The 57,671-nt window shown below is 36.7% G+C and carries 51 protein-coding genes; 23 read left to right on the top strand and 28 right to left on the bottom strand.

Features of this window, described 5'->3' with window-relative positions; genetic code table 11:
• Window positions 1-390 precede the first annotated feature (390 nt).
• Window positions 391-1,320, top strand: coding sequence for a Gfo/Idh/MocA family oxidoreductase (locus SP041_RS11115; protein ID WP_137297775.1), 930 nt, complete (start codon window positions 391-393; stop codon window positions 1,318-1,320).
• A 771-nt stretch (window positions 1,321-2,091) separates the two neighbouring features.
• Here SP041_RS11115 and SP041_RS11110 read toward each other — a convergent pair.
• Window positions 2,092-2,589 carry a fasciclin domain-containing protein gene (locus tag SP041_RS11110; RefSeq protein WP_137297774.1) on the bottom strand — a complete coding sequence of 166 codons (498 nt, stop codon included), beginning with the start codon at window positions 2,587-2,589 and terminating at the stop codon, window positions 2,092-2,094.
• A 534-nt stretch (window positions 2,590-3,123) separates the two neighbouring features.
• Here SP041_RS11110 and SP041_RS11105 point away from each other — a divergent pair.
• Window positions 3,124-3,978 (top strand): TIGR01459 family HAD-type hydrolase, encoded by an 855-nt coding sequence (locus SP041_RS11105; RefSeq protein ID WP_240791456.1) that lies wholly within the window; start codon window positions 3,124-3,126, stop codon window positions 3,976-3,978.
• A 21-nt stretch (window positions 3,979-3,999) separates the two neighbouring features.
• On the opposite strand, the gene SP041_RS11100 is transcribed toward SP041_RS11105, so the two are convergent.
• On the bottom strand, window positions 4,000-5,649 hold the full coding sequence (locus tag SP041_RS11100; RefSeq protein ID WP_137297773.1) for a sensor domain-containing diguanylate cyclase: 1,650 nt from the start codon (window positions 5,647-5,649) through the stop codon (window positions 4,000-4,002).
• A 662-nt stretch (window positions 5,650-6,311) separates the two neighbouring features.
• On the opposite strand from SP041_RS11100, the gene SP041_RS11095 reads away from it, so the two are divergent.
• The 8 genes from SP041_RS11095 to SP041_RS11060 all read left to right on the top strand — a co-directional run bounded on the left by SP041_RS11095 (window position 6,312) and on the right by SP041_RS11060 (window position 15,044).
• Window positions 6,312-7,301 carry a porin gene (locus tag SP041_RS11095; protein ID WP_201288102.1) on the top strand — a complete coding sequence of 330 codons (990 nt, stop codon included), beginning with the start codon at window positions 6,312-6,314 and terminating at the stop codon, window positions 7,299-7,301.
• A gap of 133 nt (window positions 7,302-7,434) precedes the next feature.
• Entirely contained in the window at window positions 7,435-8,031 is a 597-nt protein-coding gene (locus SP041_RS11090; protein ID WP_137297771.1) for a DUF2057 domain-containing protein, read from the top strand.
• Window positions 8,032-8,692: 661 nt separating this feature from the next.
• Complete coding sequence (locus SP041_RS11085) at window positions 8,693-9,667, top strand: membrane dipeptidase (protein WP_137297770.1); 975 nt, start codon at window positions 8,693-8,695, stop codon at window positions 9,665-9,667.
• A gap of 57 nt (window positions 9,668-9,724) precedes the next feature.
• On the top strand, window positions 9,725-11,329 hold the full coding sequence (locus tag SP041_RS11080; protein WP_137297769.1) for an ABC transporter substrate-binding protein: 1,605 nt from the start codon (window positions 9,725-9,727) through the stop codon (window positions 11,327-11,329).
• The gene (locus tag SP041_RS11075; RefSeq protein WP_137297768.1) at window positions 11,329-12,396 is read left to right on the top strand and encodes an ABC transporter permease; all 1,068 of its coding nucleotides are present in this window, start codon (window positions 11,329-11,331) and stop codon (window positions 12,394-12,396) included. Before SP041_RS11080 ends, SP041_RS11075 begins: the two co-directional genes overlap by 1 nt.
• A gap of 55 nt (window positions 12,397-12,451) precedes the next feature.
• Window positions 12,452-13,372, top strand: coding sequence for an ABC transporter permease (locus SP041_RS11070; RefSeq protein ID WP_137297767.1), 921 nt, complete (start codon window positions 12,452-12,454; stop codon window positions 13,370-13,372).
• Complete coding sequence (locus SP041_RS11065) at window positions 13,372-14,250, top strand: ABC transporter ATP-binding protein (protein ID WP_137297766.1); 879 nt, start codon at window positions 13,372-13,374, stop codon at window positions 14,248-14,250. The genes SP041_RS11070 and SP041_RS11065 overlap by 1 nt, the downstream gene beginning before the upstream one ends.
• On the top strand, window positions 14,247-15,044 hold the full coding sequence (locus SP041_RS11060; protein ID WP_137297765.1) for an ABC transporter ATP-binding protein: 798 nt from the start codon (window positions 14,247-14,249) through the stop codon (window positions 15,042-15,044). Before SP041_RS11065 ends, SP041_RS11060 begins: the two co-directional genes overlap by 4 nt.
• 353 nt (window positions 15,045-15,397) lie before the next feature.
• Here the strand turns inward: SP041_RS11060 and add are convergent, their stop codons facing one another.
• The 8 genes from add to tal form a co-directional block, all read right to left on the bottom strand.
• Window positions 15,398-16,399, bottom strand: a complete 1,002-nt coding sequence (add, locus tag SP041_RS11055; RefSeq protein WP_137297764.1) for an adenosine deaminase — start codon at window positions 16,397-16,399, stop codon at window positions 15,398-15,400.
• 372 nt (window positions 16,400-16,771) lie between these two features.
• Window positions 16,772-18,109 carry a thymidine phosphorylase gene (deoA, locus tag SP041_RS11050; protein WP_137297815.1) on the bottom strand — a complete coding sequence of 446 codons (1,338 nt, stop codon included), beginning with the start codon at window positions 18,107-18,109 and terminating at the stop codon, window positions 16,772-16,774.
• Window positions 18,110-18,296: 187 nt separating this feature from the next.
• Window positions 18,297-19,130, bottom strand: coding sequence for an outer membrane protein OmpK (locus SP041_RS11045; RefSeq protein ID WP_137297763.1), 834 nt, complete (start codon window positions 19,128-19,130; stop codon window positions 18,297-18,299).
• Window positions 19,131-19,308: 178 nt separating this feature from the next.
• Window positions 19,309-20,019 carry a purine-nucleoside phosphorylase gene (deoD, locus tag SP041_RS11040; RefSeq protein ID WP_137297762.1) on the bottom strand — a complete coding sequence of 237 codons (711 nt, stop codon included), beginning with the start codon at window positions 20,017-20,019 and terminating at the stop codon, window positions 19,309-19,311.
• An 18-nt stretch (window positions 20,020-20,037) separates the two neighbouring features.
• Complete coding sequence (locus tag SP041_RS11035) at window positions 20,038-21,285, bottom strand: phosphopentomutase (RefSeq protein ID WP_137297761.1); 1,248 nt, start codon at window positions 21,283-21,285, stop codon at window positions 20,038-20,040.
• Window positions 21,285-22,058: a deoxyribose-phosphate aldolase gene (gene deoC, locus SP041_RS11030; RefSeq protein ID WP_137297760.1), complete on the bottom strand. Its 774-nt coding sequence runs from the start codon at window positions 22,056-22,058 to the stop codon at window positions 21,285-21,287. The genes SP041_RS11035 and deoC overlap by 1 nt, the downstream gene beginning before the upstream one ends.
• A 257-nt stretch (window positions 22,059-22,315) precedes the next feature.
• A complete protein-coding gene (locus SP041_RS11025; protein WP_137297759.1) occupies window positions 22,316-23,572 on the bottom strand; it encodes a NupC/NupG family nucleoside CNT transporter in 1,257 nt (418 codons plus the stop codon).
• Window positions 23,573-23,729: 157 nt separating this feature from the next.
• Window positions 23,730-24,680: a transaldolase gene (tal, locus tag SP041_RS11020; protein ID WP_137297758.1), complete on the bottom strand. Its 951-nt coding sequence runs from the start codon at window positions 24,678-24,680 to the stop codon at window positions 23,730-23,732.
• Between the two features lie 419 nt (window positions 24,681-25,099).
• Between tal and SP041_RS11015 the strand changes: the two genes are divergently transcribed.
• Window positions 25,100-26,461: a hypothetical protein gene (locus SP041_RS11015; protein ID WP_025562623.1), complete on the top strand. Its 1,362-nt coding sequence runs from the start codon at window positions 25,100-25,102 to the stop codon at window positions 26,459-26,461.
• Between the two features lie 105 nt (window positions 26,462-26,566).
• Here SP041_RS11015 and cdd read toward each other — a convergent pair whose 3' ends face one another.
• The 8 genes from cdd to SP041_RS10975 all read right to left on the bottom strand — a co-directional run bounded on the left by cdd (window position 26,567) and on the right by SP041_RS10975 (window position 33,475).
• Window positions 26,567-26,974: a cytidine deaminase gene (gene cdd, locus SP041_RS11010; protein ID WP_025562622.1), complete on the bottom strand. Its 408-nt coding sequence runs from the start codon at window positions 26,972-26,974 to the stop codon at window positions 26,567-26,569.
• A gap of 46 nt (window positions 26,975-27,020) precedes the next feature.
• Window positions 27,021-27,779, bottom strand: a complete 759-nt coding sequence (gene udp, locus SP041_RS11005; protein ID WP_025562621.1) for a uridine phosphorylase — start codon at window positions 27,777-27,779, stop codon at window positions 27,021-27,023.
• A gap of 563 nt (window positions 27,780-28,342) precedes the next feature.
• Window positions 28,343-29,335, bottom strand: a complete 993-nt coding sequence (locus tag SP041_RS11000; RefSeq protein ID WP_025562620.1) for an alpha/beta fold hydrolase — start codon at window positions 29,333-29,335, stop codon at window positions 28,343-28,345.
• A gap of 194 nt (window positions 29,336-29,529) precedes the next feature.
• On the bottom strand, window positions 29,530-29,745 hold the full coding sequence (locus SP041_RS10995; protein WP_025562619.1) for a TIGR02450 family Trp-rich protein: 216 nt from the start codon (window positions 29,743-29,745) through the stop codon (window positions 29,530-29,532).
• 498 nt (window positions 29,746-30,243) lie between these two features.
• The gene (locus SP041_RS10990; protein ID WP_025562618.1) at window positions 30,244-30,918 is read right to left on the bottom strand and encodes an ABC transporter permease; all 675 of its coding nucleotides are present in this window, start codon (window positions 30,916-30,918) and stop codon (window positions 30,244-30,246) included.
• A 2-nt stretch (window positions 30,919-30,920) separates the two neighbouring features.
• Complete coding sequence (locus tag SP041_RS10985) at window positions 30,921-31,661, bottom strand: ABC transporter permease subunit (protein ID WP_025562617.1); 741 nt, start codon at window positions 31,659-31,661, stop codon at window positions 30,921-30,923.
• 146 nt (window positions 31,662-31,807) lie between these two features.
• Window positions 31,808-32,581 (bottom strand): ABC transporter substrate-binding protein, encoded by a 774-nt coding sequence (locus SP041_RS10980; RefSeq protein ID WP_025562616.1) that lies wholly within the window; start codon window positions 32,579-32,581, stop codon window positions 31,808-31,810.
• 126 nt (window positions 32,582-32,707) lie between these two features.
• Window positions 32,708-33,475: an ABC transporter ATP-binding protein gene (locus SP041_RS10975; protein ID WP_025562615.1), complete on the bottom strand. Its 768-nt coding sequence runs from the start codon at window positions 33,473-33,475 to the stop codon at window positions 32,708-32,710.
• 307 nt (window positions 33,476-33,782) lie between these two features.
• On the opposite strand from SP041_RS10975, the gene satP reads away from it, so the two are divergent.
• A complete protein-coding gene (satP, locus tag SP041_RS10970; RefSeq protein ID WP_025562614.1) occupies window positions 33,783-34,361 on the top strand; it encodes an acetate uptake transporter in 579 nt (192 codons plus the stop codon).
• Between the two features lie 646 nt (window positions 34,362-35,007).
• Here the strand turns inward: satP and rlmF are convergent.
• The 5 genes from rlmF to hrpB all read right to left on the bottom strand — a co-directional run bounded on the left by rlmF (window position 35,008) and on the right by hrpB (window position 42,087).
• Complete coding sequence (gene rlmF, locus SP041_RS10965; RefSeq protein ID WP_025562613.1) at window positions 35,008-36,006, bottom strand: 23S rRNA (adenine(1618)-N(6))-methyltransferase RlmF; 999 nt, start codon at window positions 36,004-36,006, stop codon at window positions 35,008-35,010.
• Window positions 36,007-36,017: 11 nt separating this feature from the next.
• On the bottom strand, window positions 36,018-36,833 hold the full coding sequence (locus tag SP041_RS10960) for a DUF3108 domain-containing protein (protein WP_025562612.1): 816 nt from the start codon (window positions 36,831-36,833) through the stop codon (window positions 36,018-36,020).
• Window positions 36,826-37,245, bottom strand: a complete 420-nt coding sequence (locus tag SP041_RS10955) for a SufE family protein (protein ID WP_037047766.1) — start codon at window positions 37,243-37,245, stop codon at window positions 36,826-36,828. Before SP041_RS10955 ends, SP041_RS10960 begins: the two co-directional genes overlap by 8 nt.
• Window position 37,246: 1 nt before the next feature.
• Window positions 37,247-39,478 (bottom strand): penicillin-binding protein 1B, encoded by a 2,232-nt coding sequence (gene mrcB, locus SP041_RS10950; protein ID WP_037047764.1) that lies wholly within the window; start codon window positions 39,476-39,478, stop codon window positions 37,247-37,249.
• A gap of 128 nt (window positions 39,479-39,606) precedes the next feature.
• On the bottom strand, window positions 39,607-42,087 hold the full coding sequence (hrpB, locus tag SP041_RS10945; RefSeq protein ID WP_025562611.1) for an ATP-dependent helicase HrpB: 2,481 nt from the start codon (window positions 42,085-42,087) through the stop codon (window positions 39,607-39,609).
• A gap of 270 nt (window positions 42,088-42,357) precedes the next feature.
• Between hrpB and dksA the strand changes: the two genes are divergently transcribed.
• The 10 genes from dksA to SP041_RS10895 all read left to right on the top strand — a co-directional run bounded on the left by dksA (window position 42,358) and on the right by SP041_RS10895 (window position 52,046).
• Complete coding sequence (dksA, locus tag SP041_RS10940; RefSeq protein WP_025562610.1) at window positions 42,358-42,807, top strand: RNA polymerase-binding protein DksA; 450 nt, start codon at window positions 42,358-42,360, stop codon at window positions 42,805-42,807.
• A gap of 84 nt (window positions 42,808-42,891) precedes the next feature.
• Entirely contained in the window at window positions 42,892-43,785 is an 894-nt protein-coding gene (gene gluQRS / locus SP041_RS10935) for a tRNA glutamyl-Q(34) synthetase GluQRS (protein WP_025562609.1), read from the top strand.
• Between the two features lie 201 nt (window positions 43,786-43,986).
• Window positions 43,987-45,333, top strand: coding sequence for a polynucleotide adenylyltransferase PcnB (gene pcnB, locus SP041_RS10930; RefSeq protein WP_037047761.1), 1,347 nt, complete (start codon window positions 43,987-43,989; stop codon window positions 45,331-45,333).
• Window positions 45,326-45,808 (top strand): 2-amino-4-hydroxy-6-hydroxymethyldihydropteridine diphosphokinase, encoded by a 483-nt coding sequence (gene folK, locus SP041_RS10925; RefSeq protein ID WP_025562607.1) that lies wholly within the window; start codon window positions 45,326-45,328, stop codon window positions 45,806-45,808. The genes pcnB and folK overlap by 8 nt, the downstream gene beginning before the upstream one ends.
• Window positions 45,809-45,871: 63 nt before the next feature.
• Window positions 45,872-46,666: a 3-methyl-2-oxobutanoate hydroxymethyltransferase gene (gene panB / locus SP041_RS10920; RefSeq protein WP_025562606.1), complete on the top strand. Its 795-nt coding sequence runs from the start codon at window positions 45,872-45,874 to the stop codon at window positions 46,664-46,666.
• Window positions 46,667-46,730: 64 nt separating this feature from the next.
• Window positions 46,731-47,585, top strand: a complete 855-nt coding sequence (gene panC, locus SP041_RS10915) for a pantoate--beta-alanine ligase (protein ID WP_025562605.1) — start codon at window positions 46,731-46,733, stop codon at window positions 47,583-47,585.
• 68 nt (window positions 47,586-47,653) lie between these two features.
• Window positions 47,654-48,034, top strand: coding sequence for an aspartate 1-decarboxylase (gene panD / locus SP041_RS10910; RefSeq protein WP_025562604.1), 381 nt, complete (start codon window positions 47,654-47,656; stop codon window positions 48,032-48,034).
• A 165-nt stretch (window positions 48,035-48,199) separates the two neighbouring features.
• Window positions 48,200-49,336: a sugar diacid recognition domain-containing protein gene (locus SP041_RS10905; protein ID WP_025562603.1), complete on the top strand. Its 1,137-nt coding sequence runs from the start codon at window positions 48,200-48,202 to the stop codon at window positions 49,334-49,336.
• Between the two features lie 201 nt (window positions 49,337-49,537).
• Entirely contained in the window at window positions 49,538-50,893 is a 1,356-nt protein-coding gene (locus SP041_RS10900) for a GntP family permease (protein WP_025562602.1), read from the top strand.
• A gap of 13 nt (window positions 50,894-50,906) precedes the next feature.
• The gene (locus tag SP041_RS10895) at window positions 50,907-52,046 is read left to right on the top strand and encodes a glycerate kinase (protein ID WP_025562600.1); all 1,140 of its coding nucleotides are present in this window, start codon (window positions 50,907-50,909) and stop codon (window positions 52,044-52,046) included.
• A gap of 91 nt (window positions 52,047-52,137) precedes the next feature.
• On the opposite strand, the gene SP041_RS10890 is transcribed toward SP041_RS10895, so the two are convergent.
• The 5 genes from SP041_RS10890 to SP041_RS10870 all read right to left on the bottom strand — a co-directional run bounded on the left by SP041_RS10890 (window position 52,138) and on the right by SP041_RS10870 (window position 56,330).
• Window positions 52,138-52,770 (bottom strand): protein-methionine-sulfoxide reductase heme-binding subunit MsrQ, encoded by a 633-nt coding sequence (locus tag SP041_RS10890; RefSeq protein WP_025562599.1) that lies wholly within the window; start codon window positions 52,768-52,770, stop codon window positions 52,138-52,140.
• Window positions 52,771-52,810: 40 nt separating this feature from the next.
• Complete coding sequence (msrP, locus tag SP041_RS10885) at window positions 52,811-53,857, bottom strand: protein-methionine-sulfoxide reductase catalytic subunit MsrP (RefSeq protein ID WP_025562598.1); 1,047 nt, start codon at window positions 53,855-53,857, stop codon at window positions 52,811-52,813.
• Between the two features lie 112 nt (window positions 53,858-53,969).
• Window positions 53,970-54,647 (bottom strand): SAM-dependent methyltransferase, encoded by a 678-nt coding sequence (locus SP041_RS10880; RefSeq protein ID WP_025562597.1) that lies wholly within the window; start codon window positions 54,645-54,647, stop codon window positions 53,970-53,972.
• Window positions 54,644-55,417, bottom strand: coding sequence for an ABC transporter permease (locus SP041_RS10875; protein ID WP_025562596.1), 774 nt, complete (start codon window positions 55,415-55,417; stop codon window positions 54,644-54,646). Before SP041_RS10875 ends, SP041_RS10880 begins: the two co-directional genes overlap by 4 nt.
• Window positions 55,407-56,330: an ABC transporter ATP-binding protein gene (locus SP041_RS10870; protein WP_025562595.1), complete on the bottom strand. Its 924-nt coding sequence runs from the start codon at window positions 56,328-56,330 to the stop codon at window positions 55,407-55,409. Before SP041_RS10870 ends, SP041_RS10875 begins: the two co-directional genes overlap by 11 nt.
• Before the next feature lie 173 nt (window positions 56,331-56,503).
• Between SP041_RS10870 and SP041_RS10865 the strand changes: the two genes are divergently transcribed.
• Window positions 56,504-57,527, top strand: a protein-coding gene (locus tag SP041_RS10865) for an IS630 family transposase (protein WP_137297756.1) whose coding sequence is annotated in 2 segments (ribosomal slippage) — window positions 56,504-56,950 and window positions 56,952-57,527 — 1,023 coding nt in all. Because the reading frame shifts where the segments join, the coding sequence is not laid out codon by codon here.
• Window positions 57,528-57,671 lie beyond the last annotated feature (144 nt).

Genomic DNA, 57,671 nt, shown 5'->3' with positions numbered 1-57,671 from the left:
AGAAGTTAATTTTTTAGCAAGTAAAATAGATCAGCTATTTATCAGAGTTAATATTAACAGCCCTTCCCCCAATTAAAAATTCGTAAACATAAAAATATACCACTAGCTTTAATTAAATAAAAACTAAAGAGCAACCTCCTGTAATGGCTTTGGTAACCAATACAACTTAAACACCACGTACAACACACCTAGAAAGCGATGATAGTAACTTCCTAAAATACCAAGAGACAAGATTAAAAACGAGATTAATGATATAACTCATTAATAGAAAATGATTTTCTAAAGTATCTATATCAGAAAATCGAGAGTAAAAACAAAAAAGGTGACACGTCATACATCAATTTAATTTGACCTCATTTAACTTAATCTAACTTAAGGAATTCATTTACCATGCTTCCATTTATTAATGCACAAGATATTGAAAGTAAATTATCATGGACAGCGCTTTGCACAGCGTTCCATGAAGGACATAAAGCACCTCGAGCAGACATAGATGACATTCTATTTAAACATGATGAAAATGCGTTATTGAGTCGTGCAGCATGGATAAAAAATAAAGGAATAGGGGTTAAAACGGCGACTATATTTCCAAATAACGCAAAATTACCAACGCCTATTCCAAGTGTTAATTCAATCTTTACTCTATTTGATGATCAAACTGGCATCCCTCTCGCTATTATTGATGGCAAGTTAGTCACTAAATGGAAAACGGCTGGCGACTCTGTATTTGCAGCAAAGTTATTAGCAAGACCTGATAGTAAAGTGTTAACCGTTATTGGCGCTGGCGCCGTTGCATCGTCAATCATTGATGCTTATCGAGCTTTGTTTCCTAATTTAGAAAAAGTGATTATTTGGAATCGTACTTTTGAAAAAGCACAGAAACTCGCTAAAGAAAAAGGGGCTGTAGCTGTCCAAGATCTTTCTGAAGCATTGAGTGATGCAGACATTGTTTCATCTTCTACTATGTCGACCGAATCTTTCATTAAAGGTAAGTGGATTAAGGAAGGAACTCATGTTGATTTAATTGGTGCATACCGTCCAGACATGAGAGAAGCTGATGATGCACTACTCGTAAAATCACGTATTTTTGTTGATGCCAGAGAAACGGCCATTCACGATATAGGTGAGTTAGCTATCCCAATTAAACAAGGTGTTATCAATGAACATGCTGTTATCGCTGACTTCTACCAACTATGTAATGGTGATAGCGGACGTAAAACGGATAAAGAGATCACGTTATTTAAAAACGGTGGCGGTGCTCATCTTGATTTAATGACCGCGCTATACATTATGAAGTGTCGTGAAAATAACAAAGTGTAAACAGAGATAATGAGTGATTTACTGTTAATAAAGGTTTATCAATAAGAGACTTTGTTAGTAAGGTTTTTATCTATTAATTAATAGATTATAGGTTAATAGGTTAATAGGTTAATAGGTTAATAGGTTAATAGGTTAATAGGTTAATAGGTTAATAGGTTAATAGGTTAATAGAATAGTTTTCATTTCACTAACAAAGCTTTATTAAAAAGACCATCGAATGAAACGATGGCCTTCGATATTAGTCAGACTAGTGATGACCTAAGCCTTACAAAAAGCACATAAGTTATTCATTCGATTTTATTTATTCAGATACAACAATGTTTAACTTAATTAGCTAAAAAAGCACTGGCTGGCTTTTTAGCGGCTTTTGCCGCTTTCTTTTCTTTTGCAGTTAAAAGTGGTTTCTTTTTAGTCGCTTTTTTACTGTCTTGGCCTTTACTCATGATATTTTCCTTTTTGAAGTAACCTTTAAATTAAAATTAATTTGAGGCAACTTAATGACTGAGTGGACGCGGTTGAGCTAAAAAATAATGCGCAACAATTCAGTATGCTCTTAAGGTTAATCAATTGATATAAATAGATGAGATAACTGTTATTGAAATTCCTAATATAACGTTAGGCAATTTTATTGGGTTTAAGAATAAAGACTTGCTCAGAATGAAAACAATAAAAAAGGGAGTAGTTTGTAAACTATTCCCTTTTAATTATTATGTACAAAACCTCATTAAATGAGCATAAACGAAACGGTAATGTATAGAATTTTTATAAAAACTACTTAGGCAACAAAACTTTATCAATAACGTGTATCACACCATTACTTACTTCTACATCAGCTTTAATGACGTGTGCATCGTTTACCATCACCTTATCATCTTCTACTTTAATCATGACTTTTTGTCCTTGGACAGTGGTACCGCTATCCATTTTAACAACGTCAGATGCCGTTACTTTTCCAGCCACTACATGGTAAGTTAATACAGCGACTAACTTATCTTTATTCTCAGGTTTTAGTAGCATTTCTACCGTACCTTCTGGTAACTTGGCAAACGCTTCATCAGTTGGAGCAAATACAGTGAAAGGACCTTTTCCTTTAAGTGTTTCAACTAACCCACCCGCTTTCAATGCCGCGACGAGTGTGGTGAAAGAACCATTTTCTGCAGCAACATCAACGATATCTTTATGAACTCCATGATGCTCTGCATGTGCAACGGAAGTAAACGTAAAACTAACAACGATAATCGATACTGCTGAGATGAATTTCTTTAACATAAAATTTTCCTTTTTAGGGTTAGTTATATTTTAATATTCAAGCTGTGCTGTATTGCAATGTTCAAATAATTTTACGGTGCTCGTTTGCTTTAGATCAGTTTATTTTAAATAATGTTACCAAAACAAGGTTTTCCCTGATCATAATATGCCTTATTTTTAACCCTCAAAATAAAAATATTATATTTAAATTCATTAACTTAAAACAGAAAACAATAAAAAACCTATAAATAATCAATATTTTTAAATACTGATCATTTCCTGTTCTTTTCTATCAATTAGATTCCTCTCCTATAATTTACTTCCAATCTTAATGAATAAATTTTCACTTAAAAACAACGAATAAACTGAAATAATACCGTTTAATTCTCCCTCTAACCTTAATGTGTTTTTAGGCAATAATTTATCCTAATATGGAAGTTATTATCTTCCACTGAAAAGAATAAAACGGGTGTACTCTATGACATAAATAACTCATAACTATTCCACCATCCTTTAGCGTAAATTGTATATAATAACGGCTCTATAGTTTCCTAAATGACTCTCGCAACAAGAGGAACCAATCCAGTGAAAATGATTAATGGCCTTAAAGATATAATTGATAGTTTTGACACCTTTATCTTAGATCAATGGGGTGTATTACATAACGGTGGAAATGCTTTTCCAGAAGCAATAGAAGCATTAACCTTTTTAAAGTCACATAACAAAAAAGTCGTCATCTTATCTAACAGTGGTAAAACAGGCAGATTCTCCTACCAGCGTTTAGCAGATTCCGGTATTACCCGAGATTTGTATTTAGATGTATTAACATCAGGCGATCATATGCGTCAAAATTTCGCGTCAGGAAAGTTTAAGCACTTAGGTAAGCAAGCGCTACATTTTACCTGGGATAACGACCACAGCGTAATTGATGATTGCGGGTTAACAGAATCGACACGAGATGAAGCTTCATTTATTTTATGTTGTGGCGTTGATCGTGGTCATGTTGATGCTTATATGGATGACTTAACGTTCGCTTATCAACATAATTTTGAACTAGTTGTCAGTAATCCTGATCTCGTTGCTATGACACCAGAAGGAACCTTAAAAATCTGCCCGGGTGCAATAGCAAATGCTTACCAAAAAATGGGAGGGATTGTACATTGGCACGGAAAACCACAGAAAGAAATTTATGCAATGTGTAAAGAATTGGTAGGCGGTTGGGATAATGCTATCGCGGTAGGCGATAGCTTAGAGCACGATATTGCAGGGGCAAATGGTGCTAATATCAGTAGTTTATTCATCACCTCTGGCATCCATACTAATACGATTAGTGACGAAAAAAGTATTGTTAACTTATGCGATGAATTTTCAGTTAAGCCTAGCTTTTATATTGATTGGTTCAAAGCATAACAAACCTAACGGTTACTGCGTTTACTCTTTATGTTGATAACATTCATATCGATTCTTACCGCGTCTCTTGCTTTGGTATAAAGCAAGGTCCGCTTGTTTAACTAACTCGACAGAATCAGTATTGAGTTGCGGAATAACAGATGAAACACCTAAACTAATAGTCACATGGTTATAAGGAGATTCACTATGGGTTATTTGTAAATTATTAACAGCTTGTCTTGTTTTCTCGGCAACAGCAAAACCTTCGACCAAGTCACCTTCTAATAAAATAACAAATTCTTCTCCACCATAACGAGCAAAAAAATCAGTCGGTCTATTAATTGATTTTTGTATATTCTCAGCTACTTTTCTTAAACACTCATCACCCGCAATATGCCCATAAGTATCATTAAATTTCTTAAACTCATCTATATCAATGAGTAGTAAAGTTAATGGCTCTTGGCTACGAGTTTTGACCTGCCAGAGTTGGTTAAGCGTATGATCTAACCACCTTCTATTAAACACGCCAGTTAAATCATCTATTTGAGATAATGATTCAAGTGTAGCATTAGATTTTTCAAGTTTATCTCGACGCTCATTCACCATATCTATAACGGCATTAAAACCTACAATCAAATCCCCTATTTCATCGTTTTTATAACCTTCTATATGCTTGAGTGGTTGCTTTTTTAATACCATTTCTCTAACGGACTCTGCTGCTTCCTTTAAGGGGTTAAAAAAGAAGAATAGAAAAAAGGTAATCGCTAGGAAAACAGCGAAGCTAACAATCACGCCACTGATAATAGAAGCTTCTAAGCTTTCATTTATGGTTTGATAAACTTTATCGACAGGCGTTCTTACAATAACAAACCAATTCAAGAAGCTAATATTAGCGGCTGCCGCCAACACTTCATCACCCGAGGCATTCACAGTATCACCAACCCCATTAAAGCCGTCCATAACCTGATCATAGAAGACAACCTCTCCTCTTTTAGGAATGCTTTTAAATACTAAGCTTGGAGTACTGGAAGCTAAAAAAATCTGACTCGCTCTTGATATCACTAATGTATCGCTTGTCTCGTTGTAATCATGGTCAAAAATATATTCCATAAACCCAGGACGATTCAAAAAAATAGGCGCTTCTAGGATCCCTAATACTCGACCGCTTTTATCTCTTAATGCTTTTGCAATGACAACAAGCACTTCATCAGTGACCTCAGAACGAAAAGGTGAACTAATAATAATATGTTGGCTATTTTTAGCATTTATTAACCATTCTCTATTTGAAAGATCTAAACTTTTTCTACTTGGAATGACAGGGTATTCAGCTATAACACCTTTCCCAGTTGGATTTATAACAGCGAATCCTTGCGGAAAAAAATTAGTAAAAGCAATGTGCTCTTTGATTTTTTCGGTTAAAAAATCTTCGGACTGCATTTGCTCAGGAGGAATTAAATCTGCTAGAGCTACTAAAAATTTTGTTCGCTTATCAATTTTATTCTTTATATCTTTAGCGATAAATTTAGCTTTTGTATATTGCTCTTTATTAATTTGATTTTTTATTTCAGACTTAATGATTAGAAAGTTGTAAATTTGCAACAATGTGAAAGCCACAACAATAAACGCCGAAACATAAATAGATAATTTAGTGGAAATACGCGATGGCGCCATGTGATCTAACAGTGTCTTCATCGAATCATACTTTATTGGTTAATACTTGGACATAAAGATACCTCTTTTAGCATATAAAAGTTAGTTGTTTTTTTGATAATGTGACTAAAAATGACTAAATATTCATTGATTAGTTTAAAATAATTTCAGTATTTATAGATATACCCGTTACCATTCAACGTGGCAAATTCAGCAAGTAGTGAAGTGAACATATTCTAGGAAGAAAGAGGCAGATCTAACAAGTTAATTACTTATTTTAATAAAAATAGCCTATTAAAAGTACATCAGATAAATATTATGTAAAAAAGTGATGTTTAATAAGGATCAACAAGAATGATCAATCCATTATAAAATCACTAACGATTTAAAATATACCTCCAGAATAAACCCCCTAAAAGTCACAATCAATTAATTTATAGCAATAAAAAACAAGTCTTTTTTTGTACATTAAATTTAAAAATTCCAATTTGTAACTCTGTAAATGTGACTTAGATCTCCTTTTGTCACTTATTTGTTATTTTTTCATGAAGTTGATCAGAAAACTATATAGATTGGTCTACGTAATTTAAAAGACACGGATTGTCTGCATTTTAGCTGAAGTAATTTTTATTATTTCAGCACTTACCTAAAAAATAATTTAATTATTACAATTTTTAAATAATTCTAAATAAAGGAAAATGAATATGACATTCAACAAATATCTAATTGCTATTACATCTAGTGCTATCCTTTCAGCTCCACTTTCTGCTGCAACTATTTACAAAAATGAAACCCAGGAATTTAATATCGGTGGACGAGTTGAAGTCGGCGGTAATTTAACAGATGGTGATTATTCTGATGAATCTAATGTGCGTTTAAATGTAAATGGAAAAAATAAATTAAATGAAGATTTAACTGTTTTTGGTCGCTACGAATTCGAAATCACAGAAAATGAAGATGATAATGAAGCAAATTTAAATACACGTCACCTTTACGTGGGTGGTGAAACTAAATTCGGCACTCTTATTTATGGGCATCAAGAGAATGCTGTTACTTACCTAACAGACTTTACCGATTTAGCAGAAACGTATAGTGGTTACATTAACGAAAATACTGAAACATCGGCCGACCGCTCAAAAAACACATTACGTTACATTTATAAAACTGATGCATTAACTTTTCAAGCATCTGGAACACAAAATGCTAATAATAATGCCGATGGTTTTGGTTTGATGGCAGCTTATAAACTTACTCCTGAAGTTGAATTAGCTGCGGGTGTAACTAGCAGTGATCAAGAATATGGTAATGCAACAAATGTTGAAGATACTGACACCTCAAACTCTTACATACTTGCAGCGAGATACACTAAAGGCAGTATTTATTTAGCGGCAACAGGTATGCAAGGTAATATTTCAGCTGATGGTATTTCTGATTCTGATTTTGTAGCGGCAGATGCATTTGCGGCTTATTACTTTGGTGAAGATAACTCAAATATATTAAATATTGGTTATAGTTATTATTCTGCAGATGATATTGCATCATTAGAAACAAATTTTGTTTCACTAGAATATGCTCATTATATTGGTAACTTTGCAGTTTTTAGTAGTTATAAAATTGCATTAAATAATGATACATCTAGTAGTACTGGTGACCGTGAAAATGAGTTGTTGTTAGGTGCTCGTTACGGTTTCTAAGTTTTATTAAGATAAAGAAATCTATAAAGCACTCAATAAGAGTGCTTTTTTAATGAGAACAATTAAAACTATTTATCTAATCTAAGTTAACTTAAACTACTATTTTTAAAAACAATAAAAGCGAGAATTAAATATGAAGTTATGGAATGTTGTTGCAATTATTATTGTCAGTTTATTAAGCTCAAAAGTATTAGCAGATATTCATTTAAACACCCCCTCTCAGCTTAAACTTAAAATTGTTAATAATGAAATATCAAAAAATGAGAATCCTCTCTTATTAGAGAATGGTAAAAATCAGATAGCATTTCGTTATGAGGATCGTTACCGCTCAGCTGGCGAAGATGTTTTTTTTACATCAGATATTATATTACTTACTTTTGAAGGTCATGATAACAACTACTTTATAACCTTACCTAAATTACGTACGGAAAGTGAACGTACAGACTTTAATAATAATCCTGTCATCATATTAAAAGATAGTAATGGTAAAACAGTATCATTTGAACAAGGGAAGCTACTCAAGAATGGTATTCAATTTAATCGAGACTTAATCTCAGAACTGCGTGTTTACAATCAAACATCTCAACTCGCTTCATTAAAGCAACCGACGTCAATTATTAGCGTTGCCGATAACCAGTCTGAAACTGATGTTGCAGGTAAAATGTTAGATTATTGGTACAGTAAAGCGGATGAAAAGACTCGTGCAGCATTTAAAGCTCGTATTAATTAGAATATGCACACATAAAAATCAACTCTACTTGATTCAGTAGAGTTTGATAATTATGACTCTACATAATAGCCTCTCATTTCCCTCCCCTCTCGACCAAAAAACAATAATAAAGTCTTATTAAATAAAAAATACAATTTTTTATATTTAGAAAGGGCAAGGTATCGACTCTAATGTCAAACACATCACTTTGTAAAAGCTAATGATCATATTAAAAATAAAACAAAATAAAACAATCACTTACATAAATATCGATTCGCTCATAAATCATTAAGACACGAGTAATTTTAATCGGTAAGGTTACCTAATCATTCCATACAACATCCTCTGACTCTATTAATTAGGGTTGTTACTGCTGTACAGAAAATAAATTAAAATCAACATATTAGAGCTGCAACAACAAGTTGGCACATATATTTCATTATGATCTGTAATATTTATTTTTTACCTTTTAAGCCCTATATATCCTTAATCACGCACTAAGAAATGATAAAAGCGCACTGAAATGAGGCGCAATGGCATTAAGATAATAAATATTAAACTTTATTGATTTTCGCATCAATGAAGCTTGTCTATTAAGCTTTGTATGTTATCTAAACAATACTATTAATATTGAATTAGTTTAAATATCTTATGAGATTTGAACCTATATTAGGAGAATGCTTTGACAACAATACCTGTTTGGGATGCTCATACTTGCGTTCCTTTAATTCCAGAGTACGATTTAGCATCGCTACAACGCCATATAGACTGTGGCGCCTATTATATTTCAATCAATATCGGGATGGACTTTAATCCACTGAGTGACATTATTCAGATAATAGCAGGATTTAGACAGCGCATCAGCGAACTCGGTTTTTTAATACAAGTAGAAAGTTTTGCCGATGTTGAACGTGCCCAACGCGAAGGTAAATTAGCCGTTTCCTTTGATTTAGAAGGTGGCGTCCCGTTACATGAAAGCCCTGCGATGGTCGGATTACTTGCAAAACTTGGCGTACGACAAATACATTTAGCCTACAACCGCAGTAATTCTCTTGCGGGTGGTTGTCACGATGAAGACATTGGCTTAACGCCTAAAGGCCGAGACATCGTAGATGCTATTAATGCCAATAAATTGTTTATGGATGTTTCCCATACCGGATACCGCACCAGTATGGAAATTTTCGAATATTCAGATAAACCAGTGATCATTAGCCATGGCAATCCTCGCGCACTCAAAGATCACGGACGAAATTATCGAGATGATCAACTACAAGCCTGCGCAGCTAGCGGTGGCGTAGTTTGCATAAATGGCGTAGCGCGATTCTTAAACTCCCCACAAGCTAACGCTGAAAGTATGGTGGAAGCCATCGATTATCTCGTTCAATTAATTGGGCCATCGCATGTTGGTGTCGGCTTAGATTATGTTTACGATAATCATTTAGATGATGGGTCAGAAGGTTTAGATACGAATCTTTGGTGGCCACCTGAACACGGTTACAGTAAATCAAATGATGGATTTTTAAATCTTTTATTCGCCCCACCAGAACGTTTTTTAGAAATGTCAGTACTACTTGAAAAACGCGGTTACACACAATCTGATATCGCTGCTATCTATGGAAAAAACATGAACACCCTAGCCCAAAAAGTTTGGTGTTAACAACACATTGGAAATAAATCCCTTGGCCTCACCGTCAGGAAATACGGAGATAACAATATGAAGTCACTTTTTAAAAAAGCACGCCATCTAGCGGGAGCGACTAGTTTAGCCCTTGCGCTTTCTACAGGAACGGTATCAGCAGCGACACCTAAAGATTCTTTAGTTGTAGGCTGGCAATTCGATGACATTATTACGTTAGATAGCGCGGAAGCCTTTGAATTTTCTGGCTCTGAAGTTATCGGTAATACTTACGATCGTTTAATTAGTTACGATCCAAATGATGTCTCAAAAATATTTGGCCAAGCAGCCGAAAGTTGGACAATCAGCGAAGATGGTAAAACCTTTACTTTTAAAATTCGCAAAGGGATTAAATTCGCCTCCGGTAATGAAATGACCGCTGAAGATGCTGCATTTTCATTACAACGTGCGGTTATCCTCAATAAAGCGCCTGGTTTTATATTAACGCAATTTGGTCTTAACGAAACCAATGTAAAAGACAAAGTCAAAGCCATTGATGCAGATACACTCGTCTTTGAAACCGATAAAGCCTACGCACCAACTTTCGTTTTGTACTGTTTAACCGCAACCATTGCGTCAGTTGTAGATAAAGAAGAAGTCATGAAACATGCAGTCGATGGTGACATGGGGCTTGCTTGGTTACGTACTCATTATGCTGGTTCTGGTCCTTTCAAAGTAGAGCAATGGAAGCCGTCTGAGATTGTTGTATTAAGTGCCAATCAAAATTACTGGAATGGTGTTCCGGCAATGAAAAATGTGTTTCTTCGTCATATTGGTGAATCTTCCGTTCAACAATTATTACTTGAGAAAGGCGATATTGATATTGCCCGTAATCTCGAAACCGAACAGTTAAAAAGTGTTGAAGATAATAAAGAGATTAAGTTAATTAAAAAAGGTAAAGGGACGCTTTATTACCTTTCAATGAATATGAAAGATCCTATCTTAGCTAAACCTAAAGTGCAGCAAGCGCTTAAATATCTAATCGATTACAAAGGGTTAGCAGATACAGTTTGGGATGGGCGTGGTCAAATACAACAGGCATTTCTACCTAAAGGTTTCCTTGGTGCATTGGAAGATCAACCTTTCTCATTAGATGTTGAAAAAGCAAAAGAGTTATTAACTGAAGCCGGTTATCCTGATGGTTTCGATGTTGAGTTAATCGTTCGAAACAGCCCTATACGTGTCGATACGGCAAAATCAATTCAAACAACCTTTGCTAAAGTAGGTATCAAGGTTAAGTTAATTCCTATGGATGGTAAACAGGTTCTAACGGTATACCGTGCACGTAAACATCAACTATTCTTTGGTACATGGGGCCCAGATTATCAAGACCCACATACCAATGCAGATACTTTTGCTAAGAACTTAGACAATAGTGATGATGCGAAATCAAAACCAGTCGCTTGGCGTAATGCCTACGCGCCCGAGCAAATGACTAAAGATACGCTTGCCGCGTTAGTCGAACGCGATGCTGATAAACGTGCAGCGATGTATTTAGCAATTCAAAAGGAACATCAACAAACAGCACCTTTCGCTTTTGTTATGCAAGAACAAGAAGTTGCTGGTGTGCGCGCTAACATCGATGGATTTGTATTAGGTCCATCCTTCGATAGTAACTCTTACAAAGACGTTGTGAAGAAATAATGGGAAGTTCATTATCAAAGGGCAGTTATCAGGCTGCCCTTTCTTCTTTTTATACTAAAAAAGCAAAACCATTCATCCACTTTTTCAGCATGTTGGCGATGACTTTCTTCGGCTTATTATTACTCACCTTTGTGATTGGTCGAATGATGCCAACGGATCCCGTTATTGCTGTGATTGGTGATAAAGCACCTGAAGCACTCTATCAAGCCACATATATTGAAATGGGGCTAGATAAACCTATTATCACGCAGTTTTTCTACTATCTTAACGGTGTATTACATGGCGACTTAGGTACCTCTGTCCGTACTGCAAACTTAGTCACCGATGATATCCTTAACTATTTTCCAGCAACTCTAGAACTGGCTACCCTCGCCACTATTTTTGGCATGCTAATTGGTATTCCAATGGGAGTCATTGCAGCCGTCAATCAGAATAAATGGCAAGATAATCTGGTTCGAATTTTTGGATTGATTGGACATAGTGCCCCGATATTTTGGCTAGCAATGATCGCCATTGTTGTTTTTTATCAACATTTAGATTGGGTCGCCGCACCAGAAGGTCGACTCAGTGTGATGTATGAATATACGCTTCCGAAAGTGACCAATATGGTATTAATCGATACCGTATTAGCACAGGATTGGGGGGCCTTTAAAGATGCCTTTGCCCATATTATTCTACCCGCTTCTTTACTTTCCTATTACAGTATTGCCTACCTCAGCCGTATGACGCGATCTTTTATGCTTGATCAACTTAATCAAGAATATGTCATTACTGCACGAGTAAAAGGGGTTTCTGAAACCGCTATTATTTGGAAACACGCACTCGGTAATGCTTGGGTTCCTTTGATCACTGTTATCGCTCTGACCTATGCTTCTCTCTTAGAAGGGTCAGTGTTAACAGAAATTGTATTTTCTTGGCCGGGATTAGGCCGTTACATTACCGACGCCCTACTCGCAGCAGACATGAATGCGGTGCTTGGGGGCACGATCGTCATCGGTTTCGTTTTTATACTGTTAAATTTAACCTCTGATTTACTCTATAAAGTCTTTGATCCGAGAGTAAAATAAGCATGCATATTATTAAACATTTCTCATCCAGAAGTGCTAACAAGGTTTCTCAAAAATGACGGAGTTAAAAGGTTGGCTGTTAGCCGAAAACCCAGATTCAAGAACACAAGCAGCATTTGGACGTGGCTATTTAGGTTGGCTACGCTTTTATCATAATCCTCTCGCTATGATTGGTTTTGTTATTGTGCTTACGCTGCTATTAATAGCGCTATTTGCCCCGTATATTGCCCCCGAAGGTATTAGCAGTGGACTAACAGGTGACGCCCTTAAAAATGCGCGTTTTCTACCGCCCTCTGCTGAGCATTGGTTTGGCACCGATGGCCAAGCTAACGATGTGTTTAGTCGCATTGTTATTGGTAGCCGCATAACACTGGTTATCGTTGCCTTAGTGATTTTCACCGCCCCAATATTAGGCTTTATTATCGGTACTGTTTCTGGCTACTTTGGTGGTTGGGTTGATATCTTATTAATGCGTATTACTGATGTATTTCTCGCTTTTCCTAAATTAGTGCTCGCATTAGCACTCGCTGCAGCATTAGGTCGAGGTTTAGAGTCGGCCATTTTCGCGATTGCAATCACCTCTTGGCCCGCTTACGCACGACTCGCCAGAGCCGAGACATTAACGATTCGTAATACCGATTACTTAGCAGCGGCAAAACTACAAGGCGCAAGTCATTGGCGATTAATTTCAGGCCATATCATGCCACTATGTTTATCGTCACTGATTGTCCGCGTCACCTTAGATATGGCGGGCATTATTTTAACCGCCGCTGGTTTAGGTTTCCTTGGTTTAGGTGCACAGCCTCCAACACCTGAATGGGGTGCAATGATTGCAGAAGGACGCGACTATATTCTCAGTTACTGGTGGTTAGCCACTTTTCCTGGCCTTGCCATTTTTACCGTGGCACTTGGCTTTAACCTTCTTGGTGACGGTCTACGCGATGTCTTAGATCCTAAATCAGGAGGTCAACATTAATGACTTATATCGGTAATAACAATGATCACTTACTGGAAGTGAAAAATCTCAATGTTGAATTCCCCTCGGTACATGGTTCAGTTCATGCGGTGCGTGATATCTCTTTTAAAATGGGCCATGAGAAAATAGCCATTGTAGGTGAATCAGGTTCAGGAAAATCACAAACAGGCCGTGCTATATTAGGATTGAGCCCAGGTAATGTCACCGCCGAAAAACTCTTTTTTGATGGCGTAGATTTACAAGGTTTGTCCGCTCGTGATTATCGAGAGATCCGCGGTAAACGTATTTCGATGGTGATGCAAGATCCTAAATACTCACTCAATCCAGTAATGACCGTTGGTAAACAAATGATTGAAGCCTGCCAAATTCAAATGAAAGTATCTAAGAAACAAGCGATATCCCGCTGTATTGAAATGCTTGAAGCTGTTCGCATTCGAAATCCACAACGAGTTTTTAATACCTACCCTCACGAAGTATCCGGAGGCATGGGACAACGTATTATGATTGCCATGATGCTACTGTCCAGTCCTGATCTGTTAATTGCCGATGAGCCGACATCAGCACTCGATGTAACCGTACAATTACAAGTATTAGCGATTATGGACGACCTCGTCAAAGAGCGTGGTATGGGACTTATTTTAATCTCACACGACTTGCCCTTAGTTGCCAGTTTCTGCGATCGTATATTGGTCATGTATGCAGGAAGAATTGTAGAGGAACTTGAAGCCAGCAAACTCGACCAAGCACAACACCCTTATACCAAAGGTCTACTTTCTTGCCTACCAAATAATGCAATTAAGGGGCAACCTATAGCGACACTGCAACGCCAAGATAGTTGGTTGGATGGAACTTTAAATGCACAAGGTAAATTAATATGACCGACCCTAAAATACCCGCCATCACAATCAATGATTTATCGATTCATTTCGGTAGCGGTGACGAATTAGTAAAAGCCGTCGATCATGTTTCTTTTACCGTTCCCGCTCAACAGTCTTTTGGATTAGTTGGTGAATCAGGCTCAGGAAAGTCAACAATTTTACGTGCCCTTGCCGGGTTGAATACGCATTGTGATGGACAAATGTTACTGGAAGGAGAGTCATTACAAAGTGCTCGTAGTAAAGCTTTTTATAAAAAAGTACAGATGGTATTCCAAGATCCTTATGCATCGCTTCACCCTCGCCATACCATCGACAAAATACTCGCAGAACCACTTGCTATTCATGGTTTTAAAAACACCGAACAACGTATTGCAAAAGTGATGGAGCAGGTCGCCCTTCCCAATAAATTTCGATTTCGTTATCCACATCAGTTATCTGGTGGGCAACGTCAACGTGTTGCAATTGCTCGTGCTTTAATTTTAGAACCTAAAATTTTATTACTTGATGAACCGACCTCTGCACTCGATGTTTCCATACAGGCTGAGATTCTCAATTTATTGAATCAATTACGCGAAGAATTATCTTTGACTTACATATTAGTGAGTCACGATTTGGCAGTCGTATCCTACATGTGTGAACAAATTGCGGTTATGCAACATGGTAAACTTGTCGAACTTTTGCAGGTTGATCAGCAAGGGAAAACAGATGCTAAAGATCCGTATACTTTGCAACTTAATTTAGCCTCAAAGGGTTACGATCGAGCAGTCATTGAACAATTTATCGACCATGATTGATATGTTAAATTGCTATGAGCAGGCAATGGAAAATCGATATGAGCCAGAAAAAATATGACTAAAAAATAAGTTTATGATGAGTATTGATCAAGTTTTAGGAGATGACAGTTATTGAAGCCTAAATAACCAACTCAGGGTCTGTTGTTATGTTTATTTTAAGAGGAATAAACAGGTTAAAGTTAAAGACATGATATCAAAAGCTTTATTTACGAATACATTACCAGAAAAGTAGTTATTAAAGGCTGATGCAACAAAAATACAATGGCAATGAATATTAAAAGCAACTTTAAAATATAAACATGGTTAACACATTAACCATGCTTATATTTAGCTCAATATTAAAAGCGAAAGGCTTAACGTTTCGCTGCAATATCACGCAAAGCTTGTTTTTCAGCTGCTGATAAGAATGCGATGTCTAAGCCATTAATTTGTGTTTGTTTTATTTGCTCAAGAGACAAACCTGCTTTAGGCGCGGCAACTTCATACTCGAAAGGTAACTCAATCCCTTCTACTGCTGGGTCATCAGTATTAAGTGATGCCATCACACCGTGGTTTAAGAATGTCTTAATAGGGTGTTGAGTAATATCAGCAATGGTACTGGTTTGTATATTCGAAGTAATACAAGACTCAATACCAATATTGTTTGCTACAAGATAATCCATTAATTTAAGATCTTCGATTGCTTTTACACCGTGACCAATACGCTCAGCACCCAATGATTGAATTGCCTGCCATATACTTTCAGGTCCAGCAGCTTCACCTGCATGCACTGTTACACGTAAGCCAGCATCACGTACTTGTTTAAAGTGATTAACAAATAAGTCACCAGGTTTTCCTAATTCGTCTCCCGCTAAATCGATAGCAACCAATTTATCTTTTTGACTAAGCAGCCCATCTAATTCAATTTGGCATGCTTCTGTACCGTAAGAACGGCTCATAATACCGATTAAATTAGTTTTAACGTTAAAGTCTTTACTACCAGCAGCAACGCCGGCGACAACCGCTTCAACAACGCCCTGAACAGGTAAGTTATGCTTCAACGCCATGTAATACGGAGAGAAACGCAGTTCCGTATAATCAATGCGAGCATTTTTAGCATCTTCAACATTTTCATAAGCCACTTGATAACAAGCATCTAAGTCACCTAAAACAGCAACACCCCAGTCTAATTTAGATAAAAAAGCCACCAAATTTGGTTCAGTTTCAATGACCTGTACAAATGGACGCAATGTTTCAATGTTAGTAGCAGGTAATGTTAGATTAAATTTTTGACCCAATTGTAAAATAGTTTCAATACGAATATTGCCATCTAAATGTCGATGTATATCAGTTAGAGGTAGATTTTTAGTGATCATTTTTTATTCCTTTGTATTGAAACTCTAATGGAACTCAAGCCACCTTAAAATGTAATTTCCGAGGTTACAAAATAAGGTAGCTTGAATTCAACTAGTATAAAGAGTGTGGTTATTTTTTGTTACTAGCAAATCTTTAATAAATCTACATTTAAAAAATATTTTAAGCTAGTTAACATAATATGTTGTTATTAGTCGTTTATTATTTAAGTTCAACTATTCATCTATCGCCAAAAACATTTTTAGTAAAGGCAGGAAAATAGCCTTGTTTTTAATAATTCAGGGATAGCTTAGTGAGTTATAACTTAACGAGTTGTAACTCACTGGGTGCACTTGGATATACTAGGTACAACGAGTTATAGTCTAGTGCTATTTTTAATATTCAACATTGTTACCACGAATAACTTCGTAGACTTGTGGCTCAATAGCCACTTTCTTATCTGCACAATGGATAGCATTTAAGACATTCTTTTGCGTTTCCATAAATTGCTGCTCTGTTTGAGCATGGACCATCGCAATAGGTGTTTGTGCATCGATCTTATCGCCAATACTAATTAGCTCGCTTAAGCCTACCGCAAAGTCGATAGCATCAGTCGCGACACGACGTCCGCCGCCCATATTAACGACAGACATACCAACCTCACGCGCATCAATTGCACTGACATAACCACTTTGTGTGCTGTAGATAGGTCTAATAATGGCAGACTTAACCAAATGATCATCGTAATTTTCAACGAAATCAGTTGGACCACCAAGACCTGATACCATTTTCCCAAATAGCTCAGCAGCTTTACCGTTACCCAATACAGCTTGTAACTTTATATATGCTTGTTGTGTATTGTCAACTAGATTTGCTGATACCAACATTTCAGCACAAAGCGACATAGTGACTTCATGTAATCTTGGATTAACGTACTCACCTGTTAAGAATTGAACCGCTTCTCTTACTTCAACAGCGTTACCTGCACTACTTGCTAGCACTTGATCCATATTAGTAATTAAAGCAGAGGTTTTACAGCCAGCACCATTTGCGACGGCAACAATGCTATTAGCAAGTTGTTGTGATTGTTCATAAGTGGGCATAAAAGCACCGCTACCCGCTTTGACATCCATGACTAACGCATCTAACCCTGCTGCTAGTTTTTTAGATAAAATAGAAGCTGTGATTAGCGGGATTGATTCAACGGTTGCAGTAATATCACGAGTGGCATAAAAGCGCTTGTCTGCAGGTGCTAAGTTGGCACTTTGCCCTATAATCGCCACACCCGTTGTTTTGACAACGTCTCTAAAATGTTGGTTAGTCACAGTAGTTTGATAACCAGGGATAGCATCTAATTTATCTAGTGTGCCTCCCGTATGGCCTAAGCCACGACCAGAGATCATCGGTACATAACCGCCACAAGCAGCAACCATTGGTCCGAGCATTAAAGAGGTCACATCCCCGACACCACCCGTTGAATGTTTATCGACAATAGGACCATTTAAATTCAATGAAGACCAATCTAAGACTTCACCAGAGTCGCGCATTGCAGACGCTAAAGCGACTCGTTCATTCATATTCATGTCTTGAAAGTAAATAGCCATCGCAAAGGCAGCGATTTGGCTTTCACTGATACTATTATCAGTAATACCTTGAATGAAGAAGTTAATTTCTTGATTAGTTAATACTTTTCCATCACGTTTATGGCGGATGATTTCTTGGGGTACTAGGATCATATACAAACTCCGAAAATAGATAGGTATTTGATTAAGCGATTTGCAAATAATACACAATGCATTTGCAAATAACTCAAGAGAGTGTGAGTTGTTATAGGTAAGATGACTTGCAGGATAAAGAATTATCCTGCAAGTTTTTTAGACTAACCACTGATAAGGTGAATGTGATTAGGTGTCGCTATTTTTAGAACTTGTAAGTCACAGCAAAGTAATGACCCAAGCCAGTTGTTTTACCTGCAAAACCACCATCTCTCAGACCGTAAACATCTTTAAACGCTTTTAATCCGTAACCTACAGCAAAGTTTTCTGAATGCCAGTAAATACCATTGTACCAAACACCACCGTTATCCGTTTTAAGTGCAGCAAAATCATCATCTACACCAAATTGATAATCGATATAACCTTGGTACGAAAAGAACGAACCATTTTCGAAGAAGTAAAAAGGTTTAAACCAGTTAGTAGAAACTTGGAAACCATCCCAATCTTTCTCATTTAAATCGTAAAGGGCATAAAAATTTAAACCTACTTTACCTAACCATGGCACCATTACATCAGAACCAATACCCCAAAACGAGTTATTCACTGTTTCAGTTTCAATAGCATTACCAGTTGCATCAAAAACAGTAGATCCACCACCACCCCAATTAAATAAAGTTGCAAAATAAAGTTCTTGAACAGGACCAAAAGATAAATCTGTACCGGTTAATCCATCAAGCGATATACGAGGAGCAAATTTAATAAATATTTTTTCCGAATCAGCTTTATCTGAAGAATCACTGCTTGCTAAGTTAAACACATCAGCATAACCATAGTAATCTAAAATCCCAGAACGTCCGCCAAATTCAAGTTCTAAGTAATCATGATTTGACTCACCTGGCAATTCATTCACGGCATACATCAAGTTACCTTGTAGCCAGTTATAATCATTCTTGTGCGTGTCACCATCCGTGTAATCGGCTGCAAAGGCAGGCATTGCAGCTGTTACAGCGAGCCCAAGTGCTAATAATGTTTTTTTCATTGTTAAATTCCTTTTTAAAAGTAAAAAATGTTAAATGATAATTTCTAATGCTAAAGTTTTTCCAAAGCTCAATAATAATATTTTATACTCACTATCGCGCACACTATGTAGTGAATATAAAATGCCTGACATTAATGCTATAAAATAAACTTCAACGTCAGGTCTTTTTCACACTCTTTTATTCTGCAACTACAGAATCAAGTGCGATTAATACCATCTCATTAAAGCTTGTTTGACGCTCATCAGAAGATAGTTGTTCGCCAGTACGGATATGATCCGATACCGTCAAAATACATAACGCTTTTGCACCATATTCAGCAGCAACACCATATAAACCAGCGGCTTCCATTTCTACACCTAAAATATTGTATTTTTCTAGTGTGTCGAATACTTGTGGCTCAGGCGTATAGAAAGTATCAGCAGAAAATATATTCCCTACTTGTGCTTTAATACCATGAGCTCGTGCTGCGTTTACTGCTTTTTCTAATAGCTCGTAACTCGCGATAGCCGCGAAATCATGGTTAGCAAAACGAATACGATTTGCTTTTGAGTCTGTTGAAGCACCCATACCGATGATCACATCACGCACTTTGATATCAGGACTAACCGCGCCACAACTACCCACACGGATAATGCTTTTAACGCCGTAATCTTTAATCAGTTCCGTTGCATAAATTGAGCAAGAAGGAATGCCCATACCACTTCCCATTACTGATATTTTCTTACCTTTGTAAGTACCAGTAAAACCTAACATGTTACGTACATCAGTTACTTGCACTACATCTTCTAAAAAGTTGTCTGCAATGTACTTTGCGCGTAGTGGGTCGCCAGGCATTAATACTGTTTCTGCAAATGCGCCATCGACTGCGTTAATATGTGGTGTTGCCATCTTTATTTCTCCAAAATTTTATTTAAAAATACTTTTACCGTATTCAAGATCAGGTAACTGGTGGTATTCCGCAATGGTTTGACCGATATCAGCAAACGTATCGCGAAGTCCTACCGAACCTGCTGGGACATTTTCTCCGTAGAAAATAACCGGAATATGTTCACGAGTATGGTCTGAACCAGGCCATGTAGGATCACATCCGTGATCCGCCGATAATACTAATAAGTCATCTTTATCCATTAACTCAAGCATTTCCGGCAAACGTGTATCAAAATATTCAAGTGCAGCGGCATAGCCTGCCACGTTGCGTCGATGACCAAAATCAGCATCAAAATTTACAAAGTTTGTAAAAATAATGGTTTCTTTTTTCGCCTCTTTTAACGACTGTAACGTTGCATCGAACAATGCTTCAAGACCATTCGCTTTAATGGCTTGCGTAATACCTTGCGCTGCAAATATGTCAGAGATTTTACCGATACTAACCACTTCTCCACCGGCATTTTTCATGCGATCAAGTAATGTTTCAGAAGGCGGTAATACTGAGTAATCATGACGATTACCTGTACGAGCAAAATCACCTGCTTTATCACCTGAGAATGGACGCGCAATAACACGGCCAATATTGTAAGGTTCTAATAATTCACGGGCAATTTCACATAGTTCATATAAGCGATCTAAACCATACGTTTCTTCATGACAAGCAATCTGAAAAACACTGTCACTTGATGTGTAGAATATAGGCTTACCTGTCTTGATATGTTCTTCACCAAGCTCGTCTAAAATAACCGTACCTGATGAATGACAGTTACCTAAATAGCCAGCAATACCTGAACGTTCAACAATCGCATCCAACAATTCTTGCGGGAAACTGTTTTGCTTTGATTTAAAGTAGCCCCATTCATATAAAACAGGTGCTCCTGTAATTTCCCAATGTCCACTTGGTGTATCTTTACCAGTAGAGATCTCTTGAGCATGACCATAAGCTGAGATGGGTACAATAGATTCATCCAATCCCATCGGGAACTCACCTGAACTGCCTTGGCAAGCATGTGCTAGCCCCAGTTTAGTTAAATTAGGAATAAACAAAGGACCTTTACGTCCGATATCAGCTTCACCTGCAGCACAAAGTTTTGCAATGCTACCAAAAGTATTAGCGCCAACATCATTAAATACGGTGCCGTCTGCTAAGCTACCTTCAAATTTGTCAGCATCATGGCTTGCGCCTATGCCTAAAGAATCAAGTAATAAAAAAATAGTACGTTTCATTAGTAACCTCCTGTCTCAACAGGTTTGCCAGCTAAATTAAGCTCAGATAATAAGCTTGCTAACAAACTTGAAGCGCCAAAACGGAAATGTTCGGCATTAACCCAATCATCGCCCATAATGTCACGAGCAAGCTGCATATAATCATTTGCTGTTTGTGCATTTTTCACACCACCAGCGGCTTTAAAACCAACGTTTTTGCCCGACTTCTTAATCGCGCCAATCATCACTTCAGTTGCTTCTAATGTTGCATTAACAGGTACTTTTCCTGTTGATGTTTTAATAAAATCAGCACCCGCTTCAATACAGATCAAGCTTGCTTGTTCAATCAACTCAGGTGTTTTTAATTCGCCCGTTTCGATGATCACTTTTAATGTGACTTCTTTGCCACAAACTTCACGGCAAGCTTTAACCATCTCTTCACCGACAGTTGCATTACCAGCAATCAGTGCACGGTATGGAAAAACTAAATCAACTTCGTCTGCGCCATAAGCAACAGCCGCTTTGGTTTCAGCAACAGCAATTTCAATATCATCATTACCGTGTGGAAAATTGGTCACTGTTGCGATTTTAATATCCGCTGTGCTTTGTGCTTTTAATGTTTTACGCGCGATAGGAATAAAGCGAGGGTAAATACAAACAGCGGCGGTATAGCCTGCAGCGCTATTTGCTTGCTGACATAATTCAATGACTTTTTGGTCTGTATCGTTATCATTAAGCGTAGTTAAATCCATCAAATGAATTGCTTGTCGCGATGCTTGTTGTAAATCACTCATTTTAAAAATCCTTTGATTTCATTGTTAGTTAATATTAACCACTTAATATTAATCACTTAAAACTCAGCACTTAACATGAACAACTTAAGGGTCAGTATTTAAGTGTTAGTACTATCAATTTCAGTACTTAAGTTTCAATAATTAGGGTTTAGCATTTATGTTTATAGCGAGAAACGTAAATGCTAAAACCTAAAAGAAAGTATTATTGAGGGCTCTTTACGAGCACCTCAATATTTTTAGCTATTTTTTATATAACTCTATGCAATACTTAGTGCAAAGAAGATACCGACTAATGTTGCACTCATTAAGTTAGATAATGTACCAGCCATTACCGCTTTCAAACCTAAACGAGCAATATCAGGGCGACGTGACGGGGCTAATACACCTAGACCACCTAATAAAATAGCCATCGAAGATAGGTTAGCAAAACCACATAAAGCAACAGTGATAATAACTTGAGAGTGTTCACTTAACGCATCTTTAACACCCATGAAGTTGATGTAAGCAACAAACTCATTCACTACTAGCTTTTGACCTAAAAGACTACCTGCTACAACGGCTTCAGACCATGGGATACCAATTAAGAAAGCGATTGGTGCAAATAAGTAACCTAAAATTTGTTCCAGTGTTAATGCTTGAATACCAATAACATCACCAAATGAACCTAAGATAGTATTAATTAAAGCAATTAATGCGATGAATGCAATTAACATTGCACCAACATTTAACGCTAATTTAAGACCTGAAGAAGCACCTGACGCCGCGGCATCGATAACATTAACAGGTTTATCTTCGTCATCATCGGCAGCTAATTCTTCAGCTGTTAGCTCTTTAGCAACTTCAGTTTCTGGCTCAAGAATTTTTGCCATTAATAAGCCACCAGGTGCAGCCATGAAAGAAGCAGCGATTAAGTATTCAAGACTAACACCTAGCGATGCATAACCTACTAATACAGAACCGGCTACCGAAGCTAAACCACCACACATAACAGCGAATAACTCAGAGCGAGTCATGTGTTTAATGTAAGGTTTAACGACTAATGGCGCTTCAGTTTGACCAACAAATACGTTAGCAGCTGCAGACATTGATTCAGTACGGCTAGTGCCTAACAATTTTTGTAATGCACCACCAAATATTTTGATAATGAATTGCATAATACCTAGGTAATACAGTACAGCCATGAATGACGCAAAGAAGATAATGATAGGGAGTACTTTAAAAGCAAAGACAAAACCGCCACCGCCAAATACTTCAAACATTTTGCCAGAGACTAAACCACCAAATAGGAAGCTAACACCGGCGTTGGCACTATTAATTACACCTTGAACTGCAGCTGAAATACCCTGTAGAAATGACGCGCCCCACGGAGTAAATATAACAAAAGCAGGTATAATTGCTTGTATCGCGAAAGCACCACCAACAGTACGGTAGTTAATTGATTTTTTATGCTTAGAAAAAATAAAAGCAATTAACAGTAAGGAAATAATCCCCACTAAACCCATGATGATTTGCATATTTGTACTCCATTTCATTTATGTCAATTTGACTGAAGAATAACCCAACAGTCATCTTCATCTAATATCCTGGCCAACCCAGGCATGTATAATCCGAGATATTCGAATATTGGCTGGTTTGTTATTTCCTTAACAAACCAAATTTCTTAAACAATGACTATAATTTTTCCATGATCATTGTTTCTAATTTATTTTGATCGATAGCAAAATTGCGAATACCTTCCGCTAATTTTTCAATGGCCATCGGGTCTTGATTATGATCCCATAAAAACTCAGCTTCCGTTAACGGTGCTGGGGTTGCTTTTACATCGACATCAGAAAATAATTTGGTTTCAACCTGCCCTTCTGTCTCACTTAGCTCTTGTAATAATTGTGGGCTAATCGTTAAACGGTCACAGCCAGCAAGCTCTAAAATTTCACCTATGTTTCTGAAACTTGCGCCCATCACAACCGTTTTATAACCGTGTGCTTTGTAGTAGTCGTAAATTTTACTTACAGACAAGACACCAGGGTCTTCAGCAGCAGAAAAGTCTGTTCCCTGCTTCGCTTTATACCAATCCATAATGCGGCCAACAAATGGCGAAATTAAAAACACATTGGCTTCAGCACAAGCCTGTGCCTGTGCGAATGAAAAAAGCAGCGTGAGATTACAGTTAATCCCTTCTTTTTCAAGTACTTTAGCTGCTTGAATACCGTTCCAAGTAGCCGCTAGCTTGATTAAGATACGATCATTGTTTATTCCTGCATCGTTATACATTTTTATCAATTGACGGGCTTTCGCTAAACTTGCATCAGTGTCGTAAGAAAGGCGCGCATCAACTTCTGTAGAAATGCGACCAGGTATTGTTTTTAAAATCTCTTTACCAATATTGACAGCCAACATGTCACAAGCAATCTCAACTTGTTGTTGCTTGTCTGCACTTTGTTTTTTTGCATAATCAATAGCGTCAGCAATAAGGGGAGCATAGGCTTCAATCGTTGCCGCTTTTAAGATAAGTGATGGATTAGTTGTTGCATCTTCTGGTTGGTATTGTTTAATTGCTTCAATATCACCGGTATCTGCAACAACGGTTGTTACTTTGCGTAACTGCTCTAATTTATTTTGCATATTTATTTCCTTTCACTCTATTCATCCTTAACAAGCTGAAACAACTTAGAAGGCATTTTATCTTTAATATAAAAGATATTTTTACGATAAAAAAAGGGATAAGCTAATGCTTATTGATGGTTTAATAAAACCAATGTCAACACCCCAAACAATTCAAAAACACCTGACTGTATAATTCAATTCAAATTGATAAAGATAATGTTAAAAAGTTAGTCTGTATCTCTAAAATCTATCTGTAAACAACGTCACTGTTTTTCTTAATTCTTTCTTTCTTGCGATTTCGTTATTAACAAATTTTAGGGATTCGAACCATCTTAAAATGAGATCTAAGTCACTAGAATTAACATTGCAATCTTTGCATTTGCTGGTGCTAACAAAATATGTTGTTTATGTTAAAGTGGCACACAGAGGTGAACATTATGTTTGATATTAGAAAAGACTTTAATTGTTGCAAAACAATAAGTTGCAAAAATTTTGGTGTAAATGGAAGCGAAGACTATGTTTATAAAAGTAGACGTTTAGGTTACCTTTCAGTGGAATGTAAGGCCTGTGGAAGTAATCCACCTTGGATCAATAACGAATTAATTGAAAATATCCAAAAAGAAAAGCTAACGTTTCACTTCGCTAGAAAAATTACACACTGCAAACACTGCTATCAATATTTCTTTTTTAATGAAAAAAACACTGCGAAATTACATGGTTTTACAGGGGCTGGAACACAACGTTTAAAGTGTAATAATTGTCATCGTATATATAGTTTAGGTCGACATAAAAATATTGATGCGATTAGACAAGTATTACAGACGATTATTGATAATTTAGACATCAATGTCGCGATTAGAAAAACAGGGTTATCGGCACGCCTTTATTACTTTTATCTTGAAAAGTTGTCACTCTTATTTACTAATTATAGCCGTTTAAAAGAGCAAGATGTGATGGAACGTAAGTACATTGCACTACAAACTGAAGGTAAGGTTTTACATTTACACCATAAACGTGGTTTTTATACACTCCTTAGTGCAGAAGCTGAAAGCGGCTATGTTTTATTACAAACGAATAACTTAACTAAACAAAAGCTACTTGAACGAGATGTTTATAACACCTGTGAAAATACGATCATTAAAGATACTCATGCGAATAATGTAGAAAATGAAATCAAACAGCATTATCAACAAACGTTATATCGCAAGCATTTTGAGAAGTTATTGATTGGAGAAATAAAGGCCATTAACCATTGCAACTTGCTGTATCCCAATAAGCTCGTTTATGTGCATTTTTCATTATTAAGAGCTTTTATTCAAAAAGCACAGCGTTATAGTCATTACATCGAATTAGAAAGTAGCATTCGAGCAGCTGCCGTCATGTCAGCGTATCCAGAAATTAAAACGGGTAAAGCAGATGTGTATTATTATTTGCCCTTTCTGAATAACCAAGAAGTACTTAATAATAAAAAAATAGGTTGGTGGGGTGATCGTTGGTTTAGCTTTGAACTCGGTGCTTATTCTTCAATTACTAATAACTCAAAAAATGACATCCCTTTTCACTTGAATGATACGGATCACTTAAATCGTTATTACACCTATTTAGAACAAAACTTAAATAAAAGCTTAAATAGCTTCAATACCATTGCTAATTTTTCAGAAATTCATCGAGTATTATTTAATTTTTGTCAGGCTCATCGAGATAAAACACCTGCGATGTCATTTGGCTTGATAGAGAGTGCTTTAACTGCAACTGAGTTATTAAATGAAGCAATTTATTTAAGTGATTATACAGAGTAAGTATGAAGGAAATAGTCAAAATTAAAGGTTAAAAAAGAAGGTAAAAAACTAATATCATTTAGTACTAAAATCAGTTTTGTGCCTTCAAATTAAAACATAAAGTGTTTAAAGCTCAGCACCTAAAAAAGCAAAAGGCAATAAATCTGCAATCGTATTCTGTGTGTATACCGATTCTGATTCATAACTATAAACGAGGCAATCATTCATCGATTGCTCTGCGATTACTTGGCGACATGATCCACAAGGGTGTGCTGTCACTAACAGTTTTTCTGCGTTACGAGCAGCAATATGTACTTCTTGAATATCACCTTTAGTAATGCCTTCCGCAACAGCAGTAAAAATAGCATTACGTTCAGCACAAATAGTCGTCGGGTAAGCAGCAGATTCTACATTGACACCTTTAAACTCTCGTCCATCTTTACAGACAACGACAGACGCGACATTAAAGCCTGAGTAAGGCGCAGAGCTGTTATCTAATAACACTTTTAATTCACTAAAGTAATTCTTCTTCATTTTATATTCCCTGATTTTTATAGCTTTAAATGTTAATCGCTACTATTTATTTTAATAACTTCTTAGCGGCTGCAACAACGATTGATATCGCGTGAGACTCTGTTTTTTTCATGGTTGCTTCGTCTGGAATCTCTTGCTGCGTACGGTTAACAATAACCCCAGCGACACAAGCGGCTGCCCATCCTTGCGATGCACACATCGTAAATAAGGTAGATGATTCCATTTCATAATTTAGTACGCCAAGTTCTTGCCACTCTTGCATCGAACCTTGGAATTGACGAATAACGCGACCAGATACCGTATCATAGCGTTCTTGGCCAGGGTAAAAAGTATCACTTGATGCAGTAATACCCACATGAGGTTCGATATTCGCATCACGACACGCCGCTACCATGGCTGTCGTTGCATTAAAATCAGCAACAGCAGGATATTCCAACGGTGCAAAATGTAAACTTGCTCCATCTAAACGAACCGATGCTTGTGTCACAATCACATCACCCACATTCACATGCGGTTGAATTGCACCAGTCGTACCAATACGTAAGAAAGTACGAACACCTAATTGTGCAAGTTCTTCCACTGCAATAGACGTTGATGGACCACCAATACCCGTTGAACAAACCACTACTGCTTTAGCGTCGATATACGCAAGATAAATAGTATATTCGCGATGGCTTGCTAAAAACGTCGCATTATCCATTAATTCAGCAATGCGCTTAACACGCTCAGGATCGCCCGGTACAATCGCTAACGTTGCACCATCTAACATCGCTTTAGTTAATCCTAAATGAAATACATCAGACATAATATTTTCCTTTTCAAAAGGCAGCCACACTGCCACAAGTTAGTTTATTTAAATATTTAATTTATAAGTTAATCGTGGTGCTCACTCAATTAGCAACAATGAAATCGAACACCTTAAATGATTCATCTGTTTAGTCTGCTTTAGTAACACGAGTTGTGCTGATCAGACCGAAAATGAAAGGCGTATATTTAAAAAGTAAAATCAGTGTATTTAGTAAACAGACAACAAAGTGAGATCTAGATCGATACAATGGGTAAAAAATAGAGCAGATATTTTCTATACACAAAATATGTGGTTATAAAAATAGAGGATGCTTTGTGATTTTTGTTCATTAAGTTTAATAACATAATATTGCATGTAATAAAGCATTGTTTAGCCATCAACCAAGTTCACATTCAAGTATTTTAAAAGTGTCTTAAACGCTATAGTGAAAATGGCTTAAAAAAGTATGAGGGTAAATAACATTCATCTTTTCCATTAAAACATCATAAGAATCAATTACTTTAATTATAAAGAAAGGAGCGAAACTAGAGATAAAGATAAAGTGACCGCTAACGGTAAAATTAAAGCGATAAACATTTCTGATATTGCTTATTCGCTAAATAAACCACTCGTTTACTCGCCCAACTTTCTAACTTCCAATTTTGGATAAATGCGCAATGTCCGCCATTTTTCTGTAAATCAATAGTTAACCATTCAGAGGAAAACAGATCATTTAACTGTTTAGCCGGAATCATAGGATCATCTAAAGAGGTTATGATGGTGGTAGGAATAGCAAGTTTACTTAAACCATTTCCGAGGATCGAATAACCTTCAAAATATTCTTGCGTGCTAGTAAAATCAGTATGTCCAATAACAAAGAATTCATTCATTTCATCTAATGTTTTTAGCTTTTTAAGTTGTTCGCCATAAGTGAAATGATTATGGTGTTTTAGCTTTTTAAATAAAGAGCTTTTCCATCGTTTAACAAAATATTTTTCATAGATAAAAAAGCCGTTATTTAATTCATTCATTGTCGTAGGGGGATCTAATAAAGGACAAACTGCAATGGCTTGTTCTAGCTTTATATTGTGTTCTTTGGCTAAGTTAGCAACGCGTAAACAGAAATTTCCACCTAAAGAATACCCACACAATAGATTATGTGCGCCACCGTATTTTTGACATAAGAATTTTACTGCTTCTACAATTTCTTCTAAACGCATTGAATTAAAAAGATCTTTATTTAAATGCTGCGTGCCACCATGATCTCTAAAGTTTAAACGAAATACATCGTAACCATCATCTAATAACTTTTGACCATTAGATAACATATACAAAGATTCAGAGCACCCTTCCCAACCGTGTAAAAGAATGGCTACCCCTTTACATGCAGCTTTAGTTTTTGAAAGTGAACCAAGTAATTTTACACCTTGGGGAGTGGTAATCACTTCTGATTGGGAAGATGTTAGTAACTCAGCACTCCGACGTTTCTCAAAGAACTTACGTGGACCAGCACTCGACAATATAGATTGTAAATGTTTGTTAGAAAGTCCTTTTGCAGGTATAAACTGTTCCATGTGACTCCAACGTCATTAAGTTTGAGATTTTATCTACCGCAGTGAAACGAAAGACAAAGAATACGATTTTCAATCTAAAGAAAAGACTTATAGACATCACCTTAGAATAACGTTTTTAATGCGAAGTTAAAATATAACGAATAACTTTAATTATAAATCGTCCTAGTAATAGCAACCTTAAGAAATAATGCGTGTTACTTCCAACCTTGCAACCATTGTTCAGTATCTTTTAAATCATGCCAATTAATATCTGTTGTACGATGTGAAATGATTGCTTCTAATAAACACAAAATCACACCTCCATCCTCGTCAAAATCGACTTCTGTAATTAAAAAGTGCTTCTCTTTGTTAATAGATTTAACTGCTGTCCATTTACTACGAAGCAGTTTTTTAGGGTTAATTTTATTGATGGCAAATACTCCCAGTGCATTAAAAAATAATATGTTCAATTATTTAAATAATACGAAATTAATGAGTAATGAGATCAGACCTAATAAAAACAATAGAGTAAGAAAAATAATAAAATAAAAATATTAAACAACGCAACACTTAAAGAGACTAATTTTGCTGGCTAGTAATTTGGTGAATTTTGATGAGTTGAATCAGTTGGTTAATAAGGTTATTTGATGAATAGGCGTGTTTGATAAATAGAATTATTTAATTAATCATTTGCGTAGTTCAAGGCGAATTATTGAGAGATAATTTAACGCAGAACCCCTTGAAAATAGCAGGGTTGTATCGTTTTGCTTATACAGAACTGAGGTTAGCTAATAAGCAGTCTAATGAATAATTTGGATCTCGTCATCTCACTATCTTATTAATAAAGGTACTGCGATAAAACTAACAGCACCTTTATTATGTTTGATAACGATTTACTTTGAACACAACTATCGACTATCAACCGTCGACTATTGATGTTGGTAGCTTTTTTCCCATAACTTAAACAGGTAAATAACAGAGAAGGTTAAGCACATATACAGAACACCTGCTGCCAAATAAGCTTCAAAAGGCGCATAATATCGTGCATTAACCACCCTAGCAGCACCAGTAATATCGACAATCGTAACAACACCTGCAATAGCACTACCGTGTATCATAAAGATAATTTCATTACTGTAAGCAGGTAAAGCACGTCTTAATGAATTAGGTAATGTTATACGTCTCAGTATTTGCAAACGACTCATCCCATAAGCTTTTGCAGCTTCTAATTCGCCTTTAGGCATTGTACTAATCACCCCTCGCACAATTTCAGCTGTATAAGCACCAGTATTCAAAGAAAAGGCTAATAAAGCACAGAACCAAGCTTCCTGAAAGTAATACCATAACCAGCTTTCGCGTAATGAATCAAACTGCGCGACACCATAATAAATTAAGAATAATTGTACCAATAATGGCGTTCCACGAAAAAAGTACATATAAGCCCAAATAGGCCCTTTAATTAACCAGTTTGGATGGCTACGTAACACACCTGCAGGTAATGCGATCACTAAACCAATCAACAATGAAAGAGCCACTAACCATGTGGTCGTCCATAGTCCATCAAGGTAAAACTGGTATTCATTAAGAATAATTGAAAAATCCATATTTACCTCGTTTGTATACTGTATTTACGTTCTGCCCATTTGAGGACAGAAGTAGACACAGCGGTATAAAATAAGAAAACTAATGCAACAACCAAGTAAAAGGTAAATGGTTTTTGTGTTGACCCTGATGCATCACCAGCGATCTTTACCATATCTTGCAAACCTATAATCGACACTAATGCCGTTGTTTTTAATAACACTAACCAGTTATTACCTAAGCCAGGTAATGCATGGCGCATCATTTGCGGAAACATAACACGAAAAAAACGTTTATATTTATTCATACCATAAGCAGTAGCCGCTTCTAATTGGCCTTTATCAACGGATAAAATAGCACCTCGAAAGGTCTCCGCCATATAAGCACCAAAAATAAAACCAATGGTGATAATGCCAGCAAAGTAAGGACTAATATCAATATATTCAGGTAAATAAGCAGTCCATTCATGGGTAGGATAGTAACCAGTGATCGTTTCATTTAACCATTCATTAAGGGTATAGCTCATATCATTGATCAGCAGTTGCCCACCAAAGAAGATTAATAACATTAAGATTAAATCAGGGATACCACGAATAATAGTAGTGTATAGCGTTGCTATCGTCTTCAATATTGTTGAGTGAGATAACTTAGCTAAAGCAGCTAATAAACCCAATGCGACAGAAAGCACTAAGGATAACAAGGCCACTTGCAGTGTTAGCCATGCTCCTTCTAAAAAAATCTCTTGGTAACCATATAAAGCAAACATATAAACTTCTTTTTAATTAATGCCCGTTACAATCATTCGTTAGGCATAATAAAAAAGGATGAAACAACCTATAAAAAAAATTAAAAGTTGTTATCACCCTTTCCATTTTAACGAGGTTTGTTAATAGAAATTAACAATAACGACGCTTATTCTTGACCGTATACATCAAAAGTGAAGTATTTATCTTGAATTGTTTTGTACGTACCGTCAGCACGGATAGCGTCAATTGCTTTATTTAATTGCTCAGCTAAGTCTTTATTTTGTTTACGAATTGCAATACCTGCACCGTAACCAAACCATTTAGGATCGTTTAATTTAGGACCAACAAACTCAAACTTATCGCCACCTTCTTTCGCAAGTAGACCATCAGCAATTGCTGCAGAATCAGCCATTACGTAATCAAGACGACCTGCTTTTAAATCTAAGTATGCTTCATCAGCAGAACCGTAACGTTTGATTTTTGCAGAAGGAAAGTTATCAGAGATGTATAAATCCATTGTTGTTGCACGTTGAACACCAATTTTTTTACCTTCCATAAACGCTTCAGTTGCTTCGTAAGTCACGCCTTTTTTAGCCACAAAACGAGCTGGGATATGTTGGTATTTTTTAGTGAATGCGACTTTCTTTTGGCGTTCTTCAGTAATATCCATTGTTGCAATAATTGCGTCAAATTTACGACCTAAAAGAGCAGGAATGATGCCATCCCAATCTTGTTTAACTAATGTACATTTAGCTTCTAACTCAGCACATAATGCATTCGCGATATCAATATCGAAACCAGTAATACTACCGTCTTCTTCTGTTTTACTGAATGGAGGGTATGCACCTTCAACTCCGATACGTATTTCTTTCCATTCTTTTGCACTTGCAGCATTAAATGAAAATGCAAATAACGCGATTAGTAGGCTAAGTTTTTTCATGGTATTTCCTTATTTTATGATAGATAACTGTTTTAATAAAAATATAAAGTGTCGTGTAACTTATTATAAAACTTGCTGCGCAACTTATGGTCTAAATCGCGACAGTAAGACTTTAATATAAATGAATTAATAAACGGTGGATATAAATTGTTTAAAACGTTCCGAAGAGGGGTTTGTAAAAATATCTTCCGGTTTTCCTTGTTCTTCCACTAAACCTTGATGTAAAAATAATACTTTATTGGAGACGTCTCTAGCAAAGGCCATTTCATGTGTCACTACTAACATAGTGCGCCCTTCTTCTGCTAAATCACGCATGACGGTTAACACTTCACCTACCAACTCAGGGTCTAAAGCCGAAGTCGGTTCATCAAACAACATCACTTCTGGCTCAACAGCTAACGCACGGGCAATCGCAACTCGCTGTTGTTGGCCACCTGAAAGCTGCCCAGGATAGTAATCTTTACGTTCATATAATCCAACGCGTTGTAACAAAGCTTCTGCTTTAACAATGGCTTCCTTTTTAGGCACGCCAAGGACATGAACCGGTGCTTCAATGACATTTTCAAGCACGGATAAATGTGACCACAAATTAAAGCTTTGAAAGACCATTGCTAAACGACTACGAATACGTTCAACTTGTTTGTTTGAAGCAGGAATAGCACCACGTTTTATATCTTGTTTCATTTCAATTAGTTCACCATTAACTAAAATGTCACCAGAGGTAGGTGTTTCTAATAAATTAACACAACGTAATAAAGTACTTTTTCCTGAACCAGAAGCACCAAGAATAGAGATAACATCGCCTTTGTGAGCGTCTAAATCTATGCCCTTTAATACTTGGTTATCTGCGAAGGATTTATGTAAGTTTTTTATCGATAGAGTAGGTACTGTCATTAGCAAGTTTCATTATAATTTAGCGAGTTCATTATGGATTGTACCTAGTTTGTTGAATAAATTAATAAAATATATACAAACGCTAACTGTGCACCAATGCTTTAAAATGTACAAACAATTAATTTTCATTTCCTATTAAAAAACAATATATAGATCATTTTTTTAAATTTATTGTTGTATTTTTTTTAATTTAATACTTTAAATTGACTAAAAACAAGGGGGAGTACGGATTACCTTTACAAAAAGTGACCGCATGGTATCGTGCGCGCGTTTTTAATTTAATAAATAATACAAAAAGGTAAATGACGTGTCACAATCAATTAATTACGCCAATCCAGCCCCGTTAGGACTAATGGGTTTTGGAATGACAACGGTTCTATTAAACATCCACAATGCTGGCTTTTTCCCTATTAGTGCAATGATTCTTGCAATGGGTTTATGCTACGGCGGTATAGCACAAGTTATTGCTGGTATTTTAGAATTTAAAAAAGGAAATACATTCGGATTAACTGCTTTTACTTCATACGGTTTTTTCTGGATCAGCTTAGTTGCGTTACTGTTATTTCCACAGTTAGGTCTTGAAGAAGGTCCAACTCAAGCAACTCCTCATGCATTTATGGCATGGTACTTAGTCATGTGGGGCATTTTCACAGCTTTCATGTTTATTGGTACATTACGCGGTAACCGAGTACTTCAGTTTATCTTTGGTAGTTTAACTGTATTATTCTTCTTACTCGCCATTCGTGACTTTACTGGTAATGAACTAATCGGTCATATTGCAGGATACGAAGGTATCATTTGTGGTTTAAGCGCAATTTACTTAGCAATGGCTGAAGTGATTAACGAACAATACGGCCGTACTATATTGCCTATCGGTGAACGTTAAGCTTTATTTGAAAAGAATGAATCAGTTAAGTTAGCACTAATGACTTAACCATTAAAAAACCGAACATTATTTGTTCGGTTTTTTTGTATCTATTATCCGCGCTGAAATGGCTGCTATAGCATAATAAGTAATTACAAAGCTAAACGTGCAACCAAGATTTCATAAGGTGATGACTTCATAAGATGATAGTTTTATAAGGTGTAGGCTTTAATAAATCGGCTGCAACATTTAACTTATGTGGGGCAGTAAGTTTACCTACCTTACAGTATCAATCTCATTCTTTCTCTGGGACGCTTTGCACTCTCTAGGCAATCATTTTTATGTGCATAGAGGCTTAAATTTGGTCACTGTGTATAAGTGATAAACAACAATTTCCAGGGGCATGTAGCCTTGAGCCTAGATGACACAGGACTTAGGCTACACCGAACCTAGATAAAGTGTGTTGATATATTAATGCAGTCGTCGCTATCTACAACTCACGAAACTCATATTGTATCCCTTCGATAACATCAAACTCTACAATAGCAGCTAGCATGGTTACCCTTTCTGTTGTAAAGAGATAATGTAAAAAGTAATAGAAACACGTAAAGGTTAGTCATTAGACTTAATTCAAATTTATGACGACTTCCCTTTTCAAACTTAGATTTTAAACAAAAAATGCTTTTTGCTGTTCAACATCTAAATAGGTCCATGCAATGAAACGACTGATTTTGTGGCCTTGCGACATTTCAATTACTTTTACTTGCTGTGTATTTTGCTTTTCTAACAATTTTTTAAGGGGGCTCACATTTTCACTCTTTGACAGTAAGCACGTAAACCAACAAACGTTATCTTTAACTAATAAGCTTTCTATCGCCATTTGCTTAACAAAAGCAATCTCTCCACCAGCACAGCTAAGTTCATGTGCTTGCCCTGCAAAGTTTAAAGTAGGCGTTGAGGCGTCTTTATTAACAGTATTGACCGCTTTAGACTTTTTACTGAGATTCTTTTGTTTTAACAAACTCCCTGCAGAAGCTTCCTCCATTGAAGAATGAAACGGAGGATTACACATAGTAAAAGCAAAGCGATCGCCTTTTTTTACTATGCCAGACAATATATGTTGTGCGTTTTTTTGCTGACGAATAATGATTTTTTTACTGATATTTTTATTTGCACTCACTAATAGTGAAGCTGTTTTTACTGCTATCCCATCAATATCACTTCCCACGAAAGACCAATCATAGCTACGGCTTCCTAAGATAGGATAAATACAGTTTGCACCACAACCAATATCAAGTCCTTTAATTTGGCTTCCCATTGGTATGTTGCCATTAAATGACTCACTTAATAAGTCAGCAATATAATGAATATAATCAACGCGTCCTGGGATCGGCGGACACAGGTAACCAGGAGGTATTTGCCAAAAACTAATATGATAAAAGTGTGCTAATAACGCTTTGTTTAATAGCAACACAGACTGAGCGTCACTAAAGTTGATTGAGAAATCGCCCCTAGGATTATTAATAACATAAGGCGCTAACTCTGAGCATGCCGCAATTAAAGTTGGAAAGTCATATTGCCCAACATGTTTGTTGCGTGGGTGTAAGGCGCCCTTACCTGTTTTAACATTTGCAGCATTTTTAGCCGTGTTAAGTTTTTTATTCACGTGTAATAACCTTAAAATTCAGTGTTATATTTAATTAATTCACCATTGATATCTAACACTTTTCTTTCGTATTCAAACTTAACCATTTGATGGTCGAATCGAGGAGCAAACCACGCAATAAAAGTACGATCTTTTTTCCTTACCTGTTGGACACGGTAAGCTTCAACTTCACCAAATTTGGTTTTAATCATCTCTTTCCCTTTTACTTGGAAAAAGTAATGTGCAATATCATCAGACGTTTGCATATAAAACTCAAAGTCAGTTTTACCTACTTTTAAACCTTCACTGATCTGTAAGTTAATAGTATTAAAATCAACTATCGGCCCTTCTTCACTAGTGTATTCAGACTTATCACCATTATTAACAATTTGCGAATGATGCCCTGTCTCATCAAATTTAGCAGTCATATTAACAGTACTAAACCCAATGCTTTCACGGTAAAAAGAACGGCTTAAAAATATTTGCTGCAATTCATTCCAGTAAATATCAGATTGTTGACTGCCGCCAAATGAAAACAATAAAAAAGAAAAATCAGCCACAGAGTTAACCGCTACATCTTTCCCCTTCCAACGGTACTCTTGCTTCATTTCACCGATTGAAATGCCTTTATAGTTAACTGCGTAAATAAATTGTTGATTAGGGTTTTCTTTTACAAAAGAGGCATCGTCTCTTTTAGCGCTAGGCTCCGTGCCTGTTGCAGTCACTTCAGATTGTTCTGAAATAGTATGTTCGTTTGTTGTTTTATCTACAGTCGTAATGGAAAAAGCTGGTTTTGTTAACAACAAAAACAAGCTAGTAAAGATGATTAAAAATCGAATATTAGTCAATGTGATTGACTCCTTTAATGTTATGAATAATGGCAAATAGACCATTCGCACGTGACGGGCTTAAATGACTTAGTAGTCCTAATCGCTTAAATAGTTCATTGCAATCTATTTGCTCAATTTGTTGTTTTGTTTTGCCTTGAAAAATCAATGAGACAATTTTCATTAATCCTTTTACAACACGAGTATCGCTGTCCATTGCAAAATCATAATGGTCATTCTGTTCAGAAATCACTAACCACGCTAAGCTTTCACAGCCTTTTACTTGGTTAGCTTCACTTTTTAATGACGCAGGTAGGCTGTCTAATAACTTACCCAGTTGAATAATTAATCGATATTGTTTATCCCAACTTTTGTTTTCTATAAAAGCCTGTTCAAGTTGTTCAAAATCACTAATGGATCCTAATTGCTGCACGCTATTTTCCTATTTTTTCTTTCATGTAACCGGAGAATAAAACCAATGCCCCGCTACTGCCGGTTAATTCTGCACTTTTGTTATTATCTTTTCCGACCCAAGTCGTCACCACTTCATCTGAGTCATAGCCGACGAACCAACTATCATTCAGATTATTAGTGGTCCCAGTTTTACCTGCAAAATATTGTCCTGGGTTACGCCAACGTAAACTACGAGCAGTCCCTTCTGTTGTCACTTTATGTAATGCAATAGAAAGTTGTGAGACAGAATCAGGCGAGAATATTTGACGTGCAGCAGGACTACGCTGATATAAAGGAACGCCATCACTTGAAACGATGGTGCGTATCATGGTTAACGGTTTATACACTCCACGCATGCCGATCGGTTGGTACATTTGCGCCACTTGAAATGGTGATAACGAGACACTGCCTAGCACCAATGACGGGTAAGCACGTATTTTTTCATCTACCCCCATTTTATGCAAACTATCGATAACATTATCCAAACCGATTGTCATCCCTAAGTTAACCGTCGGTACATTTAAGGATTTAACGAGCGCTTGTTCTAAGGTCACTTCACCACGGAATTTTCGGTCGTAATTCTTAGGTCTCCAACGTTGGCCTGTACTATTTTTAAGTACTATTTCTTTGTCATTCAAAATATCAGACAGTTTATAGCCGTTATCTAATGCGGTTAAATAAACCGGGGGCTTAACCAACGAACCAATAGGACGGCTTGCATCTAACGCACGATTAAAACCACTAAATTTAACGTTTTTACCGGATACCAATGCGCGTATTTCTGCATATTGACGGTCAGTGATCACCATTGCACCTTGTAAGTCATGCTGATCTTTTTTCTGTACTTTGGCAATACCATTTTGAATGGCCGTTTCAGCATTTTTTTGCGCTAGGGGAGAAATCGACGTAAATATTGATAGCCCACTTTGTTTACGAATACTAGCAGGTACATTACTGGTCAACTCTCGATTCAACAAACTCACAAATGCTGGGTTTGCACGATTATTCAATGCTTTAACATTGCTTAGGTTAAGATCGCTTTTCACTGCAATTTTATATTGTGCAGTACTAATATAATGATGCTCAAGCATCAACCGTAACACTAAATCTCGACGAGCTAGTGCTCGCTTGGGATTGCGTCGAGGATTGTAGTAAGAAGGTCCTTTTATAATTGCAACCATTAATGCAATTTGCTCAATACGTAACTCATCAATAGGACGAGCAAAATAAAAACTACTGGCTAAACTAATGCCGTAAATACCTGTGGCCCCATTTTGAGCAAGATAAACTTCATTCAAGTAAGCTTCTAATATTTTGTCTTTACTGTATTTATGGTCAATCAATACCGCCATGTAAGCTTCTTGAAATTTACGCCATAAACTTCGCTCTTGTGTTAAGAATAGGTTTTTCGCAAGCTGCTGCGTTAAAGTACTGCCTCCTTGCACCGTATGGCCTGCTTTAAAGTTAACAATAAATGCCCTTAAAATGGCAAAAGGAGAGACACCTTGATGATGATAAAAATCACGGTCTTCCATTAAAATTAAGGTATTAACAAACAAATCAGGAATTTTCTCAAAGGGTACAAAAACCCGATCTTGGATTTGTTTGCTATTAAGCCTATCTAACAATAAAGGCTCTAAACGAAACCCATTTATATTAACTTGCTGTTGATTTTTTAAAGCACTAACCCCTTGAGCGTCAAAGTTAACTCGCACTAATGCAGCAGGCTCAGACCGTTCAGGAAAATTAAAAGCACGACGATAGATAATGACCTCTTCGCCTTTAACTGCGAATTGTCCCGCACTTTCAATTGACCTTACAGCGCGGTAATTGAGCAATTTAAGCTCACTCACCAAGGCGCTTTTAGTTAAAGGTAACCCCACTTCTAATGATAATGGACGCGCGTATAAAGTGGCAGGCAATGTCCAAGTGGAACCATCTAATCGATTGGATATTTTTTTATCGAAATAAATTCCTGAAATAACAATAAAGGCAATAAACGCTAAACTTGCTTTCCAAATAAACGACCAGATAGACCTTAAAATACGTTGTTTCAAGGTCTTTTTATTGGATTTTTTATTTGTTTTTTTCGCTTTACCATCTGTCGTTTTACGTACTGTTTTAGGGTTTTTAGCGGCACTTTTTTTAGTGTTCTCTTTAGGTTTAGCTTTAGGAGTCGCTTTAGTACTTTCTTTTTTAGGTGCTTTTGCCATAACAGGTTTATTTAACTCAATTTTTTAAAAGATAGAGATTGAACGGTAGATTCTTATAGCGCTAGCTTTTTGAAATGAGAGTTTGCATAGCGAAGAACCGATCCTACGTTGTTTAGGTTTTCATATCATCATTTGGATAAATGTTTTTTTGTTTTACGCGTTGCAATTGCGTTTGCTGGATCATCAGGCCAAAAATGCTTCGGATACCGCCCTTTCATCTCTTTTTGTACTTCTTTATATGCACCAGACCAAAATGAACTTAAATTCTGTGTTACTTGCAACGGTTTCATGGCTGGCGATAACAACGCTAATTGAATACTAATTCGTCCATCAAAAATACAGGGGGTTTGAGCTTGCCCATATAATTCCTGCATTTTAACTGACAACAACGGATTTTGTTGTTCTCGATACGCTAATTTTATTGCCGATCCTGTCGGTACTGAAATAGTTAATGGAAAATGCGCTTCAAATGTCTGTTGCTGCTGCCAATTAAGGCGCGATAACAGTGCGGCTTTTAAATCGATTTTTTTAAATTGTTCTGGTTGTGTAATGCCAATACAAAAAGGCGCTAACCACATTTCTAGTTCAGCCAATAAAATGTTTTCACTGTAATCAACTGAATCGATAATTCTTGCTTGCTCATATTGTAAAGAGGCGTAACGTAAACGAGTTAACAAGGCTTTATTCACCTCACTCCAATGCAACATAGATAAACCAGCTTGACGCAATCCATTTAACAAGGCTTTCAGTTTTTGTTGTTTACTAACTTGAGCTAATGGTGCTTTATTAAGGGTTATTTTACCCAGCATTGTTCGCTGTTCAGCGATTAACTTATTTTCTTTTAATGACCAACAAAGATAATCGGTAGATTGTATATAATGTGGGAGGTATTTTTTGATCTCTTCTAAATCAATCGCACAAGCTTTAAAAATAAGACTATTCGATTTCTGTTCTGAAAGCCCTAAATCAGCAACCACCAGCATTTTTTCGTTGAGCAGCATTGAATGGTTTGCTAAACATGCCCCAGCCCCGTTACTGAGTAAATAATCATGTTGCTGGCTATGCCCACGACTAAAAGCAATGCGGTCAGGAAACGCAATAGCTAATAATAAGCCACAATATTGCACTGGTACAATACTTGGCGCGTTGACCTTACACTTTCTTAATAACGCTTGATATTGTGTTTTTACTGAGTATGAAATTGAATTGAGCTCGGCAATAATATCATCACTACTTTTTTCATTTCCTTCTAAAAAGGCAGTTAATAAGCAAGCTAAAGCAACCAGATTCGGCTCATCTAATGTTTTGGCTAAGGTTTGTGCTTTAATCACCATGTGCCCTAATCGTGGCGTAACGGCAAATTCAATAATTTTTTCACCATGTGCAGTGCAACGACCGCGCTCATCAATGGCATCAAGACTTTGCAGTAGTTGTTTGGCGACTTGCACATTTTTTTCATGAGGCTGAGTTAAAAAAGGCAGTTGACTCGGGTCAGTGACGCCCCAGGCACATATTTCTAACATCAATAACGTTAACTCACTTTGCAAAATCGGGACTTCGCTCTGTGCTGCCAGCCGTTTATCTTTAGCCCATAAACGATAACAAGTACCGGCACTTAGTCGCCCTGCTCGTCCAGCTCGCTGAATGGCACTTGCTTCACTGATAGTTTGACTTTTTAATTTACCAAAACCTGTTTGAGCTTGAAACTGAAAAGTGTTTTCGACACCGGAATCAACCACAACAGTAATACCATCAATGGTTAAACTGGTTTCTGCGATATTGGTAGAAACCACTATTTTCCGTATATTAGGTAGAGGCGGTTGAATCGCTAATTGCTGTTCATCTAAACTGAGTTTTCCATAGAGAGGCGCTAATAAAACAGGTAGCTTATGGGTATTAATCCATTGTTGTAAGTCACGACAACATTGTAAAATATCTCTGACTCCCGCTACAAAGACTAATATATTGCCTTTTTGTTCTTGATAAGCGGTTTCAACTAAAGACACCAATGCTTTGTGCTTATCCGTATTAAGCCCTCGACCAAGCACAGGTTGATAAATATATTTAATAGGGAAACTTCTTCCATCACAACTTACATAAGCCGCTTCTGGAAGATGCTGTTGCAGTGATTGATTATCTAAGGTTGCAGACATAATCAATAAAGATAAGTTTTCACGCAAACTGGCTTGCGTATCAAGACATAAGGCTAAGCCTAAATCTGCCTGTAAATTTCGCTCATGGAACTCATCGAAAATAACTAAATCAATCCCCGTTAATTCAGGATCATTTTGCAGTAAACGAATTAATATGCCTTCCGTGACAATTTCTAATTGTGTTTCTGCACTTACTTTAGTTTCACCACGTAAACGATAACCAATTTGCTGTCCAACAGGTTGCCCTAATTGTTTGGCGAGATAATGTGCAATATTACGCGCAGCTAACCTTCTCGGTTCCAACATAATAATTTTACCAGTAAACCATTTTTCTTTTAATAGCATTAACGGTAAGTAAGTCGATTTACCCGCCCCTGGAGGTGCTTGAAGAATAACCTGTGAACAAAGTAAAAGTTGTTGTTTAAGCTCAGGTAACACAGCTTGAATAGGTAACATTGATGCAACAACCCTTAAAAAATAAATAGATAAAAGAAATACAGTGAATAAAACAAGATTGTTGAAAACACAATACATAGCACAAAAACAAGATCATAAGTTTACAATTAGTAACACTTTATTTGACTTTACAAACAATACTTGCTATAGATAGCGCCGAAAAAAAACTGATGCCTCTATGTTAGCAAAGTTTGTTCGACCTATTGTTTATATTTATCACCGTTTTGATGCGTTTAAAGATTTTATTCAGCATCGGAAGAAGGAAAATTTATGCCTGCTATTAAAAGCAAAAAAACACTCGGTATTTTAGCAATTGCTGGAGTAGAGCCATACCAAGAGAAATCTGGCGAAGAGTATATGGGTAAAGCGCAACGTGAACACTTTACTAATATTCTTACGGCTTGGACCACTCAATTACGTGAAGAAGTTGACCGTACTGTTGATCACATGAAAGATGAAGCATCAAATTTCCCTGATCCTGTTGACCGTGCAACACAAGAAGAAGAATTTAGCTTAGAATTACGTGCTCGCGATCGCGAACGTCGTTTAATTAAGAAAATTTCTAAAACATTAAAGAAAATCGAAGAAGATGATTTTGGTTTTTGTGAATCTTGTGGTGTAGAAATTGGTATTCGTCGTTTAGAGGCTCGCCCTACTGCCGACTTATGTATCGATTGTAAAACACTAGCTGAAATAAAAGAAAAACAAAGTATTGGTTAATCCAAGCGATTAAACAAACTGAAAAACGGTTAGCATTTGCTAACCGTTTTTGTTTATGCAAAAAGTAAGATTGTAGGAAGTAAGTTGCCGTTAAAAGAGAATAAACCTTATATAGGTCGATTTGCTCCGTCACCATCAGGATCATTACATTTTGGTTCTTTGGTTGCGGCAGTGGGTAGCTATTTACAGGCAAAATCTCAACAAGGTATTTGGCAAGTTCGTATTGAGGATATCGACCCTCCTCGAGAAATTGCAGGCGCCAGTGAAGATATCCTTGAAACATTACAAGCTTATGGTTTGCAATGGGATGAAAAGGTGATTTACCAACATCAACAAAGCGAATACTATGAAGCCGTGTTAAAAGAGCTTAGTAAACGTAATTTATGTTATGCCTGTTGTTGCACTCGTAAAATGATTAAACAACAAGGTGGCTATTACCAAGGCCAGTGTCGTGATAAAAATAACGTAATGATAGGTAATGCGCTGCGTATTAATTTATTATCAATTATCAATAAGACAACACACTTTGAAGATAAGTTACAAGGTAGAGTGGTATTAGACTCCACTCAGATTGACGATGACTTTATCATTAAACGAAAAGATGGTTTATATGCCTATAACTTAGCCGTCGTCGTTGATGATATTCAGCAGGGTATTACGGAAGTTGTGAGAGGGGCTGACTTAATCAGTACCACCGGTAAGCAGATAAGTTTGTATCAACTATTGAATGCAGATATTCCAAACTATGTGCATCTTCCATTAGCAGTAACGGAGCCAGGGGTTAAGTTATCTAAACAAAACCATGCTGTTGCCGTTAATAAACAAGACCCAGTACCCACCTTAAAACGGGTATTAGCTTTTTTAGGACACCCTGTTCCAGATAATATGGCGCTAAATACATGCAGTGAAATTTTAAAATGGGCAACAGAATATTGGTCATTAGATAACGTACCGAAACAATTAGAGATTCAGATATGAATCACGTCCTTTATAGTATTAAATAAAAGACAACGTTAAGAGACATAAATTTAATTTGTTTTTAATAATTAGCGCACATAAAATAAGCGCATCATTTTTCAGACTAATTCCATCTAAATAGATGCAGAGGATAAAGCTATTAAACGCTTAAGCAAACTCGTAAAAAAAGTATTTCAAAAGAAAAAAACGACAGAAGCCGTCATTTCGTTAGATCAATATAAGATCCCACGCGAACAGCACTCTATTTCTCGATCTGATATTGATGAAAATGCATTAAAGGTTTTATACCGTTTACATAACGCAGGCTATCGCGCTTTATTAGTTGGCGGTGGCGTACGTGATTTATTATTAGGCTTAAAGCCAAAAGATTTTGATATCACAACAAACGCAACACCTGAAGAAGTAAAAGCATTGTTTAGAAACTGTCGCTTAATTGGTCGTCGTTTCCGTCTTGCACATATTTTATTTGGTCGAGAAATCATCGAAGTCGCTACATTCCGTGGTCACCATGATGAAACAGAGCAAGACAAACAAAAAGTAAAACAATCACAAGAAGGCATGTTGCTTCGCGATAATGTTTACGGCTCTTTAGAAGAAGATGCGGAACGTCGTGATTTTACGGTTAATGCATTGTATTACGACATTGCAGACTTCTCACTGTATGACTTCTGTGGTGGTATGGATGACTTGGCGCAACGTCGCTTAACTTTAATTGGTGAGCCTGAAGTACGTTACCGTGAAGATCCTGTTCGTATGCTACGTGCGATCCGCTTTGCTGCTAAATTAGATTTATCAATCAGTGATGAATGTGCAGAACCGATTCGCCGTTTAGCATCATTATTGCAAGATATTCCAGCAGCTCGACATTTTGATGAAGTCATTAAACTATTATTGTCGGGTCAAGGTTTAGCGACTTATCGTCTATTAAAAGAATACAAGTTATTAGCAGTGTTGTTCCCAATCTTATTTAAAGATGGTGAAGATGACAAAGCGACTAAGATGATTGAACAAGCATTAATGGATACTGACAAACGTATATCTGAAGGTAAACGTGTCACTCCCGCTTATATTTACGCCGTGATGTTATGGTACCCACTTGAGCAACGCGCACAAGAAATGAGTTTTGAAAGTGGTATCGAGCTGCATGATGCATTTATGCTCGCAATGAATGAAGTGTTAACGATTCAAGTGAAAACAATTGCCATACCTAAACGCTTTACTGCGGCTATTCGTGATATTTGGATTTTACAGCATCGTCTACCTCGCTTTGGCGGTAAACGCGCTCAACGTGTTTATGCACATGAAAAATTTAGAGCTGCCTTTGACTTTCTAGCATTAAGAGCACGCGTTGAACAAAGCCGTGAACTCGCTGAGCTAACAGCATGGTGGGAAGAATATCAATTGCATAACAAGTTACCAGAGCATAATTACGCACGTAGCAATGTTAATAAAGCAAAAGAGTTCAAACCCGATGCCGATAGACCAGCGAAAAAGCGCCGCTATAACAAAGTAAAACGTAAGCCTGTTGTGAGTAAGAGTAATGATTAGTTATATTGCAATTGGTAGTAACCAAGCACAACCGATTGAACAAGCAAAACAAGCCATTACCGCACTAAACAATATAAAAGATACGACACTTGTCACTTGTTCTTCTTTATATTGTAGTGCGCCTATGGGCCCTCAGGATCAACCTGATTATATTAATGCTATCGCCAAGATAGACACAACATTATCAGCGATTGAATTGCTTGATGCGCTACAAGCCATCGAGCAAGCACAAGGTCGAGAACGTAAAGAAAACCGTTGGGGACCCAGAACATTAGATTTAGATATTATTCTATATGGCGACAAAGCAATTGATAATGAGCGTTTAACAGTTCCTCACTATGGAATGAAAGAACGAGAGTTTGTGCTCTATCCTCTATTTGAAATAGCCCCTATTCTACAAATGCCCGATGGCACTTCTCTGATCGAAATGCTTAAACACTGCGATAAAAATGGTTTGACCGCTATTACAGGTTGAATTAATTCATTAGCGCAGTAAAATCATTCACCTGTCAAATCACACTGCTAGTTAGGAGCAATAATGGCTAAAATAAGCGTTTCTCGTTTAGCTAAAATGAAACAAGAGCAAGAGAAAATCACCTGTATTACCGCATATGATGCTAGTTTTGCGGCTATTTTCGATCAAGCTGATATTCAAGTTTTATTAGTGGGTGATTCTTTAGGTATGGTATTACAAGGGCATGACTCTACGTTACCTGTCACTGTAGAGCATATTGCTTACCACACAGCAGCGGTTGCAAGCACAACAGAAAAGTCTTTAATCATTGCTGACTTGCCTTTCATGTCTTACTCCACTCCCGAGCAAACTTATAATAATGCAGCAACGCTAATGCGTTCAGGTGCAAATATGGTGAAACTTGAAGGCGGCACCTGGTTAAGCGAATCAGTAAAAGGGTTAATTGAACGTGGCATTCCGGTTTGCGGTCATTTAGGTTTAACACCTCAATCAGTTAATGTATTCGGTGGTTACAAAGTACAAGGTCGTGCTGATGAACAAGCTGATAAATTAATTGAAGATGCATTAGCATTAGAAAAAGCAGGTATTCAATTATTAGTGATTGAATGTGTGCCTGTTGCATTAGCAGAACGCGTGACTAAAGCATTAAATATCCCCGTTATTGGCATTGGTGCTGGCGCTGAAACAGATGGTCAAATATTAGTAATGCATGATGCTTTTGGTATTTCAGCAGGTTTTTGTCCTAAATTCTCTAAGAACTTTTTAGTAGAAACGGGCGATATTCGTCGCGCTGTTGAGCTCTATAAAGAACAAGTAGAAAATAAAATTTTCCCAGGTTCTGAACATAGCTTCTACTAAAGCGAGTTGTATTCACGAATGCCAGAAACATTGTCGTCATTAATCGTTTTATTAAGAGTTAGTAATGCAAGTAATTCAAGATCCAACACTACTACGCAGTGAAATTAAAAAACTTAAACAGCAAGGTGCACAAGTGAGTTTTGTCCCTACCATGGGTAACTTACATCAAGGCCATTTAACATTAGTTAAAGCAGGTCAACAACATACTGATATTTCAGTTGTCAGTATTTTTGTAAATCCAATGCAATTTAATAACCAAAGCGATTTGGATAACTATCCAAAAACCTTAGCTGAAGATTGTGCCAAACTTGAACAAGCTGGCGTTGATATCGTATTTACACCTAGCACAGACGTTATTTACCCAAATGGTCTAAATGCACAAACATTTATTGAAGTACCCGGTATGTCTGATTGTTTGGAAGGTGAATTACGCCCAGGTCATTTTCGCGGTGTAAGCACTATTGTCACTAAGTTATTTAACTTGGTTCAACCTGATGTAGCTTGTTTTGGTGAAAAAGACTTCCAGCAACTGAGTATTATTCAGCAAATGGTAACTGACTTGGCAATGCCAATTAACATTATTCCAGTCGCTACCGTTCGTGAAGCATCAGGCTTAGCGATGAGTTCTCGCAATGGAAAGTTATCTGCAGATGAAAAATTAATTGCCCCTAAACTTGCAGAGGTTATGAATAACCTAGGTAAAAGTGTGCAATCAAATTTAGAAAACTATAAACAATCAATAAAAGATGCCAGTCAAGCATTGGATCAGTTAGGCTTTAAAACTGATAAAATTCATGTGGTTGACCCAATTACATTAGCACCTTTAAATACAGCTAGTAAACAAGCTGTGGTACTAATGGCCGCTTTCTTAGGTGAGACTCGCTTAATTGATAACCTAGTTGTTAATTTGCGCCAATAAAGTTTTTACTTTATAGTCGCCCTGCTGAAAAGACACTCATTTTAAATTTTTAGAATCAAAGGTTCTGTATGAAAAAGACACTGCTAACAGGTAAATTGCATCAAGCTCGCGTAACTCACGCTGAATTAAACTACGAAGGTTCATGTGCAATCGATCAAGACCTTCTTGAGCAATCAGGTATTTTAGAATACGAACAAATCGAAATTTATAATATCGATAACGGTAACCGCTTTTCAACTTATGCAATCGTAGGTGAACGTGGTTCAAAAATAATTTCAGTAAATGGTGCAGCAGCACGTCAAGCTGCCGTTGGTGACCGTGTCATCATCTGTACTTACGCAAGTTTTGATGCTGATGAAATTGAAGGTCACAAACCTAGCTTAGTGTATTTAGATAAAGACAATAACATTGTCCGCACAAGCAAAGATGTACCCATTCAAGTCGCTTAATAAGCTAACTTATTAAAGCAATTATAAAAGCCGTTAATATTGAGTATTAACGGCTTTTTTGTTTCTAACTTCCCCAGATAACCTCACATAACAAGCACATATTCATCTATTTTTTTATATATGGTTGTTATTATAAGCCCTTGAAATTAAGTTTAGGAATCACCTATGTTTCTTTTAGAGAGTAATTTAGCTCAACAAATCGTTGATCGAACAATGAAAATCATTGGAAACAATATTAATGTAATGAGTCATAGAGGCGTCATTATTGGTAGTGGAGACCCATTGCGCATAGGTCAAATACACGATGCTGCATTATTAGCACTACAACATTCAACGACTATCGAAGTTACAAAAGAAAGCAGTTTGACTCTAAAAGGTGTATTGCCGGGCATCAATCTCGTCTTGCAAGTTAATGGACAAGTTATTGGTGTAGTGGGCATCACTGGCGATCCAGATGAGTGTCGAAAATATGCTGATTTAGTTAAAATGACAGCCGAAATGATAGTAGAACATGCAGACCTAACAGAGCAATTACAATGGGATAGAAGACATAGAGAAGAATTTATTACTTCTTGGATCAATACACAAACCAACGACCCTAAGTTATTAGACTGGGCAAAGAAACTTGATATTGATATGTCCGCTCCTCGTATTGCCGTCTTGATCCGCTTTCGAGAAACACATCAGCCTATCAATTTACAAGGTATACGTAAGATAGTTGAATTATTAGAATACCCGATACGAGATAATCTTGTCGCGGTTGCCTCTCTTAATGAAATAGTCGTATTAAAACCCGCCACTTTTATTCATGGGCAATGGGATTGTAACGATGAAAATAGACGTATTGATTTATTATTTTTGCGCTTAAAAGAATACGAGATGACAGATGTTGATATTGCTTTAGGTCACTACTTTGACGGTGAAGGAGCAGTGGCTCGTTCTTATGAAAGCGCCCAATTAACATTAGAATGGGGATTAACGCATCAACCAGAAAAACATAAACACCTTTACGAAGATCTTCGTTTGCCTGTATTGTTATCTCCATTGCATAAAAGTTGGCAAGGTCAACAACTACATCAACCTTATCAAATACTAATGCAAGAAGATAAAAATGGACAGCTCGTTAAAACACTTGTTGCTTTATTCCAGTACCGCTCTTTAACAGAGTGTGCAAACAGCCTATATATACATCGAAATACATTACGATACAGAATAAATCGCATTCGTAATATCACTAAAGTAGATCCTGAAACGATAGGTGGTTTATTAGAGCTATATTTAGGATATTTACTTGAAAGGTGAAATAGAACCAACACTATTGTGCAAGTGCACAATGTAATAACAAATTTGCAACAATAATTTGTCCACCAAGTCTAAAGACTTTGATTGATTGAACCCCAATAATAACTCCACTAAACATTTAACTAAATAAATTGAATGTTCATTAAATAATAGAGCCTTCAACTAAGTAAACTAAGTATTCAACTAAACAACGGAGTTATGATGAACTTAATACTGATATTAATAGGCGTGATCGCCTTTATAGTAGTAACGACTACTAAATATAAACTACATCCCTTTTTGGCTTTGCTGTTATCAGCATTTATTGCCGCTTTTGCCTATGGACTACCTTCAGCAGAAATAGCAAAAACAATCGCCAGTGGCTTTGGCGGTATACTGGGTTATATTGGATTAGTCATTGTTTTAGGAACAATTATTGGTGTCATTCTAGAAAAAAGTGGCGCAGCCATTACGATGGCCGATTATGTGATTAAAGTACTTGGAGAGCGTTTTCCTACTTTAACCATGACGATCATTGGTTATATTGTTTCTATCCCTGTATTTTGTGATTCAGGCTTTGTCATACTCAATTCATTAAAAGAGTCATTAGCAAATCGTTTACAAACGTCAAGTGTCGCAATGAGTGTAGCCTTAGCAACAGGGTTATACGCAACTCACACCTTCATTCCACCGACACCGGGTCCAATTGCTGCAGCGGGTAATTTAGGCTTAGAATCAAACTTAGGGTTAGTCATTGCTGTCGGTATTGTTGTCGCAGCTGTTGCAGCATTAGCTGGTACATTATGGGCAAACAGATTTAAAGATGTTGAGCCAGATGCAGTATTTGATGAAACACAAGCAACACAACAGTCTTGGAAAGAGCTCAAAGCATCTTACGGCCTATTGCCTACAGCGGCACAAGCTTTTGCCCCTATCTTTATTCCTATCCTATTAATATGCGGTTCATCTATTGCAAAATTCCCAAGCCAACCATTAGGCAATGGAATTATCTTTGACGCATTGGTCTTTTTAGGGGCTCCAATTAGTGCCTTACTTATTGGATTAGGGTTTGCATTACGTTTATTAAAATCCGATAACAAGTCAATTGAACTTGGAGAGCATGTCAGTAAGGGAATAACGGTAGCTGCACCAATTCTTCTTATAACTGGTGCAGGTGGTGCATTTGGTGCGGTTTTAAAAGCAACGCCTTTAGGTGAGTATTTAGGCGTTACGCTAACGGGATTAGGCATAGGTATCTTCATGCCATTTATTGTTGCAGCGGCATTAAAATCAGCACAAGGGTCATCAACAGTGGCTTTAGTAACAACCTCGGCTCTTGTTGCGCCATTATTACCACAATTAGGGTTGGACTCAGAAATGGGTAGAGTATTAACTGTAATGGCGATTGGTGCTGGTGCAATGACAGTTTCACATGCAAATGATAGTTTTTTCTGGGTTGTTTCTCAATTTAGTAGAATGTCAGTGGGTCTCGCTTACCGAGCACAAACAATGGCAACATTAGTGCAAGGCATTACAGCCATTATATGCGTATACTTATTAAGCTTAATACTCCTATAAAATAGAGGTAGACATGAAAATAGTTATCGCTCCCGATTCATTTAAAGAAAGTTTAACGGCTAAAGAAGTTTGTATTGCTATTGAAACAGGCTTTAAACGTGTATTCCCAGAAGCGACTTATTGCTTAATTCCTGTCGCTGATGGCGGAGAAGGTACCGTTCAATCCTTAGTTGATGCCACCCAAGGGGAAATACTTAATTTACAAGTAACAGGCCCTATTTCAGAAAGTGTTGATGCATTCTATGGGCTACTAGGTGATGGTAGCCATACTGCGGTAATAGAAATGGCAGCAGCGAGTGGACTTCACCATGTTCCAGAGCATTTACGTGATCCTAAACTAACGTCAAGCTATGGTACCGGTGAGTTGATAAAAGCTGCATTAGACCATGGTGCGACTAAAATCATTATTGGTTTAGGTGGTAGTGCTACTAATGATGGCGGTATCGGGATGTTAAGCGCACTAGGCGTTAGTTTTCTTGATAAAAATAACCACAGCATAATTGCTAATGGTGCAGGTTTACAGCACATAAAATCAATTAATATTGATGGGTTAGATGCACGTTTAGCTAACTGTGAAATACTCGTCGCTTGTGATGTTGATAATCCTTTATGCGGTAACCATGGTGCAAGCCATGTATTCGGGCCTCAAAAAGGAGCGACACCGGAAGATATTCAGTTATTAGATGATGCTTTAAAACATTACGGTGACTGTATTAAGCAACAATTTAATATCGATGTTCTTAATCAAGCTGGTGCAGGTGCTGCAGGAGGCATGGGAGCTGCTTTAATGGCATTTACTAATGCCACATTAAAGCCTGGCATCGATTTGGTCTTAGAAGCCGTTCAGCTTAACCACTATATGGATAAGACTGACTTAGTTATTACTGGTGAAGGCCGAATTGATAACCAAACTATTTATGGCAAAACCCCCATGGGTGTCGCGAAAATAGCGAAAAAATTTGATATTCCCGTGATTGGCATTGCAGGTAGTTTAGGTAAAGATCATCAAGCAGTTTACGGATGTGGGATTGATGCCGTATTTGCAGCTGTGCCTAGTGCAATAACATTACAACAAGCTTTTGCAGAGGCACATGACAATGTAGCAAATGTAGCAGAAAACATAGCAAAAATATTTACATTGAAACGAGGTTAAGTTTGTTTCTTAGCAATCTCTATATTTATTCTTACAACGATGCTTTTTACGGATAGATGTAAAAAGCATCGTTGTTTAAGTTGATAATTTTTTAAGTTAATATTTTTTTACGCGATTTAAAAAAGGGTTTTAATAATGATTTAAAATAATGTCTACGTTCACTTAACAACACAAGACAAATAACAAAGTAGATAGTTGGTTCAATCAAGCCAGACTTAACTGACCAATAATAATGTATTGCACCTAACAATACCGCAACATATATCCAACGATGTAAAGTACACCAGCTTTTCTTCATTCTTTTTTTAATTGCGTTTAATGATGTAATGCTTAGCAGTAACAAAATAATCCAAGCTATCATCCCTAGTGTTAAATAAGGCCTTTTGATTACTTCATCAAATAAAAATTTCACTTGCCAATCTAACTCTAACCAAAGAAAAGCAGTAAGGTGTAAGCTAATCCACGCAAATGAATACAAACCTAACACCCTTTTTAAACAACCTAATAACGGTTGTTTGAGGCGTTTGCTTAAAGGTGTAATAGCAAGTGTAATAAGTAGGAAGTTTAAGCCAGTTTTGCCTAAAAAATGAATCATCTCTTTAACAGGATCCGCCCCAAGCCGATTACTATCAATTAAGAAGTATAAATACGTTAATGTACCTATCGATATTAAATGAATAATCAATTTAATAAAAGTAATCGTTGTCGGCGGCAGTTTAGTCATAAAATAATCCTTTAAATTTTACTCATCATTATTGATACCGTTAAAAATAACGTGTTAAGTCGATATTCTTATACAAATGAGCAACTTCTTCACCATAGCCATTAAACATAGCAGTAGGTTGGCGTTTTTGTTGAAAAACATTTCCATTACCAATAAAACGTTCACTTGCTTGACTCCAACGAGGATGATCAACACGCGGATTTACATTAGCAAAAAAACCATACTCATCAGGGCCAAGCGCTTGCCATGTATTAACTGGAGCTTTATCTGTAAGGGTAATTTTTACAATTGATTTAATACTTTTAAAACCATACTTCCATGGCACGACAAGACGAATAGGAGCGCCATTTTGTGGTGCTAGCGTTTTACCATATAAGCCAACTGAAAGTAATGCTAATGGATTCATTGCTTCAGCAATAGTAAGTGCTTCTACGTATGGGAAGTCTATGCTACCGCCAACAAATCGAGACGACTGCCCACGCATTTGTTCAGGATCATAAACTGTTTCAAATCGTACAAATTTAGCATTGGATTTAATACCTGCTTTTTTTAACAAAGAGGCAAGTGTGAATCCCAACCAAGGGATATTCATTGACCAAGCTTCAACACAGCGCATTCTGTATAAGCGCTCTTCTATATCAAATGTCTTCAACAAATCTTCGTAATTCAAAGTAATCGGTTTATCAACTAAGCCATCAATTGTTAAAGACCAAGGATCTACTTTAAATTGTTGGGAAAATTCTGCTGGATCGCCCTTGCCTACACCAAATTCATAAAAATTATTATAAGCAATGACTTTACTTTCAGGTGTTAAAGGGGTTAAAGATTGGAAGTTAGTGTTTTTAGTAAACTGTAAAGGAGATCGTTTAAAGACACCTGGCGCCTCTTCTGGCTCAACATTATTACCAAAAACATCAACCTTTTTATCATTACCAAACAGATCAAAACAACTTGCCGCTTTAGCCAAAGGTAAAGATAAAGCAGCAAACCCAATACCTTTTATGAGATTACGGCGTTTTTTATAGAATGACTCACTGGTTAATTCAGATTCTTTTAACTGCGATTTTTTCTTATTTTTTATAAGCATATCTTTTCCTCAAGGAGTTCAATAAAGACAGACCTATAAAATACAAATATTATTTCAATTATTTAATTAAAGTTCTAATAAAAGAAAATAATGAAATATTTAATAACTTTTATTATAAGTCACATATTAAACGTAATGATTGTTGGCCACTTGCCCAATATTTACGTTCAAAAGGAGTAATGGCATGAGCATTTTTATAAATTTCAGTACGGCTTTCTACATTTGCAAGCTGAAGCGATCTTTCGAATTCTTCTACATAAGTAAACCAATTACTTCGCAACTCAAATTTACCTCCTAGTTTAATGATAGCAGGAAATACCGCACTACCATGCCAGCGACGTTGCAAATGTTTAGATTTAGGCCATGGATTTGGATAAAGTAAATAATGATGTGAAAGCGTCCAATTAGCTTCTACCGCTAAACGCCAGAAATCATTAAGATTCACTTGTAATAAGCGATAGTTATCTAGTTCTTCAATCGATGCTTCACCATCACTTGGATGTTTTGATAACCGATCTGCAGATTTATCCATACCTAATACAATCGCATCTGGATGTGCTTTGGCAATGTGGTAAGTGCTTTCACCCACACCACAACATGAATCGAATATAATAGGCTTGCCCTGTTGTTCTACCCATTTTTCAACTTCTTTAAAAGCCGCTAATGTATGCGCTTGATAAGGCTTTTTAAAGTCATGTTGTAAATGCTTTAATACCACTTCATCTAACTTCTCATGCAAACCAACTTGGTTAGATGAAATAACTCTTGAATCTCCCGTAAATTCATTCATGAACGAATACCTGCGCCTTTTTTAAGTAAGAAAGCAACTAATGAATAACCTATAATAATAAAGGTAAATATCACCGCAAAAGACCAAACAATAGGTACATCAGAAACACCTAAGAAGCCATAACGGAAAGCATTGATCATATAAAAAACCGGGTTGAAATGAGAAACACCTTGCCAGAAATCAGGCAGTAAGGAAATAGAATAAAACACGCCACCTAAATAAGTTAAAGGTGTTAAAACAAACGTAGGGATAATACTAATATCATCAAAAGTTTTAGCAAAAATGGCATTTAATAAACCACCGATTGAAAAGAGAATAGAAGTACATAACACACTGGCAATCAATACCAATACATTATAAATATGTAAATCTACAAAGAATAAAGAGACTAAAGTAACAATGAATCCGACCATTAAACCACGCGCAACACCTCCTCCAACATACCCAAAAATAATAAGGTAGTTTGGTACAGGCGCAACTAACAACTCTTCGATATTACGTTGAAACTTAGCGCTAAAAAATGAAGACGCTACATTGGAATATGAATTAGTAATAACCGACATCATGATCAAACCAGGTACAATAAAAGCCATATAGCTAAAACCATTCATGTCACCAATTCTTTCACCAATTAGGTTACCAAAAATAACAAAATACAAAGACATAGTAATAGCAGGCGGTACTAAAGTTTGTATCCATATACGTAAGAAGCGATTAACCTCTTTAACCCAGAGACTCTTTACCGCTATCACATATTGTTTATTTAGCATCGATAACTCCATTTTTAACTAATTCTAAAAATAACTCTTCCAAACGATTTGATTTATTTCTAAGACTTTTCACTTCAACGCCTTTTGCGGTTAGTAATTCAAACACACTATTTAATGAATGTGCCTTAGCTAACTCTAACTCTACAGTTCGCTCATCAATTACCGTAAATTTGAAATCGGTAGTTTCAGGCAAATGCGCAGTAGAATTGACATCTAAAATAAACGTTTCACTGTCTAGACGTCCAATTAACTCTTTCATGCTCGTATTAATAACCAATTCACCTTTATTAATAATGCCAATATTACGACATAAACTTTCAGCTTCCTCTAAATAGTGAGTGGTTAAAATAATAGTCACACCTTGTTTATTAAGCTCAGTTAAAAACAGCCACATAGAACGACGCAATTCAATATCAACACCAGCAGTCGGTTCATCAAGAATTAATAATCTTGGTTCATGCATGAGTGCTCTGGCGATCATTAAACGACGTTTCATACCACCAGATAACTCTCTTGCTGGTTCATTACGTTTACCCCATAAATCGAGTTGCTTCAGATACTTTTCTGCTCGGATAAATGCTTCTTTTCGTGGAGTACCATAGTAACCGGCTTGGTTAACCAATATTTGCAAAGGTGGCTCAAAAGGGTTGAAGTTAAATTCTTGTGGCACTAATCCTATTTGGCTTTTTGCTAACTCAAGCTGTGTATCTAAATCATAACCAAATATACTTACTTTACCTGAGCTCTTATTCACTAGAGAAGAAATGATACCAATAGTCGTGGACTTACCTGCACCATTGGGGCCTAACAAAGCATAAAAGTCACCTTCTGCAACTTTCAAAGAAACGCCATTTAATGCTGTCACTCCGCCTCTATAGGTTTTCGTTATATTCTGAAGTTCAATTGCATTCATACCAATAAGAGCCTTAATAATTAATGAAACATACACCGTAATAATGAGACAATTACGATGAAATAAAATATTTAAACAGTCGTAAATTATATCATCAAATAGAACTGAAAATAGGGTTAATACCATTTCCGATAAATATGTGATCTAATTAAGCTTCTTACAAAGGAGCTAATATGAGTCACAATTTTGCTGAATTAATTAATGCGACAACCAATGCGAGACAACGATTAAAATTACTCGCTGTCTCGCACTTCTTAGAAGGGAAAAGTAGAACTGATATTGCGACTTTTTTAAAGGTAAGCCGTAGAAGTGTCAACATTTGGATTAAAGCATACCTTCATTCCGGGTTAACAGGTCTGGAAGTAAAGCCCCGTAGCGGGAGGCCTCATCGACTCACGCCAGAGCAACTTGCTAACATAAAACAATATGTGATTGATAATGCGATAAAATCAGAAGGAGGCCGTCTGCAGGGGAAGGATATAAAAGAATATATTGAAACAACATTCGGGGTCACTTATCAAAAAACTAATATTTATTATTTACTCAACAAATTAAATCTAAGCTGGATAACAACTCGCTCTAAGCACCCCAAACAATCAGAAGAAGTCCAAGCATCTTTTAAAAAAATTCCAAATAAGTACGATCCTTAAGATCCCTGGGCATGTTCATTTAAAAGATGTACATATTTGGTTTCAGGATGAGGCTAGGTTTGGTCAGCGTAATACAACCACTAGAATATGGGCAGAAAAAGGGACCAGACCAAGGGCCGTTCAGCAGCAACAATTTGAGTATGCTTATTTATTTGGCGCGGTCTGTATCAATACAGGTCAAACCGAAGCATTAGTAATGCCTTACAGTAATAGTGAAGTGATGAAGGTTCATTTACGCTTAATTTCTGATGCAACCCCAAAGGGAAAACATGCCGTTGTAATAATGGATCGAGCCAGTTGGCACCAGTCGTATTTAGCTGAAGAGTTTACTAACCTAACTATTATTCACCTCCCTCCGTACTCTCCTGAATTGAATCCAATCGAACAAGTTTGGCATTGGATGCGGGATAATGAAATCGCGAATAGATGCTTTGATGGTTATAACGATATTGTCAATAAATGTTGTGATGCTTGGAATCGCTTCAGCGAAGACAAAAATAGAGTCATCTCACAATGTTATAGAGACTGGACTAATCTGGAAACTTAATTATCGGAATTGGTATAATACCATTTCCGATAAATATGTGATCTAATTAAGTTTCTTACAAAGGAGCTAATATGAGTCACAATTTTGCTGAATTAATTAATGCGACAACCAATGCGAGACAACGATTAAAACTACTCGCTGTCT

This window comes from Psychromonas sp. SP041 (assembly GCF_000470315.2).
Classification (GTDB): Bacteria; Pseudomonadota; Gammaproteobacteria; order Enterobacterales; family Psychromonadaceae; genus Psychromonas.
The sequence above is the reverse complement of the archived record's forward strand: the minus strand, read 5'-3'. Positions and strand labels throughout refer to the sequence as shown.

Excerpts from the sequence above, each read along its gene's own strand:
- folK (WP_025562607.1), top strand. The coding sequence starts at position 45,326 with ATGATTAGTTATATTGCAATTGGTAGTAACCAAGCACAACCGATTGAA.
- udp (WP_025562621.1), bottom strand. The coding sequence starts at position 27,779 with ATGTCTGATGTATTTCATTTAGGATTAACTAAAGCGATGTTAGATGGT.
- panB (WP_025562606.1), top strand. The coding sequence starts at position 45,872 with ATGGCTAAAATAAGCGTTTCTCGTTTAGCTAAAATGAAACAAGAGCAA.
- msrP (WP_025562598.1), bottom strand. The coding sequence starts at position 53,857 with ATGCTTATAAAAAATAAGAAAAAATCGCAGTTAAAAGAATCTGAATTA.
- SP041_RS11065 (WP_137297766.1), top strand. The coding sequence starts at position 13,372 with ATGACTTATATCGGTAATAACAATGATCACTTACTGGAAGTGAAAAAT.
- SP041_RS11070 (WP_137297767.1), top strand. The coding sequence starts at position 12,452 with ATGACGGAGTTAAAAGGTTGGCTGTTAGCCGAAAACCCAGATTCAAGA.
- SP041_RS10870 (WP_025562595.1), bottom strand. The coding sequence starts at position 56,330 with ATGAATGCAATTGAACTTCAGAATATAACGAAAACCTATAGAGGCGGA.
- SP041_RS11105 (WP_240791456.1), top strand. The coding sequence starts at position 3,124 with ATGACTCTCGCAACAAGAGGAACCAATCCAGTGAAAATGATTAATGGC.
- SP041_RS10875 (WP_025562596.1), bottom strand. The coding sequence starts at position 55,417 with ATGCTAAATAAACAATATGTGATAGCGGTAAAGAGTCTCTGGGTTAAA.
- SP041_RS11015 (WP_025562623.1), top strand. The coding sequence starts at position 25,100 with ATGTTTGATATTAGAAAAGACTTTAATTGTTGCAAAACAATAAGTTGC.
- add (WP_137297764.1), bottom strand. The coding sequence starts at position 16,399 with ATGATCACTAAAAATCTACCTCTAACTGATATACATCGACATTTAGAT.
- SP041_RS11045 (WP_137297763.1), bottom strand. The coding sequence starts at position 19,130 with ATGAAAAAAACATTATTAGCACTTGGGCTCGCTGTAACAGCTGCAATG.
- SP041_RS11075 (WP_137297768.1), top strand. The coding sequence starts at position 11,329 with ATGGGAAGTTCATTATCAAAGGGCAGTTATCAGGCTGCCCTTTCTTCT.
- dksA (WP_025562610.1), top strand. The coding sequence starts at position 42,358 with ATGCCTGCTATTAAAAGCAAAAAAACACTCGGTATTTTAGCAATTGCT.
- SP041_RS11115 (WP_137297775.1), top strand. The coding sequence starts at position 391 with ATGCTTCCATTTATTAATGCACAAGATATTGAAAGTAAATTATCATGG.
- SP041_RS11100 (WP_137297773.1), bottom strand. The coding sequence starts at position 5,649 with ATGAAGACACTGTTAGATCACATGGCGCCATCGCGTATTTCCACTAAA.
- SP041_RS11035 (WP_137297761.1), bottom strand. The coding sequence starts at position 21,285 with ATGAAACGTACTATTTTTTTATTACTTGATTCTTTAGGCATAGGCGCA.
- SP041_RS10880 (WP_025562597.1), bottom strand. The coding sequence starts at position 54,647 with ATGAATGAATTTACGGGAGATTCAAGAGTTATTTCATCTAACCAAGTT.
- SP041_RS10890 (WP_025562599.1), bottom strand. The coding sequence starts at position 52,770 with ATGACTAAACTGCCGCCGACAACGATTACTTTTATTAAATTGATTATT.
- SP041_RS11060 (WP_137297765.1), top strand. The coding sequence starts at position 14,247 with ATGACCGACCCTAAAATACCCGCCATCACAATCAATGATTTATCGATT.
- SP041_RS10905 (WP_025562603.1), top strand. The coding sequence starts at position 48,200 with ATGTTTCTTTTAGAGAGTAATTTAGCTCAACAAATCGTTGATCGAACA.
- SP041_RS11110 (WP_137297774.1), bottom strand. The coding sequence starts at position 2,589 with ATGTTAAAGAAATTCATCTCAGCAGTATCGATTATCGTTGTTAGTTTT.
- SP041_RS11000 (WP_025562620.1), bottom strand. The coding sequence starts at position 29,335 with ATGGAACAGTTTATACCTGCAAAAGGACTTTCTAACAAACATTTACAA.
- SP041_RS11090 (WP_137297771.1), top strand. The coding sequence starts at position 7,435 with ATGAAGTTATGGAATGTTGTTGCAATTATTATTGTCAGTTTATTAAGC.
- SP041_RS11080 (WP_137297769.1), top strand. The coding sequence starts at position 9,725 with ATGAAGTCACTTTTTAAAAAAGCACGCCATCTAGCGGGAGCGACTAGT.
- deoD (WP_137297762.1), bottom strand. The coding sequence starts at position 20,019 with ATGGCAACACCACATATTAACGCAGTCGATGGCGCATTTGCAGAAACA.
- SP041_RS10975 (WP_025562615.1), bottom strand. The coding sequence starts at position 33,475 with ATGACAGTACCTACTCTATCGATAAAAAACTTACATAAATCCTTCGCA.
- SP041_RS10980 (WP_025562616.1), bottom strand. The coding sequence starts at position 32,581 with ATGAAAAAACTTAGCCTACTAATCGCGTTATTTGCATTTTCATTTAAT.
- SP041_RS10895 (WP_025562600.1), top strand. The coding sequence starts at position 50,907 with ATGAAAATAGTTATCGCTCCCGATTCATTTAAAGAAAGTTTAACGGCT.
- cdd (WP_025562622.1), bottom strand. The coding sequence starts at position 26,974 with ATGAAGAAGAATTACTTTAGTGAATTAAAAGTGTTATTAGATAACAGC.
- SP041_RS10990 (WP_025562618.1), bottom strand. The coding sequence starts at position 30,918 with ATGGATTTTTCAATTATTCTTAATGAATACCAGTTTTACCTTGATGGA.
- SP041_RS11025 (WP_137297759.1), bottom strand. The coding sequence starts at position 23,572 with ATGCAAATCATCATGGGTTTAGTGGGGATTATTTCCTTACTGTTAATT.
- SP041_RS10900 (WP_025562602.1), top strand. The coding sequence starts at position 49,538 with ATGAACTTAATACTGATATTAATAGGCGTGATCGCCTTTATAGTAGTA.
- hrpB (WP_025562611.1), bottom strand. The coding sequence starts at position 42,087 with ATGTTACCTATTCAAGCTGTGTTACCTGAGCTTAAACAACAACTTTTA.
- panD (WP_025562604.1), top strand. The coding sequence starts at position 47,654 with ATGAAAAAGACACTGCTAACAGGTAAATTGCATCAAGCTCGCGTAACT.
- SP041_RS11095 (WP_201288102.1), top strand. The coding sequence starts at position 6,312 with ATGACATTCAACAAATATCTAATTGCTATTACATCTAGTGCTATCCTT.
- tal (WP_137297758.1), bottom strand. The coding sequence starts at position 24,680 with ATGCAAAATAAATTAGAGCAGTTACGCAAAGTAACAACCGTTGTTGCA.
- SP041_RS10985 (WP_025562617.1), bottom strand. The coding sequence starts at position 31,661 with ATGTTTGCTTTATATGGTTACCAAGAGATTTTTTTAGAAGGAGCATGG.
- deoC (WP_137297760.1), bottom strand. The coding sequence starts at position 22,058 with ATGAGTGATTTACAACAAGCATCGCGACAAGCAATTCATTTGATGGAT.
- mrcB (WP_037047764.1), bottom strand. The coding sequence starts at position 39,478 with ATGGCAAAAGCACCTAAAAAAGAAAGTACTAAAGCGACTCCTAAAGCT.
- panC (WP_025562605.1), top strand. The coding sequence starts at position 46,731 with ATGCAAGTAATTCAAGATCCAACACTACTACGCAGTGAAATTAAAAAA.